Below are 54,778 nucleotides of genomic sequence, written 5' to 3' on the forward strand. Positions count from 1 at the left end.
CTGCTGAAGGAAACGTCGTCCACGTGGTGTTCACGCAATGGCGAGGGGAGATCGCGCCCGAGGCTCGCCGCGAGCTGACCGGACACGTTGCCGCCTTCACCACGGGGATCACTGGGATCGTGTCCGTCGCCGGGGCCCGAGCGTCAGACCTGATGGTCTTTAGGGCGAGTTCTAGTGGAGTTCCTCGTGACCTTCGTTGACGTCGTGTTGCGCGAGGCGATTGTCGCGGCGGTGAGCGAGGAACTCGGCGCGGTCTTGCGCTGACCCGGCAGGATCGGTGAGGACGGGTGGTCAGATGGAAACCCCAACCACCTGTCCGCGTGTTCGTGTCGGCAGTCCTTGACCTCAAGGTCAGCGTTCACCGATGAGTGAACGCAGGTCGTCTCCCGTGCTCTTCACTTTCCAGAACTTGCGGCCGTTGGTGTTCGGCACGGCCCGTGTGTCACCAGAGATGCGTACTACGACATCGACAGCGGCCGCTGTTGGTGACGGGAACACTTTGTGGTTCCAGGGAGCAGTGGTGATCCGCAGTTCGTGGGTGCTCATGTCGAACACCCCCTCGATCCGGTGGTTCTTGTAGATCTTGAATACTGGAACCTGGGCTTCACCTGTCGCGGGCGTGGCCACCACGGGTGCCTCTCGACGGTCCTCAGTCGACTCAATCGACGTTGTTCCGCTGCCCGCTCCAGAAAGGTTGCTCACCATGCGATCGACAACTTGGCCTGCCGTGCAACCCATGAGTTGTGCCGCAACGAGGAGCTTTTCGTATGTGGCGGTGCTGACTTCGATGCTGTTCATCGTGGATACCGTTCGTTCAGCGGCTACCTGGGTGGTCGCCTCTCTGCACAAGAGTTTCACAAAGAGCAAGAAGAGTCAAGAGAGTCCATGGATGGACTCTTGTTAACGCTTCTTACTCATGGCACATCGGGGTGACCGAACGGCTATTGAGCCGATAGGCGCCCGTCGCTGCGGGCGGGTTGCGCCTACTTAGTGGGGCAGCTGTGCCTGCTGATCTGGGCCTGCGCAGCGCGTCATCGCCCCGTGACCTCGACGTCGCGGCAGATGCTCGCGAACGAGGACACCACGTTGGCCATTTGCGAGCACGTGGGCACGGGCGCCCTCGACTTGACCGTGAAGTGGGCCGTTGGTGTTCTGGTCGAGGGCGCTGACCTGTTCGACGTCGGCGTTGGCGAGGCCAATAGGGCGCTCTCGATCAACGGGGTGCTGCGCGTATGTGACCGGACTATGGGTGCGGGCGAGGTTCCCACGGTGCGCTAGGCGATCATCGCGGCGGCCGGCAACGAGTCCGGAACGGTGCTCCGCTAGTGCTGCTGACCAACAAGCAGAGGTCGGGCGGCTACGCCATCAGCCGGCCGAGCGTGTGCTGTCTCGCTACACGTGGATCGCAAGCCGTTGTTGCTCGTGGATCCAGCCAGCATGGTTTGGCGTGGACTTCTGATCGGGTGTACGTCGGCGCTTACGTGCAGCGTCGAAGCGGCGTAGTGCTAAGCGAACCGAAGAGCGCCGTGTTCGGCGCGATATCGGTCACTGCCGGTGACCGCGTCCCGGGTGCTTGCGGAGTAGTTCCGAACGTATGCAAGAACGCCCGGCGCGTTACGACCGGCGGCTACGCGATCGGTTCTGTCGAGGTGGCTGCCTGATGGACGCCATCATCCAACTGCGCGTTTCGACCCAGGGTCAAGTGGACGAGGGTCACGGCCTCGAGGTCCAGGAGGCTGCCTGCTGTGCTTATGCCTAACTGAAGGGCATGGAGGGGTCGAGGTGCTGAGTGACGAGGCCGTATCGGGCACGCTGTCGGCGCACGAGTGACCGGGCTCATGGACGCGCTCGCGCTACTGAAGGACGACGAGGCCGACTGCCTGATCGTCGCGCGCCTCGACCGTCTCGCGCGCCAACTAACCACCCAGGAGGTCATCCTCGCCGAGGTGCGGAAGCAGGGGAGAGAGGTGCACTAGGTCGATCAGGGGCTGGTACCTCAGGACGACCCAGACGACCCGATGCGCACCGCCATGAGGCAGATGGCCGGCGTTTTCGCCGAGCTGGATCGGGCGATGACCGTCAAGTGTCTTCGCGACGGTCGGAGGGCCAAGCAGGCTTAGGGAGGGAAGGCAGTCGGCCGCGACGGCTACGGCTACTCGAAGGAGGGGCCGATCCCCGCTGAGTTGGAGGTCATGCGGTTCGTGCTGGAACGGCGAGACCGGGGCGAGAGCTGGAAGTCGCTCGCCGCCGAGCTGAACTCCCGAGGTCTCAAGCCCCGGTCTGCCGTGAGGTGGACGCCTCAGACCTGGCGAAGATAATGACCTAGGCATCGTCGTCTTCGAACGCGGCGTCGAGTTCCTCGATGTCTTCGTCCGTGACTTCGCGGTCCATCTCGAGGAACCTCATTGTCCGCCGCATCACCTGCTCGGTCAGCGTCTCTACGACGCCAGGATCGAGCGCAAGGATGTCACCGGCGAGCAGGTAGGTTCCGACGAGGTACCTCGATGCCTCCTCTCGGGTGACCGTCGCATGTGCCCCCTTGTGGCCGGCGTCGTCGAACGCGTCGAGCCGCTTGCCGAGAAACTCGAGGTCGCTGAGTACGACATCGCGACGCGTGCTGCTGGCCTCCCGCTGCTCGATCCAGTACGCGAGCCGGTTGATGTACTTGTCGGCGGTCATGTCCCTGCCGTTGATCGGCTCTGATGATGGTTGCAGCTGGTCTGCAATCTCCCTTAGAAGTCGCCGACACGTGCTCGCTGCGTTCGCCCAATGCTCGGGGTTGTCCGAGTCAATGTTCTCGAACGCCGCCGAGAACATTAGTGCCGCGTCTGGAGCGAGTCGCGAGATGTCGCGATCGACTTGTTCGCGCAAGAGTTCAAATGCGCTCTCGGCCGCACCGCCAAACCTCAGTTCGAGGTACTTGTCCACTACCCAGGCGTGAATGGTGTTCACGACTGTCTCGATCAGATCCGTTGCCCGTAGTCCGGTCACACTGTCCCCACCGCGGTACGCATCTTCGGCGTAGCGCTTCAGCCGTGTGAGCGAGGCGAGTTTGAAGGGCGCCGTTTCGTCATCAGGGTGGTCCAGTCTTCCGACTGCGGATGCTGCGTCCTTGGCTTCGAAGTAGTCATGACTGCGATAGCCGGATGCTTCGTGACGGAGCCAATAGTCGGCACTGGCATCGCCAAGAAGGAGGGCTAGCCGCCGCGCCCGAAATACGATCTGGCGTGGCTCGATGCGCTGCTCCTCGATGTCCTTGAGGAGTTCTTCGGCGAGGTCCATCGCCTCATCTCTTTTGCTTGGCACGGCACCAGACTATTCACCTTCACTGTCTATCGTGCCGTGGGGTGCCGCGTCTTCCCTCGTAAGAGAGGGGTTGAGCCGCTATCTTCGGCTCATGAGTAATCCAGACATCAGCGATGCGAACTACCTGCTCGGTGCCATGGTGCAGTCGGGTGCGGCCCTCATAGCCATCGTCGGAGGCATTCTGGGTTCACGCTTCGTTGCGATGCATGGCGAGAAGCGTGGACTGGCGCGGGAACTTGAGGAGACTGCGAGTGACCTAGCCGCGCTCAACCAGAAGAAGGCTACGGCCGAGATGTATCACTCTCTGTACCGCGCCCATCGCTTCGTGCTGTTTCCCGACATACTCCGGATGGCCACCGAGCCCAAGGGAGTGAGTTCCGCACTTCAACTGGCTGACGCTGAGTTTGTGCATGACCCGAAGGCGGCGAAAGAGGCAAGGCGTCTCATCCAGCGGTATGCCGACTTCGCCAAGCAGCTGTCTCAGGGGGTCGCGCTGAGCGACACCCTCGCCGCAGTCGGCAACCAGTATGATTGGGCAACCGCGCGGCTTCGGATCGTCAATGTCGGTGCCGAGGAGCATGTGCGCGCGCAGGTCTACTACAACTTCGTTGTAAACGCGGTTGGTGCGAACTGGGCGACCAACAACTTCTGCGTTGGGGTTCTAGATGACCTCCGGGAGGTTCGCGAAGCCGAGCTGGCGAAGATTGAGAACCAACTCGAGACCGCGCACCGCGAGATCGTCGAAACCGAGGCGTCGGAGCGGCGCCTAGGGGAGTCTAGGCGGCGGTTGACGGTCGCGCTCGCGAAGGTGACCGACGGTGAAGGGTTCAAGATTGCGCTCAAGGTGCTCGCGGTCATTGCCGTCCTGACTGTGGTGGCACCCCTCATCGCGATGCTCCCTGGGGTGTACGTCATAGCGCCGGGGATCAAGATCGCGTTCGTCATCGCGTTCTTGGTGGGCTTGGCCGTTCTCGGTCGCTACCTCTGGGTCTACTCGGCCTTCCTCACGGACCGGCTCCCAAAGATGCCGGATTCGGTGTGGGGACTGGGTCGCCCGCTTCCGAAGCGCAAGCCTCAGGTCAATGAGGCTGAAGAGGCATGCACGGGGTTGGGAGAGTAGCTCTGCGTGTGAGTTCTCGCTGTGGTCTCCGGACTCCGCCCGTCACGCAAGTCATCGATGGTTATCGGCATCTATCGGCGTGTCGAAGGAAAGTCGCTGGTAGAAAGTAGTGTGCAGATTCGATTGGGGGGTCCGACACGCCGGCGCAGGGGCAACGGGGCACCCCCGTGTCCGGAGCGGTGGGTAGCGTAGTCCGCGTCGATGCGAGCGAGGAGGTGATGCAGTGCCCTGGGTGAAGGACAAGGACGCGCGTGACCTGCTGAACAAGCTCATCGATGACTACGGGTGGCGCTGGCGCGAGGGGGGCAAGTCGGCGCACAGCAAGGGGATCCTCTTGTGTCCCCACGAGGGCCGCACGGGCTGCAAGAAGGCGATCTTTGGTACGGCCTCCGGAACTCTCGATGTGATCAAGTCGACGTACAACAGGTGCGATCACAAGCCTGACGACGAGGAATCTCCGTTCTAAGATGGGTGTTGTCACTTGACAACGGCGTGATACAGTCACGTGACCTGGCGGAGGAGATGATGTCTGAGATTGCATTCTCGATCGTCGTCCGTGAACTGTCGGACGACCAGATGTTCGAGACGTTCGAGATCGAGGGTTCGCGCGGTGGTGGTGAAGCCAACGGCGTGCCCTACGTTGACTTCCTTGTCGAGACCGACATGCCTGAGCACACACTCGATGCCTCGATTCATGCCTTGAAGGAGATGGGTATCGAGCCCGTGCGCGTCGAGACCGATCTGGTGAACATCTCGGGTATTGCTCAACGAACCGGCGCAACTCGGCAGGCCGTTCGCATGTGGGCGGAGGGGGAGCGGCGCGAGGCCTTCCCCATGCCCTTCTCGGCTGCGATGCGGGTCTGGCTGTGGTCTGACGTCTACGCGTGGTTGCGTGCAAACAAGAAGCAGATCCTCGACGAGTACTCAGCCGAGCCGCTGTCCCCTGAGTTGATTGAATGCTACAACGGCCACCTTGCGGACGGCGATGGTCCCTACGCAACGCCGGGGCAGAAACGTGACGCGACGCAGGAGATTCTGGTCGTGCGCGAAGAGTTCTTGACTGCGCTCGGCTTCCTGACTGCTCAGCAAGTCCAGGCGGATGTGCTTCCGCAGTGGTCGCGTGAGGTAGCCAAGAAGTCTGGTGCGCAGCGTTTCGACCGCAAGGCGACCCACTCCTTGCTGGCATCGTCCTATGACTGGAGCAACAAGTGACGAACGAGCACGACGAGGTCCGAGAGGTCGAGACCGTCGAAGAGCTCATTCGCGAGGTAGGCGTCAGGCTCCTGTCGGTACAGCCGTTCAAGCTCTCGGGCGAGCGCGACGACGACTTCGACGGCACGGTTCCCGAGTCGTTTGACGTCGACCACGAAGAGAGCGTTCGATTCGCGCTCGCGCCAAACAGGATTGCGGTGCGCTTGATCACGAAGCTGTCGATCAAGTCGGTTTGCGCAGTGGAAATCGATTACGCGGCTGAGTTCGAGCCCGAGCAGCCGGTTCACCTAAGCGTCGAGGCGCTTCAAGGATTCATCAATCGTGTTGCGGCAATGCAGATCTGGCCGTACACGCGGCAGGCTGCGCAGGACATGTTCCTCCGTGTGATCAACGAGGCGGTACCTCTGCCGGTCGTCAGCCCTGATGACTTCAACTTCGGACCCGCCGGAGATGATGAGACAGATGCGGATGGCGAAGCCCCCGAGGACTAGTCCTTACAGTTGATCTGGACCCGCTTGATCAGCGCCTCGCGCTGACCCAGTTCGAACCTCGCCTGGTGCTCCTCGGCGGTCTCCGTACGGCGCGTCGGGAGGCCCTTGGGCACGTCTGTGGGCCAACGGGACACCACGATGCTGTCGAGTGCTAGGCGGAGGAAGTTTAGTCTCCTCTCGGGCGTCCAGGAGGTCCACGTCTCCCACGTCAGCCCCTTGCTCATGGCGCGGTCCAGTTGGCTCGATCCGAGCAGGTCGGCGACCTTGCGATCGACCTCGGTCCACTCCTCGCGGATGCGGATGGAGTGCACCCTCAGCTCGGACTCGGGCATCAGCCCTTCGACGTAGGCGTTCGTCGCCCGTCTCGCCTGCTCGTCCAGCTCCTGCTTCCTCGCGTCGAGCTCGGCGAGCTCTCGGCTCATGTCGCCCGCGCTCTGGACCGTGCTCCGCTGCTTCCAGCGGTCGGAGTCGTTGAGGACGGCGGCGACCGTGTCGAAGACGTACCGCTCGAGGCGGTCGAAGTCGATCGTGATTCCTCCGCACCCGCCCGTGTGCTTGGCGCACCTGAGCCCTGCTCGGTTGTCTCGGTTCGTTCCTCTCTTATAGGAGGTCAGCGTGTGGCCGCACTCGCCGCACTTCACGAGCCCGCCTCCGAGGGAGTAGCGGCCGCCCTTCACGCCGGGGGAGATGGTCGTGCGTCGGGCAGGGTCGTCGAACACGCGCTGGAGGCGGTCGAAGATGGACTGGTCGATGATCGGTTCCCACTTCACCTCGCGCGGCTTGCGCTTGCCCACGATCGCAAGGCGACGGAAAGTCGAGCATGGCCGGCGCGCCCGCGCAAGTTGCGCTCCGAAGAGCACTCGCATGTCGATCGAACTCACGCAGTCACTGCACCGTGTGCTCACCTTCCCGGAGGCAATGGAGCGGGACGCGCCCCGAAGGCAAGTGCCCGTCGGGTCGAAACCGTGAAAGTAACGGCGATGAGATACCTGTGACGCATGTTGTCGGTACACATACAAAGGCGCGACAGAGGTGAGCCCGAGTGCAAGGATTGCTACATGGCTGGTGAAGGAAACATCGTCCACGTCGTGCTCACTCAATGGCGAGGGGAGATCGCGCCCGAGGCTCGCCGCGAACTGACCGAACGCATCACCGGTTTCGCCACCGAGATCCCCGGGATCGTGTCTGTCACCGAGGGGCCGAGCGTCAGCCCCGAGGGTCTTGAGGGCGAGTTCGAGTGGGGCCTCGTCGTGACCTTCGCCGACGCTGCGGCGCGCGACGTGTATCTTGATCACCCCGCGCACCTGCCGGTGGCGAAGCTGATCGGCGACAACGCCGAGCGCGTCGTCGTGCTCGACCTTGCCGCGTAGCAGGGGAGTTCTCACCCGGCACGCTCGGAAGTCCCTCGCTAGGGTGGCAAACACGAGCAAGATTCCGTGAGCACCCGTCCGACGAGGGGGAACGTCGTGAGAAGAGCCGTCCGGATCATCGTCGCGGGGACTGTGGGGACAGCTCTCGTGTTCGGCACCGCCGCATGCGACAGCCTGCCCGACATCGACCCGTCACGGCTGCCGTCGATCAGCCTTCCGACCCGCACGACCGACGCACCCGATCCCGAACCGACGGAGACCGCCGAACCCGCACCGGTCGAGACTGTCACGGAGGAAGCAGCTCCCGAGGAGACCGAGCAGGCAACGCCGGAGCCGAGCGCCTCGCCTGAGGAAGCCGCTGACGAGGAGCCCTTCGTCTGGTGGCCCTGGGCGATCGCCGCGCTCGTCCTGCTAGTCCTGCTCATCATCTGGGCGCGTGCCGCCTCGAAGCGCCGCGCCTGGGATAGGCGCCTCGCGACTGCGCGGGCGGAGATGTCCTGGCTTGAGGACTCCCTGGTCCCGCAGGTGCTCGCCAAGCCCAGCGCCGCGGAGGCCGCCGCGCTGTGGCAGTCGGCGAAGCCGCGCGTCCTCGCGGCCGACCAGGAGTTGCACGCTCTCCACGAGGCAGCGCCAGGGGACAAGCGGCTCGCCAGCGCGATGCGGGCGAAGGACGTCTTGAATGCGCTCGTCGACGCCGTCGACGCCGACACCTCGACCGAAGGAGCCACGGACGCCGACTCGCTCCGCGCGCGCCGTGCCGCGCTCGACAAGGCTCGAGCTGACGTCCGCTCCTACCTGCGCGGCGAGCCCGCGTAGAACCAGACGCGACGAGGCCCCGACACCCTGCGGTGCCGGGGCCTGCGTACGAGGCGCTACGCGTCGACCGAGTGGCGCGCTCCCACCTGGAAGTTGTCGGCGTCCTGGAACATCTCGAGCACGGTGATGGGCTTGCGGCCCGTGACGACCGTGTAGTCGAGCGAGCAGACGGCCATCTTGCCCAGGCGGATCGCCTCGCCGAAGGTGACCATGCCCTCGGACGAGAACGGCGCCTCGGAGCCGTCCTTGAACTCGCCGTCGGTGGTGCGGGGCACGCCCATCGCGTCGAAGACCGCGTACTGCTGCTCGTCGGTCAACTCGTGGAACGGGATGCTGTTGCCCGTGGCCTGGTTGCCGTACTCGCAGAACTGGGCCATGGTCATCGCCTCGGCGCCGTTGATGTTGAGGACCTGGTGGTGCAGGTACGGGTTGGCGAGCACGTGCGCGGCTGCGCGGGCGCAGTCCTTGCGGGAGATGAAGGCCATGAGGCCGTCTCCGCCGTTGTTCGCCATCGCGCCGGGCTCGAGCGAGCCGAAGTAGGCGGTGACCATCGCCTCCGCGTACTGCGAGTTGCGCAGGAACACGTAGTCCAGGTCGGTTCCCTGGATGTACGCCTCGGTCCAGGCGTGGTCGATCTTCTCGATGCTCGGGTTCTCGGGGTCGGTCGCGTTCACGAGCGACGTGTAGACGACCTGGCGGACGCCGGCGGCCACGCAAGCGTCGACGGCGTTCTTGTGGGCGGCGCGACGCTTGGGGCCGACGAACGGCATCGACACGACGAGCACCTTGTCGGCGCCCTGGAAAGCGGCGGCGAGACCGTCGGGGTCGTTGAAGTTGGTGACAGCCGTCTCGATCCCGGCGGCCTCGTACTCGGCGAGTGCGTCGGGCGTCGGCGCCGTCACCTTGATCCTGTCCGCGGGGACGAGCTCCCGCAGCACGGAGGCCGCGAAGCCTCCGAAGTTCCCGTCGACTCCGCAGACAACCAGCTTGCCCATGATCGTGACCTCCTGTGATCGGTTCGTATGGCCAGATCGTAGGCAGGTGTCCATAGCCGTCCCGTCGCCCTTTGGTCCTGGTACCGCTGGTACCCGCCCCGCGGACCGGAGGTCCCGGTCGACCGCTAGCGCGGTCCCAAAATCGGGTGGTGCAGGACCACGCGGAGGATCCCGGATCCCGTGAGCGTCACGTGCGGTTCGGTGCCGTCGCTGAGGGTGTCGAGACGCTCGAGGTCTCCGTGCCGCAGCGTCATCACGACCATGCTCCGCGCAGGCGCCAGGGTGAGGATGGGCGCCGACGCGATCCAGCACATGTCGGGGTGCATCCAGTTCTCCGTGACGTACCGGTGCAGCAGCAAGGCGTGCTCGGCCGACGGCGTGGAGACGATCAGGGGAGAGACGCCTTGGCCCGCGAGCCACGCCGCCAGGCGTGCCGTGCGCTGGATCTGCTCCACCGGGGTTCCAGAGAGCGTCTCCATAGAGTGCCCCCATTGCAGCGCCGTCTCACCGAGCCTCGCCAGCGGCGAACCCGGTGTCAGCGTCGGCGCGATCATCCGGCCTCCTCGGCGGGCTGGGAACGGGCGGCCCGCAAACGTACACGCGTATCGTCGAACTCATCGACCCGCACGCGAACGGTGTGAGAAGCGAGGGGAGAGGACATGGCGTCGGTGGCGCTCCTGCTGGACGTGGACGGCGTGCTGTGCCCGTTCGCAGCCCCCGATGCGCCGCGCGACCACTGGCCCGCCGACACATGGCGAGTCGAGCCCATCGAGGACCTGCTGGACGTCGAGTGGTCCACCGCCGTCGTCGACCGGCTGCGCGACCTCACCGGCCGGCCCGACGTCGAAGGACTGTGGTGCACCACCTGGACGTGGAGAGCGCCCCGCATGCTCGGCGGCGTGCTGGGGCTCGGCGAGGACTGGGAGTACCTGGACCACAGCGGCGGGCGCGCCTTCGCCGAGGTGGGCTGGTGGAAGGCGGTGCGTGCGCGCGAGGCGCTCGCGCTCTACGACGGCGTCGTCTGGATCGACGACCTGTTGGACTCGTGGCGCGACGAGCTCGCGATCGAAGGTGCGCCTGCGCCCGAGTTCTGGCCCGGAGGCAGGCTCCTGACCCTCTCGCCCGCGCCGGACCGGGGGATCGAGCCGCACCACCTCGACGCCGCCGAGGCGTTCATCGAGGACGTGCTCGGCTGACTGCACCGCTCCGGGCGGCGGGCCGGCGCACCGCTCAGTCGGTGACGCCCGCCCGCGTCGCCTTCGGCTCGTCTGCGACGACCACCGGGCCGTCGGGAAGCGGCGGCTCCTCCTCGATCAGCCCTTCGAGCACGTCGCCGCGGGCCTCGCGCGGCTGGCCGTGCGTGAAGTGGCTCGCCCGCTCCTCGGCCTCCGCACTGCCGGTGAACAGGCCCGAGTCGCCGGCCTGCTCGGACTTCTTGGCGCGTCGGCCGGGCGCGGCCTGCTCGGACACGAGCACGCGCTGTGCAGGCGCCGCCTCGGGCAGCACCGACTGGATCCACAGCACCATCGCCTCGCGCACGAAGCAGCGCAGGTCGTACAGCGTCGGCGCGTCCTTCGCGGTCACGAGGATGCGCACCCGCACATACCCGGCCGTCGCCTCGGTGACCTGCAGCACGTGGGCCCTGCCGTCGTACAGCGGGGTCTGCGTGAGGACCTCCTCCAGGTGCTCGCGCATCTTCTGCGGCGACACCCGCCAGTCGAGGTCGAACTCGACCGAGCCCAGCAGCTCCGAACCCTGCCGCGTCCAGTTCTGGTACGGCGTCGTCGTGAAGTAGGTGCAGGGGAGCACCAGGCGGCGGTCGTCCCACAGGTCCAGCACCACGTAGCTGAGCGTGATCTCGCCCACGCGACCCCACTCGCCCTCGGCGACGATCACGTCGTCCACCCGGAGCGCATCGCTGAAGACCAGCTGGATGCCCGCGAACATGTTGCCCAGCACCGACTGAGCCGCCAGACCCGCGACGATCGACGCGATGCCCGCCGACGCCAGCACGCTCGCCCCGACCGCCCGCACCGAGTCGAAGGTGAACAGCGCCGCACCGATCGCGATCACCACGATGATCGCGATCGCGAGGCGACGGACGATCAGCGTCTGCGTCCGCAGCCGCCGCGCGAGCCTGTTGTCGGGCACGTCGATGCTCTGATGCCCGAGCGCCAGATCGGAGACATACTTCACCAGCTCGATGAGCAGCCACGCGAGCCCCGCGATCGCCAGGATCGTGAACAGCTGGGAGATCGCCCCGACCCATTCGCTGCCGCGGAAGCTCGCATGCACGCCCAGCCATAGCCCGCACAGCAGCCCCAGCGACCAGACAGGGTTCCGCATTCGCGTGAGCAGCGCCTTCACGTTCTCGTGACGCCTCGCGAACAGGCGCATCACCATCTCCACCGCGAGCAGGGCCAGGGCCGCGGCACCCATGCTGATCGCCACGGCGATCCCGAACTCGAACCAGTCCTCGATCATGACTCTCCTCTCGCAGGGCCGATCCTCACGACAGTACGGACGCGGTGTTTCGTCCGGGTAACCCTCACCTGAGGATGCCGACGCCGGCCTCCGCGCGGGACCGGGTCTCCACCGCCACGGCCAGCCTGCGCGGCCCTCGCGCCGGGACCGGATACCGTGACGGTATGGCCCTCTTCGCCGACGAAGCCGAGCACTTCTGGCTGTCTCCTTACCAGGGGGAATCGCTCGTCGACACCGTCGATCTGCACCTGCTCGTCAACCCGGATCTCCGCGCCGACAGGCCCGTCGAGATCCTCGGTCGGCCCCACCACGCGCCCCAGGTCTCCGTCGCGCCCCAGGTGGCCGACGCTGCGGGCTTCCGTGACGACCACCCGGTCGACGCTCACGAGGCCCGTGCGCGGATCGCCTCCGCCGGCTACGAGCTCACCGACCCCGACCTGGTGTACCTGTTCCGCACCAGCATCCGCACGATCGTCGAGAACGAGACGCCGCCCACCACCATCCGGCTGCTGCGCGACCGCGACGCGGACGTCTTCGCTGCCTTCCTTGAGCCGATCTCCGAGGAGGACATCGACCTCGCCTACGTCGAGCTCGACCACTGGGCCGTCATGGGCGCCTTCGAAGGCGACGACCTGGCCGCCGCGGCCAGCGCCTACCCCTGGGGAGGAGGGCCCATGGCCGACATCGGCGTCCTCACCTCACCCTGGCATCGCAGCAGGGGACACGGCCGACGCGTCGTCCGCGCCCTCGCCGCCCACTGCTGGCAGCACGGCTACGAACCCCAGTACCGCACCCAGCCCGACAACGTCGCCTCGCAGTCCTCCGCTCTCGCGGCCGGGCTCGAGCACTTCGGCGACTGGGAGTGCGTGCCGCTCGGCACCGACTGACCCGGCCGACGCGCCGCTCGCCTGGGACGGAACACCCCGCCTGGTATCCTTGTCAGGTGCAGCCAGCAAGAACGGCCTGCATGCGTCGCAGATTGCTTCTCCTTCTCGCCAGCGCCTAGTCCCCAAGACACCCGCGCGGCTCGTAGAAATCCTCTCTTCGGCGAACGAACGCGGACACCTTCGCGATTCGCCACCACTGCCGGTGCCGTGACTTCCACGGACAGCAAGCGCGCGCTCGCGTGCGCCCGGCGCCAAGCTTGAAAGGCATTCATGCCCATCCACTTCGCCGATCTCGGCGTGCCCACGCAGCTCACCACCGTGCTTGAGCGCGAGGGAAAGCTCACCCCGTTCCCCATCCAGGCCGACACCCTCCCCGACACGCTCGCAGGCCGCGACGTGCTCGGCCGCGGCAAGACCGGCTCCGGCAAGACCCTCGCGTTCTCGCTCCCCGTCGCCGCGCGCCTGGGCGCCAAGGGCGGCAAGGCCCGCCCGGGTCGCCCGCGTGCCCTCATCCTCGCGCCGACCCGCGAGCTCGCCACCCAGATCGACGCCGTCATCGCGCCGCTCGCCGCCGCCTACGGCATGAACACCACCACGATCTTCGGCGGCGTCAACCAGCGCCGCCAGGAGAACGCGATGGCCCGCGGCGCGGACATCGTCGTGGCGTGCCCCGGCCGCCTCGAGGACCTCATGAAGCAGGGCATCGTCTCGCTCGACTCGGTCGAGATCACGGTGCTCGACGAGGCCGACCACATGGCCGACCTGGGCTTCCTGCCCGGCGTCACCCGCATCATGAACGCCACCCCGCAGCGCGGACAGCGCCTGCTGTTCTCCGCCACGCTGGACAACGGCGTCGACAAGCTCGTCAAGCGGTTCCTCGACAACCCCATCACGCACTCGGTGGACAGCGCCGACAGCCACGTGGACGCCATGACGCACCACGTCTTCCACGTGAACGGTGCCGACGGCAAGAAGGACGTCGTCCGTGCCCTCGCGTCGGGCACCGGTCGCCGCATCCTCTTCATGCGCACCAAGCACCAGGCCAAGAAGCTCGCCAAGCAGCTCACCGCGGAGGGCATCCCGTCCGTGGACCTGCACGGCAACCTCGCCCAGGGCGCCCGTGACCGCAACCTCGCCGCGTTCGCCGAGGGCAGGGCCAAGGTGCTCGTCGCCACCGACGTCGCCGCGCGTGGCGTGCACGTTGACGGCATCGAGCTCGTGGTCCACGTGGACCCGCCGATGGAGCACAAGGCGTACCTGCACCGCTCCGGCCGTACGGCTCGCGCCGGCACCTCGGGCGACGTGGTCACCCTCGTGCTGCCCGAGCAGCGCCGCGACACGCAGCAGCTGCTGCGCAAGGCCAACATCAAGGCCGAGCCGCAGGCAGTCAACGCGACGTCTCCGCAGGTCGTCACGCTGATCGGGGAGGTCGCCCCCTACGTGAAGCCCGCACCCGTCGAGGACAAGCCCCAGGGCGGTCGTGGACGCGGACGTGGCCGCGGCGCCCAGGGCGCCGGCGGTCAGGGTGGCAACGGGCGCTCCGGCGGCCAGGGCGGCTCGCGCGGCAACGGCGGTGGACGCGGTCCCCGCCGCGACGACGCCCAGGGCCAGTCCCGCGGTGGCCGAGGACAGCAGCAGGGAAGCCGTCGCGGCCAGAACCGCGACCGCGCAGGCGCCGACCAGTCGCAGGGCCACGCACCCCAGGGCCGCGGCCGCTCCTCCGCCGGCGGTCAGGGCCAGTCGCGTCGCTCCGGCGGCCACAGCTCCGCCGCGGCATTCTCCGCAGGTGGCGGCGGCAACCGTCGACGCAGCCGCTGATCAGCCTTCGCGCTCGGGCCCGGAACTCCTCGTGAGCTCCGGGCTCGAGTCGTCTCCCGGTATGCCGTCTGCGGCGCGCCGCGTGGAAAACGGACAAAAAGGATGCCCACGTGCCTATGCTGAGGTCGTGACCGAGAGTCAGGCGGCGCGCAAGCAGCGCTTCACCGTGGCCATCACGCTCCTGGTGCTGGGCGTGCTGGCGATCGCCGCCGCGGTCACGCTCCACCTCACACAAGAGCTGCGCGTGTCGTTCGGTGAGCTCACCGCGAGCGGCGCCTACGAGCTCGGAATCCGCTCAGGCGCTCGCGTGGCACTCTCAGCCGTCGTCGGCGTGGGCCTCATCGGCATCGGCACCAGCGGGATCGGCGGCGCGCACCCGCTCCGACTCATCCGTCAGGCGCTCGCGATCAGCGTGTCCGTCGCCTTCGTCGCGGGAGCGATGGGGATGTGGACAGTGCTGCTCGGCGCGGTCGTCGCCACACTCGTCGGAGTGTGGTTCCAGCGGCGCTTCGCTGCGGCACGCAGCCGCGCCCGAGCCGAGCAGCTCTCGCACGCATAGCCTCAGTCGTCGGCCGCTGCGACCGACGCCGAGTCGATCAGCATGCCCGCCGGGCCTGCCGTCCCCGACTCGCGCGGTGCCGCACGCAGCGTCCCGCTCACGGTGAGGTGCGCGCCCTTGCGCGCCAGATCCCTGGCGGCGACGGCATCCTCCACGGCCCGGACCGTGAACCATTCGGTCTGCGGGTTGCCGCAGCGATCCCGCCGGCTCGAAGCCAGCCGGAACGTGCAGATCGCGGAGCCGTCGGGCAACTCGTGGAAGTCGGGCTCCGAGGCCACCCTGCCCGTCGCGACGTACGCCACCCGTTCCTCCTTCTCGCGCCACTGCCGACCGAACCATCGGCCGCCCCGGCGCTACCGTGAGTCTATGACCGCCTCCTCCGGTCTCGACGACGCCCTCGCGCTGTGGGCCACCGCCCGGCTGGGCTCGGGTCCGCGCGAGGTGTTCTTCGGCGCGCAGTCCATGTCCGACGTGGTGGGAGTCGTGCTCGACGATGGGCGCAAGGTCGCGCTGAAGCGGCGCGGCGGGGGAGAGCATGTCGCTGCCACCGCCGTCGCCCACAGGGCCGCGTCTGACGCGGGGATCGACTGCCCGGACCTGCTGGCCGGGCCCGAGAACGTCGACGGTCAGATCTTCACCGCCGAGCAATGGCGTGACGACGGCTCCACTGAACCTCAGGGTGACGCCGCAATGCTCTACGCGCAGCTCCTCGCACGGCTCGTGAAGGCGCTCGACGGCGTGGACCAGTCGAGGCTGTCGCCTCCGCCCTGGCTCCACTACGACCACGATGCCGACCGCGTGTGGCCGCCGCCCGCCTCCGACAGGTGGGATCCGCACCGCATCGAGTCCCAGCTTCCGCCCGCACTCGCCCGCATCGCCGCGGCGGCGCGCTCCCGGCTGCTCGCCGCCCACCTGCCTCACGTCGTCGGGCACACCGACCTCAGCGGCCTCAACGTGCGGTGGAATCACGCCGACGGCGTGGACGTGCCGATCGTCCACGACTGGGACTCGATCGCCGCAAGGCCCGAGGCGGTGCTCGTCGGCACCCTCGCGGCCGACCACGTGGCGCTGCCGGAGCGTGGCCGGATCGCCGACATCGACACGGGAGCTCGGGTGGTCGAGGCGTATGAGGAGGCGAGCGGCCGCGCGTTCAGCGCCGAGGAGCACGAGGTCGCGTGGGCTGCATCAGCGTGGCTCGCCGCCTACAACGCGGTGTTCGAGCACCTGCACGGCGCGCCAGGGGAGGTCACCGCCCAGCTGCTGCGCGACGGCGACGAGAGGCTCAGGCTCGCAGGCGGGGCGTGACCGGCCATCCGCCGCATCGTCCCGTTCCGGCTAGGCCATGTGCGATAGGAGGTGCGCGGCCACCGACTCCGGACGCTCCACGGGCGTGAGATGGCCGGCCCCTTCCAGCACCGCGGCAGGAGCCGCCGTGCGGAGGCGCTTCGCAAGAAGAGGCGCCTGATCGGGCGGCAGCCACGGGTCCCCACCACCCCACCCGACCGTCACCGGGCAGCGTGTGCTGTCCAGCCGGCCGGCGACTGCGCGGGTGTCCTTGGGCGAGAGGGAGGCGATCTGGCGCGAGAACGCGCGCCTGCCGTCCTGTCCCTCCCACGGGATCGCAAGCCGCGCGATCCACTCCGGCGAGAGGCCCGCAGGCGTTGCACTCGCGATGTACTCGCGCACAAGCGCAGAGTGGAGCCGCGGGGGTAGCGCATCGAACACCTCGCCGTGGTCGGCGACCAGTTGGAAGAACGGAGACCCCCACGGGTCCAGGACCACCGCGTCCCATAGGTTAAGCGAGGACATCTCCGACCCGAGCAGCAGATGGGCTCCGAGCGCGACGGCGCCCCCGACGTCGTGCGCGACCACATGGGGACGGTCCAAGCCCCACGCGCTGAGGAGCGTCGCCAGCCTCCTCATCTGAGAGGCGAGGTCCATCGGCAGCGCTGGGTCCTGGCTGGACCTCCCGTAGCCCGGCATGTCCCACAGCAGCACTCTCATGCCCTCATCGGCCAGGAGGCTCGCGACGGGCGCCCACGACTCGGCTGACCACGGCGTTCCGTGGCACAGGACGACAGTCTGCGCGTCGCCGACCGACCCAAGCGCGTACGTGGCGATCCGAGCGCCGTCGATCTCGACGTGGTCGGGGGCCGGGAGGAGCGATCGGGGGGATTCCATGGGCTCGAACGTAGAACTTCAGGTCGACCTGAGGTCAAGTGCAAGGATGGACTCGTGAGGATCGGAGAGGCGGCGGCAGCCATCGGTGTGCCCGAGCACGTGCTCAGGCACTGGGACGCGGAGGGAGTCGTCGTCGCAGACCGGCTCAGTTCCGGGCATCGCGACTACACCGAGGAGCACCTCCAGCGGCTGCGAGTGCTGCGCGCATGCCAGGGGATCGGCATGAGCCTGCCCCAGATCCGGCAGGTGCTGCACAGGCACGAGGCAGGGCGCGAAGAGATGCTCCGCGAGCAGCTGCTGCGCCTACGCCGGCAGCGCGCTGACCTGGAACGCGCGGAGGCCTTCCTCGCGCACGTGGTCGGCTGCGAGCACGACCTGCTGACCCGGTGTCCCCGCTGCAGCGCCTACGGGTAGGCGAGCTCGGGTGACGACTCACTCCTGCGCGGCGACCGCCTGACCTGCGTCGGCGACCTCGCCCACGAGACGCTCGATGACGTCCTCGAGCATGGCCGCGCCCAGGATCGTGCCGTCGTCGTCCTTCACGAGCGCAAGATGCGTGCCGCGCGCCTGCATGGCGGTGAGCGCCTCCTCGAGCGACGCGTCGGGGTGGATGACGCTCAGCGGACGCACCGCGTCCTCGGGGAGGGGCTTCGTGGCGCCGCCGCGCGGCACCTCCACGAAGTCCTTCAGGTGCAGATAGCCGACGTACTCCCCGGCGTCGTTGACGAGCGGGAAGCGCGAGAAGCCCGTGCGGATGCACTCCTTCTGCGCACGCTGCGGCGTCACGTCCACCGGTAGCGTGACGAGGTCCTCCGCAGGTGTCAGCACATCGCGCACCGTCTCGAAGGACAGCTGAAGCGAACCCTCGAGCACGCGGAGCTCGTGCTCGTCGAGCAGTCCCTCCTGGTGCGACTCGGCGACCAGCGCGGCCACGCCGTCGGCATCGAAGGAGCTCGCGACCTCGTCCGTCGGCTTCACGCGCAGCAGGCGCAGCACGATGTTCGCGGACCAGTTCAGCAGCGCGATGATCGGCTTGAGCGCCATCACCAGGAAGTACAGGGGAGGGCCGAGCACCATCGCCGACCGCTCGGGCCCGGCGATCGCGATGTTCTTGGGCACCATCTCGCCCAGCACCATGTGAAGCGAGACCACGATCACGAGTGCGATCGCGAACGCGATGCCGTGCAGCCACGGTCCTGTGATGCCGATGGCCTCGAGCGGCTTCTCCAGCTGATGTGCGACCGCCGGCTCACCGATGGCACCGAGCCCCAGCGAGCATGCGGTGATGCCCAGCTGCGCGCCGGCCATCATCAGGGACACCCTGTCCATCGCACGCACCGTGACGCGCGCCGGGTAGGAGCCAGCCTCGGCGTAAGGCTCCACCTGGGTGCGGCGGGCGGAGACGAGCGCGAACTCGGCACCCACGAAGAAGGCGTTGCCCGCGAGCAGTGCGAGCGCGATCAGGATCGCTGCGTAGTCAGGCATCGTCGTCCTCCTCGTCGGACGGCGGCAGCACGTCCAGCAGCACCCTGTCCACGCGATGCCCATCCAGTCTCGTGACTGTCATGCGCACGCGCACAGGCTTCGCCAGGTCGTCCTCATCGCGGTCGTCCTCGTCGCGCGCCTCGAGCTCGATCTGGTCTCCCAGGCGTGGGAAGCGCTCGAGGTGCTCGGTCAGGAGGCCACCCAGAGTGTCGGACTCACGTGCCTCGGGCATGTCGACGTGCATGATGTCGCCCGCCTCGTCAGGCCTCAGCAGGCCCGAGAGCGACCACGTGCGCTCGGCAACGCGCCAGAAGCGGGACACCGGTCGGTCCTGTTCGTCCTCGATCTCGCCGACGATCTCCTCGACAAGGTCCTCCAGGGTGACGACGCCGTCGGTGCCGCCGTACTCGTCCACCACGACGGCCATCTGCGAGCCCTCGCGCAGGGCCGTCAACACCGAGCTGAGCGGCATGGTCGACGGCACGGACGTGATCGGCAGGCACAGGTCGCTGACCGAGGTGGAGGCACGCTGACGGGCAGGGACGGCGAGCGCACGCTTGAAGTGAGCGACGCCCACGATCTCGTCCACGTTCTCGCCCATCACCGGGAAGCGCGCGTGCCCCGTGCGGGAGGCAAGGGTCAGCAGGTCTGCGGCAGTGTCGTCGGCCTCGAGGAAGTGCACTCGCGTGCGCGGAGTCATCGCGTCCGACGCGGTGGTCGCCTTCATCTCCGCCGCCCGCGCGAGGCGTCTCGCGACGCGGGGCTCGAGCGTGCCGCGCGCCGCCGAACGCTCGGCCAGGGACTCGAGCTCCTGTGCCGAACGGGCCGATGCGAGCTCCTCGCGCGGCTCGATGCCGAACATCCGGACCACGCGGTTCGCGGAGCCGTTGAGCACGCGGATCAGCGGGCCCGCGAACCACGTGAAGCCTCGGTTGGCGCCAGCGACCGCTCGCCCTACGCGCAGCGGCTCGGCGAGCGCCCAGTTCTTGGGCACGAGCTCGCCGAACACCATCTGCGTGCCGGTCGCGATCACGAACGCGAGCGTGAACGAGACGACGGCGGCTGTCGCGTCAGGCAGGTTCAGCGCGTTGATCGGCGCCGCGAGAAGCGTCGCGAGCGACGGTTCGGCGATGAAACCGACCAGCAGCGACGTCACCGTGATGCCCAGCTGGGCGCCCGACAGCTCGGTGGAAAGCTTCTTGAGCGCCGCCTGCATCGAGGCGGCTCGCTTGTCGCCGGAGGCGGCCGCCTTCTCCACGGAGGGGCGGTCTGCCGTCACGAACGCGAACTCGGCGGCGACGAAGAGCGCGTTCGCGCCGATCAGCGCGATCGCCAGCAGCAGGAGCAGCCACGCCTGAGTCATCGAGGGCCTCCGATGCGGGGACGGAGGAGCAAGGGTCTATGGCCATCGGGCATGCCGCGATTCTAAGCGGCTGCCGGGCAGTTCGTGCATCCGTCTGCAGCAGGATTCCGGGGTTGTCGCGTCAGGAGGCGCCGGCCGCGGGCCCCATGCGCGCGAGCCAGTCCTGCACGAGCGCACGGGCGAGCGCAGATCTCTCCAGATGGACGTTGTGACCGGCGGAGTCGAGCGTCGCGTACGTGGCGCGCGTGTAGTGCTCGTGTCTCGCCCACGCGTCCCTGAACCCGACCACGTGGTCCTGCCTGCCGGTGAGGAACAGCGCGGGCTTGGTGAACGGTCCCGTGGCGACATCCTCTGGCTCGCGGGAGAAGCCGTAGCGGCGGGCGATCCGCGCCATCGCGCGCCGGTCCGAGACCTCAAGCCCCGGCAGCACGTGGTCAAGGAACGCCTGCGCATGCTCCGACGTCTGGATCACCGCCATGTCTGCGAAGTCGTCGCCCGCGTCGCCCATGCCTTCGATCACGTCCTCGTTCTCCAGCAGCAGCGCCCGGTCCGGGAGGTCGCGCTCGGAGGATTCGGCCACGAACACGCCCGCGAGCGTCGCGAGGCCCAGCACCCGCTCCTCGAGGTCGTGCGCCACGCGGCGCGCGATCATGCCGCCGAACGAGTTGCCCAGCACCGCGAACCGTACGCCGCCCGTCACCTCGTCGATCTGGCGCTCGACCTCCTTCGCCATCTCCTCCGCGCTCGCGACGTGTCCTGCGGGCGTCAGCCCATGCCCGGGCAGGTCCATGTAGATCCGACGCCACGGGCCTGCCTCGGCGATCGCGTCGTCCAGGGGGAGCAGGATCCTGTGGTCCACGCCGAAGCCGTGCAGGAGCACCAGGGGAGTGCCGTCGCCGCGTTCCACGAGGTGCATTCCCTCACGGTAACCCGGTCGGGCGCACCTCTCACGGGGCTGCGCTCCCCACAGCCGACGCGACGGTCCTGGGTGAGCGGCGCTAGCGTGGGTCAGGAGCAGGGACGCGCGGCCCGTGACGGGTGCGCGCCGGATGAGGGAGACCGCCTATGGCGCAGCAGCCGACCTCCGCGCCCGCGGGAGACTCCGCGTCGCCGCAGAAGCGCGAGCACTGGAGCGGCCAGACGGCCTTCATCCTCGCCGCCATCGGCTCGGCCGTCGGCCTGGGCAACATCTGGCGCTTCCCGGGTGAGGCGTACGAGAACGGCGGCGGCGCCTTCATGGTCCCGTACCTGATCGCGCTCCTCACCGCAGGTATCCCCATCCTGTTCCTGGAGAACGCGATCGGGCACAGGTTCCGTGGTTCTGCGCCCCTCGCGATGCGGCGCGTCCACAGGAACGCCGAGGGAGTGGGCTGGTTCCACGTGGCCATCTGCTTCGTGATCGGCCTGTACTACACCGCGGTCATCGCCTGGTCGCTGAGCTACTTCTGGTTCAGCTTCGGGCTCGACTACGCCGACGATCCGGCGGGGTTCTTCTTCAACGACTACCTACAGCTCGGCTCCGACGTGACGCTGTCTGCGCAAATCGTCCCCAGCGTCGCGCTGCCGCTCATCCTCGTGTGGGCGCTCACCATCGGCATCCTCGCGCTCGGCATCCACAAGGGGGTCGAGAGGCTCAACGTGGTCGGCATCCCGTTGCTTGTGGTGACCTTCGGGATCCTCGCCTTCAGGGCGCTGTCACTGCCCGGTGCATCCGATGGGATCGAGGCGTTGTTCACACCCGACTTCTCGGTACTCACAGATCCTGAGGTGTGGATAGCGGCCTACGGGCAGGTGTTCTTCTCCCTCTCACTCGCCTACGGCGTGATGATCACCTACGCGTCCTACCGTCGGCGCCGCTCCAACGTGACGGGTCCGGCGCTCGTCGTCGCGTTCGGTAACAGCTCCTTCTCGCTGCTCGCGGGACTCGCCGTCTTCGCGACGCTCGGATTCCTCGCCCAGACGCAGGGAGTTGGGGTCGACGAGCTCGAGAACATCACCGGAGTGAGCCTGTCCTTCGTGACCTTCCCCGCCGTCATCGCGCAGATGCCGGGCGGTCAGTTCTTCGGCGCGCTCTTCTTCGCCTCGCTCGTGCTCGCGGGGCTCACGTCGCTCATCTCCGTCATCCAGACCATCTCCGCGGCCTTCCAGGACAAGTTCGGCTGGAACCCGCGCATCGCCGCGGTCGCCGTCGGGCTCGTCTCGGCTGTCCTGTCCGTGCTCGGCTTCTCCACAGCCTCCGGTCTGTACCTCCTGGACACGGTCGACCAGTGGTCCAACCAGCTCGGCATCGTCGCCGGTGCCGTCGGCATGATCGCCGCCGCCCTCTGGTTCGGCCGACGCGGGCATGAGCTCGAACGACACCTCGCCGCCGTCTCGACCATCCGCCCCGGCCGCTACTGGCCTGTGCTCATCAACGTCATCGCCCTGCTCCTGATCTACATGTTCGTCTCCAAGGCCGTCTCGCTCGCCATCGACGGGTATGGCGGCTACCCCACCTGGTACGTGGTCGTCTTCGGATGGGGGACCATCCTGTTCATCGGAGCCGCGGGCGTCCTCATGCCGTGGCTGCGCTGGCACAAGGACATCGCCCATCCCACGCTGTGGCCCAGCCGTGAGCAGCTCGGGCTGCCCGCGGAGGTGGGCGCCAAGGTCACCGAGCAGTACCGACCTGGGAAGGACACGCCATGACCGGCTCCGCCCTCGTGCTCATGATCGCGTCCATGGCCCTGATCTGGGGAGGCCTCGCCGCCTCCGCCGTCGGCCTCGCACGCCGCCCCGAGAACTCACACATGCCGCCGGGCGGCGAGGACGACCCCACACCCACCGACTGAAGGTGACGCTCATGATCGACGTCAGGAAGGTCGACATCACCACGCTCGACGTGGACGCGATCGTGAACGCCGCGAACTCGTCGCTGCTCGGCGGCGGCGGGGTTGACGGTGCGATCCATCGCGCAGCCGGGCGCGAGCTCCTCGTCGAATGCCGCGGGATCGGCGGCTGCCCCACGGGCGAAGCCCGCATCACGGCCGGCTACCGCCTCCCTGCGCGCCACGTCATCCACACCGTCGGCCCTGTCTGGCACGGAGGCGACAAGGGGGAGCCCGAGCTCCTCGCCTCCTGCTATCGGGAGTCCCTCGCGCTCGCGGACGCTCACGGGCTCGCCTCCCTCGCCTTCCCGTCGATCAGCGCCGGCATCTACGGCTACCCGATCGCGCTCGCGGCGCCCATCGCCGTTCGCGAGGTGCGCGCCCACCTCGCCGGCGAGACCTCGGTGCAGGAGGTGACGTTCGCGGTCTTCTCCGATGACGACGAGGCCGTCTATCGAGAGGCGCTCGCTGTCGGTCACTAGTTGAAGTCGCGCCGCGCTAGTGTTCACGACCGTGAACAGCCTCGACCCCGACGACTCGCTCAGCATCGAGCTCTGCCTCGACGAGGCTCACACGCGCGACGCGATCGACGTGATGCACCGCGCCTTCGCCGAGTACACGGCCAAGGGGGAGACGTCCGGTGCGATGCTCGAGACCGCGGAGTCCCTCGCGCAGGAGATCGCTGCGGGGGAGAGGGTCGCGGTGGTCAGACGGGGCGGGGAGGCGGTCGCCGTCGCCAAGCATCATCCGACCGCGAACGGCAGCCTGTACTTCGGCAGGCTCGGCGTCATTCCCGAAGAACGCGGCAGGGGCGTCGCGCGTCTGCTCGTGCAGCGACTGCGCGAGGCCGCGCATCATGAGGGCTTGAGCGGTCTCGCGTGCACCGTCAGGGCGGAGGAGATGGCCAACATCGCCCTCTACGAGAGCCTCGGCATGACGATCGTGTCGCGAGGCGTGCGCACCAGCAGAACCGGCGCCGTGCTCCAGGTGGTCGACATGGCGGACGACGCGCTCTGACGTGGCCCGGCGCGGGATGTCCCGACGTCCTGCACATCGGCCACGACGTGCCTGATGTGAGTGGTTGTGGACTGTCCCATGGGAGCCTGACTCCACTGCATCGTCCCTGCTAATCTGCGTGCGACATCGGCACAAGGAGGTACCACCCGTGTCCCACGCAGCAACGATCAGCGAGCTTCCCCTCTCGCTCGAAGGTCTCGCACGCGCCGCAGCGGAAGGTCGGGCCCGCGGGCTCGGACTCACCCTCACCGCAGGCGGATCCATCATCACCGGCGAGATCACCGCACCCGCGGACTACTGGGGACACTTCACCACCACCGCCCACCGTGGAGAGGTCTCGCTCGACGCGATCGCCGCGCTCGCAGGCGGTGTGGTCCAGGATCCCTTCGAGCAGATGATCGAGGCGGAGACCCACGCCGACGCCCTGCACGTTGCGCTCTATCTGCGCGACGTCCAGATGTTCTCGGCCGGAACCAAGGTCGAGCTCGACTGGTACCGCGTCTTCACGTCCCACATCACCGGATATACGCTCGGGCGCACCATCCTCGGCTGACGCCCCGCGACATCCCCTCGCCTCGACACCCCCTGATGCGTGCGCGCTCGCGTGGCTGGCAGTACGCTCAGCATGCGCCGCACAGGGGGTGTTGCGCGTGTGCGGTCGGGGGCGGCGATGAGTGTCAAGGCGGGTGCGGCGACGGCCGCGGTGATCGTGGTCGCAGCGGTGCTGTGGTGGTTCGCGCGCGGCGCAGCCGCCGAGCTTCCCGAGCCCGAGGCGCGGCCTGCCGATCCTGAGGTCGCCGTGATCGTGCGGGACGACGCCACCGAGGTGTGGATGGCGTGCGCCAGCTCCTCCTGGGACGAGCCGGTCGAGAGCCACGGAGTCCTGCTTCTCGAGACGGCACGCTCCGGCTGGTACGACGCCTGCGTACGTGCGTACAAGGACGGCGACGCGTTCGCGTTCGCAGTGACCGCCTTCTGGACCACCGAGGGCGGGTATGCGGTCTGGCCTGGAACCCAAGTCGACGCTCCGGTGCCGGGCCCGGTCACCCTCGAGGTCTCGTCGTCGATCACGGAGGCCGGATCCGAATCGATGATCAGCGGAACGGCGCGCGTCGCGTGCGAGCCCGGGGTCGAGTACGGGGACTGGTACGAGGGGTGGACTGAGCTCGACGACGGCCTCTGCAATGACAGCCTCGGAGGGATCACCTCGGAGATGGGATACGACGGCACGCGCGCCTGGTGGATCATGGACCGCCCCTCCGCGGCCGACGTGACCGTCCACGTCTGGGAGATGACGCTTCCCGCCGGATCTGACCCTGAGTTCACCTTCACGGTCTCAGACGCGAACGGGTACGTCACGGTGACCACAGGTGAGGACTTCCTCGACGAATAGGCGCCGCACCGGCGTCGGCGCGGCTCATTGACCAGGGTTCGAACGTATGTTCGAATGAGGCCATGAGGTGGCAGGAGCAGACGCTGACGGCGGAGGCGACCGACGCGCTCCCCGGACTCGCGCGCATGAGCAACCTGATCCGCTCGGTGAGGACCCCCGAGTTCGACGGCATCGTCTTCCACGAGATCGCCGCGAAGAGCGCGCTCAACAAGGTGGGCCCCGGCTCCGTCGTCCCGTTCACCTGGACCATCAACCCGTACCGAGGCTGCTCCCACGCGTGCGTGTAGTGATCTTTCTCATCCGGGTGGCGGTTGGCGGGGCTCACGCGGCATTTGTCTCGCGCACTAGGATCGCGCCCAGAACGCTGACTCTGAGGAGGGTTCGTGGGCGAGATCTCGTTCCTCGCGGTGCCGACGCGGGAGGTCACGGATCCGAGTGGTGTGCAGTGGCGAGTGCAGATACGGGGCGGCTGGGGCAGGGCGGCCAAGGGGCCGGAGGGGTCTGGCAGGTTTGGGCGGTGGCTCAACGGCCTGAACTGGGACCAGGCTGACATGCTCGCATTGATCCCTCTGGCATGGTTCGTTGTTGCCGCTCTCCCGTACTACCTGTGGACGAGGTTGGCCTATGCGATCAAGCGCAGGACCGATTGGTGGGCGGAGGCGGTCATGTTTGGTGAGGAAGATGACGTCACTGTGGCCGCTTTCCGGGAGCCCACGAAGGAGGTTGCCGCCGAGCGTGCCCTCGTGCTGCTGGCCGAAATCCGTACGGGGCGGCTTGCGGTGGAAGTCCGCGAGGAGGATTGACCCACACTCGAACACATGTTCGAATGGGCGCATGCGATGGGAAGGGCAGGCGCTGACGGCCGAGGCTGCGGATGCGCTGCCCGGCCTCGCCCGCATGAGCAACCTCATCCGCTCGGTTCGGACCCCCGAGTTCGACGGCATGGTCTTTCACGAAGTGGTGGCAAAGAGCGCCCTCAACAAGGTCGGGGCGAACTCCGTCGTGCCCTTCACCTGGACCATCAACCCATTCAGAGGTTGTGGTCATGCGTGCGTCTACTGCTTCGCCAGGCCCAGCCACCAGTACCTCGAGCTCGACGCGGGCCGTGACTTCGATACCCAGCTCATCGTCAAGACCAACATCGCCGACGCGCTCCGACGCGAGCTCGCGCGACCCTCCTGGAACCACGAGCACGTCGCGCTCGGCACCAACACCGACCCCTACCAGCGGGCCGAGGGCCGCTACCGGCTCATGCCCGGCATCATCTCCGCGCTCGCGGACTCCGGGACGCCGTTCTCCATCCTCACCAAGGGCTCGCTCCTGCGTCGCGACCTGCCGCTCCTGGCCGACGCCGCCACGAAGGTCCCCGTGGACCTCGCCATGTCGATCGCGATCTTCGACGACGACCTGCAGCAGACGCTCGAACCGGGGACGCCCACCACGGCCGCTCGGCTGGCCACGGTCTCCGCCGCGGCGCAGGCGGGGTTCGACGTCTCGGTCTTCATGATGCCGGTCCTCCCGTTCCTCACCGATTCGGAGGAGCACCTGGACGCCGCGCTCGCTCGCATCAAGGAGGCGGGCGCCACGTCGGTCACCTACTCGGGACTCCACCTGCGTCCGGGCGTGAAGGAGTGGTTCGCGCGCTGGCTCAACACGTTCCGCCCCGATCTCACGCCGCGCTACCGGACTCTCTACGGAGACGGCGCCTACGCGCCCAAGCACTACCGCCGTGCGCTCGCCGCACGCATCAAGCCCCTCATCCGCGCCCACGGGCTCGAGCGCGCACCTCTCGACCAGAACACCGGGGGAGTGCAGTCGAGCGCGGACACCCCGCGGCGTGTCGACGCCAGGGACTCAGACGGCGAGTGGAGGCGTACGCGCCTCAGCCTTGACGGCGAGCCGGCGCGTATCGGGGGACCAGCGACCCTGTTCTAGGCCGTGGCGCCTGCCACCAGACTCTGATCCGCGTCATCCCTGCCATCTCCCGCCTCTGAGTGCCTAGGCTGGGGTCCATGTCAGGCATCGACGACCTCGATCTCCTCCTCGCGGGCATGAGCCCGCGGCTGAACGACGGCTGCTACGTGTGGGCGTCCGTCCCCAGCATCCCCATGGGCGTCACCCCCGTGGCCACGATCGTCGAGGACGAGGGGATCTCGATCGTGGTCGACGAGGCGACGGCGACGAACCTCAGGCTCGATGCCGAGTACCGCTCCGCGTGGATCACCCTCGAAGTCCATTCGTCGCTTGCCGCAGTCGGCCTCACCGCGGCATTCTCCACGGCGCTTGCCGACGCGGGGATCAGCTGCAATGTGGTGGCAGGCGCCAAGCACGACCACCTGTTCGTCCCGTACGAGGAGCGGGATCGCGCCCTCCAGGTGCTTGCCGAGGTGATCGGCTGACATGGAGGAGCTGCTCGTCCTCGGCCTGCTCGCGCTCTTCGGTATCGCCGCCTCGCACGCCATCAGCCCGCGAGTCGGCATCGCGGCGCCCCTCCTGCTCGTGGCGCTGGGCGTGCTCGCCAGCACGGTGCCCGCCATGCCGGAGATCGAGGTGGACCCCGAGGTGATCCTCGCGGGAGTCCTGCCTCCGCTCCTGTATGCGGCTGCCGTCCAGATCCCCGCGACCGACTTCAGGCGGGAGCTGCGCACCATCTCCGGATTCTCCGTGGTGCTCGTGCTGATCTCCACGGGCCTGCTCGGGTGGTTCTTCCACGGGGTGCTCGACCTGAGCTGGCCTTGGGCGCTCGCCCTGGGTGCGCTCGTCAGCCCGACCGATCCTGTCGCCACGGCGATCATCAAGCGGCTCGGAGTCAACCCGCGGGTCACCACCGTGCTTGAGGGCGAGTCGATGCTCAACGATGCCGTCGCGCTCGTGCTCCTGCGCGCTGCCGTCGCCGCTGCGGCGGCCTCAGTCACCTTCTGGTCCGTGAGCGGGGTCTTCGTGGGTGCCCTCACGGTGGCGGTGATCATCGGCTGGATCGTCGGACGGCTCAACCTGTGGGTGCGCTCCCACGTGCGAGACACGACCGTCAACACCGTGATCACCTTCACCGTGCCGTTCCTCGCCTCGATCCCCGCCGAGGCGCTGGGCGCCTCAGGTCTGGTCGCCGCGGTCGTCGCGGGGCTGGTGACCGGCAACGGCGCCGCCCGCGTCCTGTCCCCGCAGCATCGCTCTGCCGACCTCCAGACCTGGCATGCGCTGGAGCTCGTGCTGGAGGGGCTCGTCTACCTGGTGCTGGGCCTCGAGCTGATCGGCGTGATCGAGGATGTGGAGGCGAACCACCAAGGCGTGGGCAGGGCGGTGTGGATCGCGCTTGCCGCGCTCGCGCTGAGCCTGCTGATCCGTGCGCTCTACGTGGTGCCCGTGCTCGGTGCCATGAGACGCAGCGCGGAACGCGCGGAGCGTGCCCACCATCGCATCGCGGCGGACAAGGCCCAGCTGGCCGATCTCTCGACGCCCGCCCCACTGACCCCGCTCGAGAGGCTCTCGCTCCGTCTTCGCCCTGGTCGGACCGAGCAGGAGCTCCACGGTCGCATCCATGCGCGCCTGGTCCGCGCTGAGGCCGACGCGACCTATCAGGTGTCCTCCCGGCTCGGCTGGCGCGATGGCACGCTGATCGTGTGGTCGGGGATGCGTGGTGTGGTCACCATCGCTGCGGCGCAGACGTTGCCTGCCGATGCGCCTGAGCGCTCGCTCCTGATACTCATCGCATTCGTCGTCGCCGTGGTGTCGCTCGGCGTGCAGGGAGGCACGGCTGCCACTCTCGTGCGGTTCCTGAAGCCCGATCCGGGTCAGACCCCTCAGCAGCGAGCGGCGGAGCTGGCGGAGCTCCAGCAGCTGCTCGGGGTGGCGGCGCAGGACGTGCGTGACAGGCTCCAGCGCAGCGGTGAGGAGCTTGACGAGGAGGGAGAGAGCCTCGCCGTGATCCAGGCGCAGAGGGAGGTGCTGCTCGAGGCACGCTCGGTGGGGCTGTTCGCCAGCGGGACGCTGCACTCGGCGATGCGCGAGCTCGACGCCGAGCAGATCCGTCTGGAGCTCTGAGCCGCTACCAGCGGACGTCGTGGCACTGCGACGACGGGCTGTCCTCAAGCTGCAGCGTCGCGTGCGCGATCCCGTGGACGTCGCGCAGCGTCTCCTGCGCACGGATGAGGGTGGCGCGCGGGTCGGCGCCCTCCCGCAGCAGCAGATGCGCCGTCGCCACGTTCATGCCTGACGTGAGCGTCCAGGCGTGCAGGTCGTGCACGTCGTTCACGCCGTCGAGCTGGGTCAGGTCGTGCGCCGCTGCGTCCACGTCGAACCCGCGCGGCGCGTGCTGACCCAGCACGCCGAGCACCTCGCGGCCAAGGATCACCGCGCGTACCGCGACGAAGAGGCCGATGGCGAGCGCCACCACGACGTCCCAGACCGGCGAGCCTGTGAGGATCATCAGCCCCGCGGCGACGAGCACGCCGACCGAGCCCGCGGCGTCGGCGATCACCTCCATGTAGGCACCCTTGACGTTGAGCGACTCCTTGGCGCCCGCGCGCAGAAGGATGAGGCTCACCGCGTTCACCGCGAGACCGAGTGCTCCGACCACGAGCATGGGCCACGTGGGGATCTCGGGGGAGCCGCCGATCCTGCCGAGCGATTCCACGACCACGTAGATCGCGACCGCGAGCATGACGAGCACGGCGACGCCTGAGGCGAAGACCTCCGCGCGATACGAGCCGTAGGTGCGCGTGCCAGTCGAGTCGGGGCGCGTGGCGAAGCGTGTGGCGACGAGCGCCGCAGCGAGCGTCACGACGTCGGCAGCCATGTGCCCGGCGTCGGAGAGCAGGGCGAGCGAGCCCGACATGAGGGCGGCCACGACCTCGACCGCCATGAAGGTCGCGACGAGTGCGAACACGATCGCGAGGCGGCCGCGGTGGCGGCCTCCCGCGTGCTCGGCGGGGCCGTGCTGGTGGGGGCTCATGGCTCGACGGTACGGCCGCAGAGCCCTCAGGAGAAGTCGGGGATGATGACCGTTCTCGGGTAGGCGGTGTCGCCTGTTCGGATCGTGCTCAGGCATGAGAGAATCCCGGCATGATTCTCGCCGAAGCAGCCGAGCAGGGTTCGTCGATCGCCGCGCAGGCGTTCTTCTACATCGCCATCGTCGTCGCCGTGGGCTACTTCGGCTGGCAGTTCTACAAGGGCGCCAAGGAGAACGGCGGCGGCATGAACTACGGCTGGCTCTCCGGCCCGAAGAAGAAGGACGACGCCGCGAAGGGCGACGACGCCGAGCCCGCGAAGGGGCAGATCGGCCCCGACGCGACCAAGGCCGACGGGGACGACTCCTCGAAGTAGCGGGCCTGTTACAGCGTCTTCAGCACGCGTGCGGGATTGCCGCCCACCACTGACATGGGTGGCACGTCCTTGGTGACGACGGAGCCTGCCGCCACGACCGAGCCGCGGCCGATCGTGACGCCCGGGCAGATCACGACGGAGCCTCCGAGCCACACGTCGTCCTCAAGCACGATCGGGAACGCGCGCTCCCAGCCTTCGCGCCGCGTCTCCACGTCGAACGCGTGGTTCACGGTGTAGAAGCGTGCCTCGGGTCCGATCAGCGCGTTGTTGCCGATCGTCACCTCGCCGCTTCCCAGGATCATCAGGTTCGCGTTGATGAACACGTTGGTGCCGAAGCGGACGCGCTCCCTGTACTCCAGGTAGATCGGCGGGCGGAAGTCGAGTCCTGGTCCGCACTCCTCGACCAGGTCGGCGAGCGTCGCCGTGGAGCCCTCGGGGTCGTCGAAGTAGTCGGCGCTGATCCGTCGCAGCGTGCCGAGCGTCTCGCGCTGCATGGCCGCGAGCTCGGGGCCACGGCGGTACTTGAACCACTCGTCGTTCATGAGCTTCTCGTACTCGCTGCGCGTGTCGTCCTCGACCGGGACCTCGTCCATGCGTGCGCGCTGCTCCGCGGCGTCCATCGCTCCTCCATGCCTTTCGTTGCTGCCCTCAACCTACTCGACGCTCACGCGCCCGGAGCACGCCCTTCAAGGCCTCCGACGCGAGTGGCACGGTCATGGTGGCGGCCACACAGAAGGCCCACTGGCCCAGGCTCAGCGGCGCGGTCGAGAAGGCGGTGTTCAGCACGGGGAGGTGCACGACCGCGATCTGCATCAGCACGGACAGCCCCACGGCGCCCCACAGCCACGCGTTGGACGCCAGATCGTGCAGCACCGACATCGTCTCCGACCGCGCCGAGAACGCGACGGTGAGATTGGCGAGCACGAGCACGGTGAAGGCGGCGGTGCGGGCGGTGTCGAGGTCCGAGGATCCCTCGATCAGACCGCCCGGAAGGAAGGCGTCGAGGGTCAGCAGCGTCGCGGCAGCCATCCAGATGCCGGTCCAGGCCATGAACACCCACGTGCGCCCCGTGAGGATCGGGTCGCGGGGCCGACGCGGGGCGCGCTCCATGAGATCGCTCGAGTACCGCTCGGCCGACACGGCGAGCGCGGGCCCCATGTCCGTCAGCAGGTTGATCCACAGGATCTGCGTGGCCAGCAGGGGAGCGACCACCGTCCCGTCGGCTGCGGTGAAGCCCAGCACGCCTGCGGCGACCACGCCCAGGAACACCGACAGCACCTCACCCAGGTTCGCTGCGATCAGGAACCGGAGGAACCGGCCGATGTTGTCCAGGATCCCGCGACCCTCGCGGATCGCCTTCACGATCGTCGAGAAGTCGTCGTCAGCGAGGATCATCGCCGCAGCCTCGCGTGCCACCTCGGTGCCGCCCCGACCCATCGCGACGCCGATGTCGGCCGCGCGCAGCGCCGGGGCGTCGTTCACGCCGTCGCCCGTCATCGCGACGATCTCGCCATGCGCCTGGAAGGCGTCGACCAGTCGGAGCTTGTCCTCAGGGGCGACGCGCGCGAACACCGCGGTCAAGGGGGCCTCCTCGTACAGCTCCTCGTCCGGCATACGCGCCAGCTGGGGACCGGAGATGACCAGCGCGTCGTCGTCGGCGATGCCGACGTCCGTCGCGATCGCACGCGCGGTCGCCGGGTGATCGCCGGTGATCATCACGATCTTGATGCCCGCGGACTGGGCGTCGGCCACCGACTGACGTGCTTGCGGCCGGGGCGGGTCGACGATGCCCGCGACGCCCGCGAGGATCAGATCCTTCTCGAGCTCCTCCGACGGGTCCGGCGTCTCGTCCACGTGGCGATAGGCGACGGCGATGGTCCGCATGCCGCGCTCTGCGAGGTCCTCCATCCCACGCTCGATGCTGCGATGCGCGTCGGCGTCCCAGCCGGCCTCTCCGTCGGCCCCGAGCACGCTCGAGCAGCGCGGAAGGATGACGTCCGGCGCGCCCTTGACCGCGATCAGGCCGCCACCGTCGGCATGCGAGGCGACGACGGTCATGCGCTGACGCTCGGAGCTGAACGGCACCGCGCCCACCCGGGTGAGCCGGTGGCGCTCCTCCTCCAGTCCCAGCCGGTGCTCGGCGGCGAGGAACGCGGTCTCGGTCGGGTCGCCCTCGAACGCAGGCCCCCCATCCCGGTCGACGACGATCGCGTCTCCCGCGAGGCTCCCGAGCGAGACGACGGCGCGTGCGGCGGCGTTCGCACCGAGATCGCCCGTCGCCTCGACCTCGCCTGCAGCCGTCGCCACGGATCTGAGCGCCATGCGGTTCTCCGTGAGGGTGCCGGTCTTGTCCGTGCAGATCACAGACGCCGAGCCGAGCGCCTCGAGCGACGAGAGCTCCTTCACGATCGCGTTGCTCTGCGCCATGCGCTGCACCCCCAGTGCGAGCACGACCGTCATGACCGCGGGAAGGGCCTGGGGCACGGCCGCCACCGCGAGCGCCACGCCGAGCAGGAGCACCGCGACCACGTCGGACAGCGTGGCGATCTCGTGCGTGGCGAGCACCGCGGCGATCACGACCGCGGCGATGACCAGCACGGCGATGCCGAGCGTCTTGCTGAGCGTCGCGATCTGACGTTGCAGGGGAGTCTTCGACTGCTCGGTGGCCTCGAGCAGATCAGCGATCCTGCCGGTCTCCGTGCTCGTGCCGGTCGCGACGACGACGGCGCGCGCGGTGCCTCGCGTCACGCCGGTGCCCGCGAAGACCATCGAGGTGCGATCGCCGAGCGCTGCGCCCTCCTCGACCGCGGCGGGGTCCTTGGGCACAGGTGCGCTCTCGCCGGTGAGCGCCGCCTCGGCCGCCCACAGGCTGCCCTCGACGAGCCTGGCGTCCGCGACGACGGCGTCGCCCTCGGTGAGGCTCAGAAGATCGCCGACCACCACGTCGTCCGCCGTCACGCGAACGGGCTGGCCGTCGCGGATGACGAGCGCGGTCGCCGCCGACATCCGCTGGAGTGCCGCGACGGCGTTCTCAGAGCGTCGCTCCTGCACGAAGCCGAGGACCGCGTTCACGACCACCACGATCGCGATGACGAGGGTGTCCCACGGTGTGCCGTGGTGTCCCTCGACGATCCAGGCGACGAACGAGATGACGATCGCGCCCAGGAGCAGGTAGACGAGGGGATCGGCGAGCTGGCCCAGCAGCTTGCGCCAGGCGGGGACGGCCGCTGCCTCCGCGAGCCGGTTGGGTCCGTCGCGCGCGAGTCGAGCGGCAGCCTCAGCCGCGCTCAAGCCGCTGCGAAGGTCGGTCTCCGCGGCGGCGGCGACCTCCCGGGCGTCAGCGACGTACGGGCCGGAGCCGACCGTCAGCGCCGCCATCGGACACCTCCTGAGCGGCCGCGGGACGGCCGCCTCGCCGCAGGATCACGCCTATGCCTTCCAGCGTAATCCTGCGGCGAGCAGGCGCTACAGGTACATCGGGGTGAGGGCCTCGTAGTCCTCGACGGTGCCGTCGTTCATGCACGTCTCGATGATCTGCCGGGCCAGCGGGCTCAGGTCGTCCGTGAGGTACTGCTCGAGCTCGGACTTGAAGAACCCGGTGATGATGGCGCAGCCTGCGTCGTACGCTTCGGTGCCGACCTGCGACTGCAGCTCCGGGCGCAGCAGGGTGCGACGGATCGGCTGGCCGTCCAAGGTGATCTCCTTGGGGGAGTAGCCGAACAGCGGGCAGCGTGCAGGCTCGATCTGGTCGGCGCGCATGCGGCCCCCTCCCTTGCGGGCGAGCCACTCGCGCGTGAGCCACTCGGCGGAGAACCCGACCTTGTAGGCGCCGATGTGCTGGTTGGGCACCAGGACGTAGCGGGTGCGGTCGTAGGTGACGATCTGGTCCAGCAGCAGGTTCGCGGCGGAGACCTTCGTGCCGGTGGAGAACGGCCAGTACGAGCCGACGCCCTCCGAGACCATGCCGCCGTGCTCGAGCTTCTTCGTGGCGTCGGCGTGCTCGCCGATCGAGGGGTTCTTGTCGCCGCGGGGTGCGATCAGACGCCACAGCCAGGCGATGGCCGGGGGCACGAAGTGGGTCATGCCCATGATCCCGTAGGTGGGTGCGTCGGAGGTGCACGCGGGCATGCGGGCGCCGAAGGTGCGGACGTCCACGGGCTCGGGCTGGTTCACGATCTTGCGGATCATCTGGCGGGAGATGACGACGCGGGGGTTGGAGCAGGGCTTCCCGTTCGAGTCGAGCGTGTGCTCCCAGGGCAGCGCGGTCGCGTCGGAGACGCCGTCGATGCTGAAGAACACCAGCGGGTCGTCGGGGTGGATCACGGCGCGCTCGAAGTGCGGCTCGTTGCCGTACTCGGTGAGGCCGTCCACGCGGACGAACCAGCCGTCCTCGGCGTCGGCGACGACCATCTTGCCGGAGCCGTCCTGGATCGACGGGTGGCACAGCGTCATGTCGTCGGTCACGGGTGCGAGCGCGGAGGTCTCGTTCAGCGTGATCATGTACGGCTCGTCGGTGACGACGTTGCGGCCCACGAGGATGCGTCCGTCGTCCTCGCGGCGCAGGTCCTGGCACATCTCCGACTTGCCGCCGCCCGAGGCGCCCTCGTGCATCACGACGGTGGTGTTGTCGTACGGCGTGGTGACGCGCACCGACGAGGCGTGGGCGGTGATCCAGCCCTCCTCCTCGCCGATGTCGAGCAGCACCGAGAAGACGCCCTTCTTGGCGCTGGGGCCCGGGTACAGGTTGTAGGCGAAGATCTCGTGCAGCGTCGAGGTGCGGTCGTGGACCACCACCTGCTTGCCGTCGAAGTGGGTGTGGCGGAACGGGGGAGCGACGTACAGGATCGACCGCGGCGTGAAGGCGCCCAGCTCGTCGAACGTGGTCCAGCCCTGCAGGTCGACGAGCGCGAGTGCGAAGAACGCCGAGTTCACGGGCACGACCGCGAGCGACGGCGAGCCGTAGGTCAGCCCGCCCGCCTTGAACGGCACGACCACCAGCTCCTGGGTGCCGAGCCACTCGAGCGTCTCGTTCCGGACGCGGCCGAAGGACTCGCCGAAGCGGTCCGCGTAGCGCGTCTTGTCCGTGGGTCGGTCATCCGCGATCACCATGCACTTCGGGTCGCGCCGACGCATGTAGTCCTCGGGGTAGTTCACGGCGACGCCGTTGCGGCAGCGCGTGACGGTCGCCTCCGTCACCGGGGTGCCGTTCACGTCGTAGTCGACCGAGAACTCGGGGCCGCCGTCGGGACCGAGCGCCAGGAGGTAGAGCTCCTCGCGGGTCTGAGGGACGACGACCTTGGGGCTTGCCTCGAGCGCCGCGCGCAGCTCGGGCGCGATGTCGACGTCGGGAAGAAGCTGGGACGGGGTGGTGGTGCTCACGAGTACTCCTTCGTCTGCGGATGGAGGAGCGGCGCCCGCGGTGGTGCGGGAGCCGACGGCCGAGCGTGCGGCGATGGGGCCGCGTCTCAGCGACGGTGGCCTTTACCCGGAGTTTGCCCTGATCTGAGCATTCCTAGGTGGGACATGGGTCCCGGGCCTACCTTCGGTGCGTCGTCAGACCAGGCTAGGTCGGGTCCGCGCGACCTGCACGGCTGGCGCTATCCGGGCACGGCGATGGTGATCGCCACCGGACTCCTGGCACGAATTTCTGGACAAACAGGCCCAAACCGTTGCCATGAAGGCCCTCGAGTGGGAGACTCGCGGAGTACCCGCCGCTCGGGCGGGCCGATTCACCCACGGGAAGGAGGCCGGAGATGATGCTCTTCATCAGCACCGGCGGCGTCACGCCGCGTCTCAGCGCCTCCTCGTATCGGGGCGATCTCTCCGGCCTTTGGGCCCGCGCACGTCGCGGGCGGCTCGGAGTCCAGGGTCTCAACCCTGGTCACATCGCCTGATCGCGGAGCTCCGCACCCCGTCGCCGGCACCGCCGGCCACTCTCACCGACCACGCCACCGCGTGACGCGGTGATCTCCCGCCACGATCGTGGCGACACCCCTGTCCGCACCGGCGGATCCATGCGCGACCACCACCCGCGCCATGGCCCGCCCCTGCGCCCTCCGATCACAGTCGGGGGGAGGTGAATCGAGATGCATGACCTGAACCCTGAGTCCCTGCTGCGTGCGGAGCCCCGGATGCGGGCCGAGCGCGCGGCATCCGCCGCAGCCTCGCGTGCTGCCTCGCGGCAGCTGCAGGCCCGCCTGCGTCGCGTGCTGCGCATCGCCGCGCTCCGTGTCGCCCGCTGGGCGCACGCACCAGGCCGCGAGATGAATCGGGCCGCTTGATGCGGTCCGATGCCCGTCGTCCTCGAGAGCGAGGTCCCGCCGAGAGGCGGCGCCCACGACGCTCTTGAGGACGACGGTCCTTCGCGTCACTCGCCCGTGGGTCGCTCCACGTGCCCGCCGAAGCCCTTGCGCATGGCGCTCAGCACCTTCTCGGCGTACGCGTCGAGGTCGCGCGACGCGAAGCGCGAGTACAGCGCCGTGGTGAGGACCGGTGTCGGCACCCCCTCGTCGATCGCCGCGATCGACGTCCAGCGGCCCTCTCCCGAGTCGGCCACCTCACCCGAGAACTCGGCGAGCTCGGGAGAGGAGTGCAGCGCGTCGGCCGTGAGGTCGAGCAGCCACGAGCCGACGACCGAGCCCCGGCGCCACACCTCCGCCACCTCGTCCACCTTGAAGTCGTACTGGTAGTACTCGGGATTCGCCATCGGCGCGGTCTGCGCCTCGTGCGCGGCGGTGCCCGGGGTGCCGGCATTGGCTGCCTTCAGGATGTTGAACCCCTCCGCGTATGCGGCCATCAGGCCGTACTCGATGCCGTTGTGGACCATCTTCACGAAGTGGCCCGCTCCCACGGGGCCGCAGTGAAGCCACCCCTCCTCGCCGGGCAGCGGGGCGCCGTCCTTGCCGTGCGTGCGCTCGGCGGCCTCGATGCCAGGGGCCAGGGACCTGAACAGCGGGGTGAGGCGGGTCACCGTCGCGTCGTCCCCGCCGATCATCAGCGAGAAGCCGCGCTCCGCGCCCCAGACGCCGCCTGAGGTCCCCACATCCACGAACGAGATGCCGTGCTCCGCGAGCGCCGCGGCGTGCCGCAGGTCGTCCCGGTAGTAGGAGTTGCCTCCGTCGATGATGACGTCGCCGGGCTCGAGCACCGCGGCCAGACGAGAGATGACGCCCTCGGTGACCTCGCCCGCAGGGACCATCACCCACACCGCGCGCGGCGCCTCGAGCGCGCCCACGAGCGCCTCGAGGTCGTGGGCGGGAACAGCGCCCTCGGCGGCGAGAGCGTCGACGGCCTCCGGCGACACGTCGTTCACGGCGACCGTGTGTCCGTCGGCCATGAGCCGCCGCGTGAGTCCGGCTCCCATCCTGCCCAGGCCGATCATGCCGAGCTGCATCGGAGTGTCGGTGGTCATGCGTGGTCTCCTTCGTCAGTGGTGGGATTCACCCAGGTCGTGTGCGCGGCGATGAGCTCGTCCGCCTCGGCGGGTCCCCATGAGCCGCGGGGGTAGGGGATCGCAGGGGCGTGGTCGTCGAGCACGGCGTCGACCACGCGCCAGGCGGCCTCGATCGACTCCTCCTGCGTGAAGAGCGACAGGTCTCCGCGCAACGCGTCTGACAGGAGGCGCGCGTAGGCGGGCCGCTCGGTGCCGACGGACGATGACACGCTCAGCTCGCGCTGGTGGCCGCGGAACTCCTCGCCAGGGGTCTTCACCCGCGCCGCGAGCGCGATCTCAGGTTCGGGGGAGAGGCGGAAGCGCAGATAGTTCGGTCGCTCCGAGCCGTCGAGCGCGTCGTCGAAGAGCTGCTGCGGTGGCCTCTTGAACTCGACGACCACCTCGGCCGACTTGGTCGGAAGGTGCTTGCCCGTGCGCAGGTACCAGGGCACTCCCGCCCAGCGCCACGAGTCGATCCACAGGCGCACCGCCGCGAACGTCTCCACGTCCGAGTCAGGCGCGACGCCAGGCTCGTCGCGGTAGCCCTCGAACTGGCCGCGCACCACGTCGTCCCTGGTGAGGGGGCGCATCGCCTTGAACACCGCGACCTTCGCATCGTGCACGGCCTTGTAGCCCTGATAGGCGGGTGCCTCCATGGCCAGCAGTGCGACCATCTGGAACATGTGGTTCTCCACGACGTCCCGGATCGCCCCGGCGGACTCGTAGAACGCGCCTCGGCCCTGCACTCCGAAGTCCTCGGCCACGGTCACCTGGACGTTCGCGATCCTGTCGCGGTTCCACACCGGCTCCACGAGAGCGTTCGCGAACCTGAAGTAGAGGAGGTTCATGATCTCCTCCTTGCCCAGGAAGTGGTCGATCCTGAAGATCGCGTCGGGAGGGAACGCCGAGGAGAGGATGCGATCGAGCTCGATCGCCGACTCAAGGTCGCGTCCGAAAGGCTTCTCGACCACCACACGTGCGTCCTGGTTCAGTCCCGCACCCGTGAGGCCCTCGACCACGGTCCCGAACAAGGCGGGCGGGATCGCCAGGTAGTGGGTGGGACGGCGCGCGCCATCGAGGACTCGCGTGAGCTCGGCGAACGTGGACGGATCGCGATAGTCGCCATCCACGTAGCGCAGGAGGCTCAGCAGGCGCGCGAACGACTCCGGATCCGAGTCTGCTGCGTCCCCGACCGATTCACGGGCGCGTGCGTGAAGGTCCTCGAGGGTCCAGCCCGAGGCCGCGACGCCGACGACAGGCACGTCCAGCTGCCCGTCCTTCACCATGGTCAGCAGCGACGGGAAGATCATCTTGCGCGCGAGGTCTCCGGTCGCGCCGAAGAACACGAAGGCATCCGAGTCCGGCGTGTCGGTCCTGCGCGAGCGGTCACGGTGAGAGGTGTCGGTCACTTCTGCCCTTCCTGGACGCCCGACCCCGCCACGGCGAACCGCCGCGACGACAGCGTCCCCGAGCGTAACGCCGCGGTCCCTCGCAAACCTTCCCCGAGTGCCTCGGCCGTGCTCAGAACCGCCGGCCGGGAACATCGAGGCCGCGATCTCACGTTGCCCTTGAAGGAAGGGTTCGGCGACCGCCGTACCGCACACGATCCGAAGGAGGACCCCGTGAGCACCGCCACCATCCCCACCGCCACAGCCTTCGACGCCCTGAGCCAGGCCGGCGTCTCCCTCTGGCTCGACGACCTGTCCCGCGACAGGCTCGAGTCGGGCTCGCTCGCCCACGACATCGAGGCGCGAGACCTGGCCGGAGTCACCACCAACCCGTCGATCTTCGCCGCGTCCGTCTCCGACGGGGATGCGTACGACGCGCAGATCGCGGATCTCGCCACCCGCAAGGTCTCCGTCGAGGAGGCCGTCCGCATGATCACCACCGCTGACGTGCGCTCCGCGTGCGACGCATTCGCGCTGGTGCACCACGCCACGCGCGGGCAGGACGGACGCGTCTCGCTCGAGGTCGACCCTCGGCTTGCACGCGACACCGACGCGACCATCGCCGAGGCGCGACAGCTCTGGTGGCTGGTGGACCGTCCCAACCTGATGATCAAGATCCCCGCGACGGTCGAGGGTCTGCCCGCCATCCGCAAGGCGATCTCGGAGGGGATCAGCGTCAACGTCACCCTCATCTTCTCCCTCGAGCGCTACCGCCAGGTGGTCGACGCCTACCTCTCCGGCCTCGAGGACGCGCTCGCTGCTGGCCGTGACATCGCGTCGATCCGCTCGGTCGCGTCGTTCTTCATCTCCCGCGTGGACGCTGAGGTCGACGGCCGTCTGGCGGCCGACTCGCCGCTGCGCGGAAAGGCCGCCGTCGCGAACGCCGCGCTCGCGCTCGAGCACCACCACGAGGTGCTCGACTCCGACAGGTTCAGGGCTCTCGCCGAGCACGGCGCCCACCCCCAGCGGCCCCTATGGGCATCGACGTCCACCAAGGATCCGTCGTACCCCGACACGAAGTACGTCGACGAGCTCGTCACCGCCGGGGTCGTCAACACGCTCCCGCAGAAGACGCTGGACGCACTCGAGGACCACGGCGAGTCCACGCGCGACGACACCATGGTCGGCACGTTCCAGGAGGCGCGGTCGGTCATGTCAGGCCTCGCGCAGGCCGGCGTCGACATGGCCGAGGTCACGGACCTGCTCGAACGTCAGGGAGTGGACAAGTTCGCCGACGCCTGGGAGGAGCTCCTGTCCCACGTGGAAGGCGCGATGAGCCGTTGATCGGTCGTGTCGCCCACGCCGCCCCGAGCACACGCAACCTGAGGAGAAGGAGGAAGCATGCCTGACAGCAACGAGTGGACCGCGAAGCGCGAACGCCAGTACGAGCACATCAAGGAGTCCGAGCGCGAGATGGGCAAGGACGAGGACACCGCGGAGGAGATCGCGGCGCGCACCGTCAACAAGGAGCGCGCCCGCAAGGGTGAGACCAAGGGCAGCTGACAGGGTGTCCACCAGGGGCTTCGGGTGCGCCTAGGCTGTCCCGCATGCGCCTGACCCGATACGTCGCCGCAGCGGCGGCCGCCGTGATGATGCTGGCCGCATGCACCGGGCCCGACGCGATCGAGGTCTCGCCTTCCATCGTCACCCCGTCGCCGAGCGGATCCGAGAGCGGGCTGCTCTCGCCGCCGGTCGACGAGGTGGACCCCGACAGCCCGGTCCAGCCCTTCGAGTTCGAGGGGCTGGACTTCTCCGTCGCCGAGCTCGCTCTTGAGGAATGGGACGTCCGCGTGCTCTGGGACGGCGAGGCGGGAGGGACCTACCTGGGCGAGATCGAAGGCGACGTGCTCGCCAACGCGGGGATCTTCACCCCCGAGTTCGTCCCGGGCGGTCTGCTGGTCTCCGACGGCGAGCAGCTCGTCCCGCTCAACCTGAACGAGGGATCGGGCAACTTCCACCTCATGCCCAACGGCGTGTTCGCGATCCTCGACGACGGTACGGCCCAGGTGGTCGACTCCGTGGACTACACGCCTGACGGCGTCCTGCAGGCCACGCAGTCGGGCCCCGCGCTGGTCCTCGACGGCCAGATCCATCCCGCCTTCACCCCAGGCTCCTCCAACGTGGCCTACCGCAGCGGGGTCGGCGTCTCACCCGACGGACGCACCGTCTACCTCGCGATCTCCGACGACCTGGTCAACTTCGACACGTTCGCCAGGCTCTTCCGTGACGGACTCGGCGCACCCTCGGCGCTCTACCTCGACGGCCAGATCTCCGGTCTGTGGGCCGCGGGAGCGGGGCGCGATCTCGACCTCCTGCTCCAGCCGTACGCAGGGATCATCGCCGCCACCTACCTCGGATGACGCCGGCTCCGGCTGCGTGCCCCCGGCGCGACGCGCCGGTGTGACGAAGTTCATCGACACGGACCCCCCGCGCGCGGTACAACTGAGGCATCGGCGGTGCCGTCGCACCGCCATCGCGAGGGGAGAGGGCCATGCGCCACGGAGCGGCCGCGCTGCTGGTGGTCGCTGTCGCGGCCGCGGTCGCCGGATGCGCTCCCGGACCCTCCGGCACGGTCGCCGCCTCGCTTGACGAGCTCCCCACCACCGTCACCGCGTCGCAGGCGCCTTCCGCCGTTGACGAGGCCCCCGAGCCGATGCCCTCGCTCTCCGTCGATCCCAGCTCCGCAGAGCCTCTCTCGTCGATCCATCGAGGCCCTGTCCACGCGTCGATCACCGCGGTGCGGCAAGACGACGGCAAGGCGCTCGGAGTGAGCGTCAACGTGACGCGAGCAGTGGACGCGGATCCGTTCCTCACCGCCGACTGCGGCGAGCCCGGGGATGGCACCGACCTGTCGATCGTGGTCCAGGACCTCGCGGTGGAGAGCGGCATCGCCACTGCCACGCTCGGCGTGCCCGGCCCGCTCGACGGACCCGGCAGTTACGAAGGCGTCGTCACATTCCTCGACGCCGAGGGCGAGGCCATCCGAGGTGCCGGCCAGATCATGGTCGGGTCGAGCCTCGACTCAGGCACCTTCGACGTCTCCGACCCTGGCACCGGCGACCACCTCGTGGGCGAATGGGAGTGCCGCGCGCTCTGAGCGGCGTCGGCATGAGGCAGGGTCAGTAGACGGAGCGCGCGAGAAGCGCGACCTTCACCGTCTCGTCCTTCGTCCACTGCTCGGCGAGCAGCCTGAAGCCGAGCCGGTCGTGGAAGGCGAGCGATCCCGGGTTCGGCGGGTCCGTGTTGACCTCGCAGCTCACCTCGTTGGCGCCGCGTTCCCTGGCCCGCTCGAACACCGACTCGTAGAACGCGCGGCCCACTCCCGTGCCCTTCGCGGAGGGCGCCACGACGATCCTGTCGATGTACTGGTGCCGCACCCCACGGTTCTCGAACCACTGGTAGTTCTCTGAGTCGTACGGCTGGCCAGGAGCGAGCGAGATCAGGAAGGCGATCACCTCGCGGTCGCGGTTGGTGGCGACCAGGGCGATGTCGGACAGCGCATGGAGCGAGGCGACCTCCTCCTCCGTCAGCAGGTTGACGGCAGGGGTCGCGCCCGCGTTGAGGACCGTCACGGCGGGGATGTCCTCCTCGCGCATCATGCGCATCCTCAAGTTCTGCATGGGGACATTGTGCCTGCTCGCGCGTGCGCGGGAAGGCCGAAGCGGCCGAACACGTTGGATAGAGTCGCGGAGGGCCCGCCGGGCCGTGGGGGAGGAGTGCCGATGGACGAGGTCCGTGACCCGTGGCGTGCCCTGTGGGCGCTGATCATCGGCTTCTTCATGATCCTGATCGACACGACTATCGTCACCGTCGCGAACCCGTCGATCCAGTCGGCGCTGGGCGTGGACACCAATGCGGTGATCTGGGTGACGAGCGCCTATCTGCTCGCGTATGCCGTGCCGCTCCTCATCACCGGCCGCCTGGGGGACAGGTTCGGACCGCGTCGGATGTATCTGATCGGACTCGCGGTGTTCACGCTCGCCTCCCTGATGTGTGGACTGGCGGACGTGCTTCCCGGGTCGGCGATCGGCAACCTGATCGCCGCGCGCGCCGTCCAGGGGCTCGGTGCGAGCCTCATGACGCCGCAGACGATGGCGGTGATCACCCGCACGTTCCCGCCCGCACGGCGCGGCGGCGCGATGGCGCTGTGGGGCGCCACCGCGGGGATCGCCGGCCTGCTCGGGCCCCTCGCGGGCGGTGTGCTCGTGGACGGCCCGGGCTGGGAGTGGATCTTCATCGTCAACGTGCCGATCGGGATCGTGGCCTTCATCGCCGCCTGGGTGCTGGTGCCTCGGCTCGAGACCCACGCGCACTCGTTCGACTGGGTGGGGGTGGCGCTGTCCGGCGTCGGCATGTTCGGGCTCGTGTTCGGGCTTCAGGAGGGCCAGGCGCGCGATTGGGCGCCGTGGGTGTGGGTGTGCATCGCTGCAGGGCTCGTCCTGCTCGGCATCTTCGTGTGGTGGCAGACCCGCACACGCAAGGAGCCGCTGCTGCCTCTGAGCCTGTTCCGGGACCGGAACTTCTCGATCGCGAACGGTGCGATCGCGGCGGTCGGCTTCACCGTGACGAGCATGCTGATCCCGATCATGTACTTCCTGCAGGTGGTCCTGGGGCTGAGCCCCACGCAGGCGGCGTTGATGACCGCGCCGTCGGCCCTGATGTCGTTGTTCCTCGCCCGTCTCGCAGGCGGTCTCACGGATCGGGTGCACCCTCGTCTGCTCGCGGTGCCCGGCACGCTCATGGTCTCGGCCTCGCTGTGGCTCTACGTCTCGCTCATGCGGCCGGACGCTCCCCTCCCGCTGCTCCTGCTCGCGTCGCTCATGCTGGGCATCGGCTCGGCGTTCATGTGGGGTCCCATGGCGACCACCGCGACGCGCAACCTGCCCCCGCAGTCGGCAGGCGCAGGCTCAGGCGTGTACAACTCGACCCGTCAGGTCGGCTCGGTCGTCGGGTCCGCCGCGGTCGCGACCCTCATCGCGGGCAGGCTCGCCGCGAACCTGGGGGAGTCTCCCGAGGGTTCGTTCGGCGAGCCATCCGCCGGATTCACCCTTCCCGAGGCGTTGCAGGCGCCGTTCGCGACGGCGATGGCGCAGACCATCATGCTGCCGGCCACGGTCATCCTGGTCGCCGCGCTGCTCGCTGCGTTCTTCGTCGCGCCTCGCCATCTCCAGCGCGAGGCGCAGCCGGAGAGCTCCGTGGCTCACCCGGGAGGGCCCTGACTCCTCGGCGCTCGCAGATCAGCTCCAAGGAGCCCGCAGCGTCACGGGACCAGCAGCACCTTGCCGCTGGTCCTGCGACCCTCGAGAGCGCGGTGCGCCTCGGTGGCCTCGTCGAGCGGGAAGGTCGCTCCGATCCTCACCTTCAGCGCGCCGTCGGCGATCGCTCCCAGAAGCTCCGATCCTCGCCATGCGCGCTCCTCCGCGGTGGCAACGAAGTGGGCGAGCGAGGGCCGGGTGATGGTGAGGGATCCGCCGGCGTTGAGGCGCTGCAGGTCGAACGGGGGCACAGGGCCTGAGGCGGCGCCGAAGAGCGCCATCATGCCGCGGGGGCGGAGGGAGGCGAGCGATCCGTCGAAGGTGGTGCGGCCCACGCCGTCGTACACCGCGTGTACGCCCTCGCCGTCGGTAAGGGCCTTGACGGCGGCGGGAAGCTCGGTGGCGAGGTCCTCCATCGCGTCGTAGCGGATCACCTCGGCTCCCGCCTCGCGGGCGAGCGCCTCCTTCTCATCCGTGCTCACCGTGCCGAGCACGCGAGCGTCCCGCGCCGTCGCCATCTGCGTCAGCAGCAGCCCCACGCCGCCTGCCGCGGCATGCACCAGCACCGTCTCGCCGGGTGCGACGGGGTGCACCGACGTGACCAGGTAGTGCGCGGTGAGTCCCTGCAGCATCGCCGCCGCGGCGGTCTCCAGGGAGACTCCGTCAGGCACCTTGTCCAGGTCCTCCGGGGTGAGCGAGACGACCTCGGCGTACGAGGCGGGGGAGAAGCCCCATGCGACGCGGTCGCCTACGGAGAAGCCTTCCACTCCGTCCCCGACGTGCGTGATGACTCCCGCGCCCTCGCGTCCCGGGATGAACGGGAGCGGCATGGGGTACGCGCCGGAGCGATGGTAGGTGTCGATGAAGTTCACGCCGAGCGCGGCGGCGCGCACGAGCACGCGGCCGTGCTGCGGCGTGGGCTCGGGGACGTCGGCGACGGCGAGGACCTCGGGTCCTCCGGTGTGCTGGACCTGCAGTGCTCTCATGTGTGCGTCAGCGCGCTCCGGTGGGCGCGCATTCCCCTTCCGTGGTGGGTCAGCCTTCGTATCCGAGCAGCTCGCCGGCGGCGACGGACAGCGGGACGCCGCACGTGGCCATGGACGCCTCCGAGGCGCGCAGCGCCTCGTCGCCCTCGACCTCGATCTCGTCGGCCTGAGCGTCGAGCAGCGCGGCTGCCTGCTGGCTCCACTCGGTGAGGGTCGTCGCCGTCTCGGCGGCCTCGGCGTATGCGGCGAACTGGAGGTCGGTCACCTCGATGATGGTCGCGAGCCAGGCCTCCATCTCGGGTGAGCCCGAGTCGGCGGCCGCCTGTGCGTAGAGCGCGCGCCACGAGTCCCATCCGTCCAGGTCGATCGCCTCGATGTAGGCGTCGAAGACTGCGGGGTCCTCGAGCTCGGAGGGGCTCATGCTCGAGGTGTTGAGCCCGGCGAGCGCCTCGGAGATGGCGAGATCCCGCTGGTAGAGCTGCTCGGCGTCGTCGCAGAACGCCTCGTCGAGCGCGATGGTCGACGCCGGGGTCGAGGCGTCCGTGGTGGGCGACGGGGTCGTGGCGGTCGGGCTGGTCGAGGCGCCGTCGCCTCCGGTGCAGGCGGTGAGGACCAGCGCGGCACCGAGTGCGAGCGGGAGGATGCGCGTCATGTGCACATTGTGCCAAGGTGGACACGCGGCGTTGGTGCGTGGCGAGATTCTATTCATACTTGTGTATAGTTATGCATATGACAATCTCGGTCGCGGTGTCAGGTGCCTCAGGGTACGTCGGAGGAGAGGTGCTGCGCGTCTTCAGCGCGCACCCCGAGGTGGAGTTCGGTGCGCTCACCGCGCACTCCTCTGCGGGCGACCGACTGGGGGCGCACCAGCCGCACCTGCCTCACCTCGCCGATCGCGTGATCGTCGACACGACCCCCGAGAACCTCGCGGGCCACGACGTCGTCGTGCTCGCCCTGCCGCACGGCACCTCGGGCGAGATCGCCGCACAGCTCCCGCCCGAGACGCTCGTCATCGACTGCGGTGCCGACCACAGGCTCGCCAGCGCCGAGGCGTGGGCCGAGTACTACGGCGGCGACCACTCCGGCACCTGGCCCTACGGCATGCCCGAGCTCGTCGTGGGCGACGCCCACCAGCGTGACGTCCTCCCTGGCACCAAGCGCATCGCCGTGCCCGGCTGCAACGTCACCGCCGTCACGCTCGGCCTTCAGCCCGGCGTCGCCGCGGGCGTCGTCGACCCGACCGACATCGTCGCGGTCCTGGCCAACGGCTACTCGGGCGCAGGGAAGAAGCTCGCGACCCCGTATCTCGCCTCGGAGGCGCTCGGCGCCGCGGTGCCGTACGCGGTCGGCGGCACGCACCGGCACATCCCCGAGATCGTCCAGAACCTCACCGCCGCAGGCGCGGACGACGTGCGTATCAGCTTCACGCCCACGCTCGTCCCCATGGCGCGTGGCATCCTCGCGACCATCACCGCGCCGCTCGCCGCAGGCGTGGACCCGGCGTCCGTCCGCGACGCCTGGGTCGAGGCCTACAAGGACGAGCCCTTCATGGTGGTCCTGCCGGAGGGCCAGTGGCCCACCACGGCGTCGACCCTGGGCGCCAACGTCGCCCAGATGCAGGTGACCGTCGACGCCAAGGCGGGCCGCGTCGTCGTCGTCTGCGCGATCGACAACCTCGTGAAGGGGACCGCGGGTGCGGCCCTTCAGAGCATGAACGTCGCGCTCGGCCTGCCCGAGACCACCGGCCTCAGCACGATCGGCACCGCGCCGTAAGGCGCAGGAAGGGCCACCTCATGAGCATCACGCATCCCCAGGGATTCCTCGCCGCCGGCGTCGTCGCCGGCCTCAAGTCCACCGGCAAGAAGGACGTCGCCCTCGTCGTCAACGAGGGTCCGCTCCACGTCGGAGCAGGCGTCTTCACCACCAACCGCGTCTTCGCGGCCCCCGTCGCGTGGAGCCGCCAGGTGATCGCCGACAGCCGCGTCGACGCTGTCATCCTCAACTCGGGTGGCGCGAACGCGTCGACCGGGCCCGAGGGTTTCGCCGACACGCACCGCACGGCCGAGCACGTCGCCGAGGTGCTTCAGGCCGCAGGCAAGGACATCTCCGCGGGCGACGTCGCCGTGTGCTCCACGGGCCTCATCGGCGTGCGCCTGCCCATGGAGAAGCTCCTCGCAGGCGTGGATTCGGCCTCAGCCGCGCTGTCAGCGGATGGTGGCGACGACGCCGCTCACGCCATCATGACGACCGACACCGTCACCAAGCAGTCCGTCGCGACGGGCGAGGGCTGGTCCGTCGGCGGCATGGCCAAGGGCGCGGGCATGCTCGCCCCCGGCATGGCGACCATGCTGTGCGTCATCACCACCGACGCCGTGATCACCGAGGAGCAGGCCTCGGCGCTGCTCGCCGAGGCGGTGCGCACCACGTTCAACCGCGTCGACTCGGACGGCTGCATGTCCACGAACGACACCGTGCTGCTGCTCGCGTCGGGCGCCTCAGGGGTGACCCCCGACGAGGCCGACTTCCAGGCCGCGCTCACCCAGGTGTCCGCCGAGCTCTCGCGTGGGCTCGTGGCCGACGCCGAGGGTGCGTCCCACGACATCGCCGTCACGGTGGTGAACGCCACGTCTGACGACGCGGCGGAGGCCGTCGCACGGGCCATCACCCGCTCGAACCTCTTCAAGGCCGCGATCTTCGGCCAGGACCCCAACTGGGGCCGGGTGATCTCCGCCGCCGGCACCGTCCCCGAGGACGTCGCCCCGTTCGACGCGAACCTGCTCGACGTGACGATCAACGGCATCCAGGTGTGCCGCGGCGCCGGGGTCGGCGACGACCGCGACCTCGTCGACCTCAGCGGGCGTGAGGTCCGCGTCGAGGTGGACCTCCACGCAGGCGACGCGAGCGCGACCGTCTGGACCAACGACCTCACGCACGACTACGTGCACGAGAACTCGGCCTACTCCTCCTGAGGTGAACTGACATGAGCGAAGAGACCCGCAGCCTCGACGGGCTGACCCCTGGGCAGAAGGTGTCAGTCCTCATCGACGCCATGCCGTGGATCGAGGAGTTCCGTGGCGCCGTCGTCGTCGTCAAGTACGGCGGCAACGCCATGGTCGACGACGAGCTCAAGCGCGCCTTCGCGCAGGACGTGGTGCACCTGCGCCTGCTCGGACTCCACCCCGTGGTGGTGCACGGCGGAGGACCGCAGATCTCGGGGATGCTGAAGACCCTTGGCATCGAGTCCGAGTTCCGTGGCGGCCTTCGTGTCACCACGCCCGAGGCGATGGACGTGGTCCGCATGGTCCTGTCCGGCCAGGTCACCCGCGAGCTCGTGGGCCTCATCAATGAGCACGGTCCCAGCGCGGTCGGCATCTCCGGCGAGGACGCAGGCATGTTCCAGGCGCGACGCCGCTACGCGACCGTCGACGGCAAGCCTGTGGACGTCGGCCTCGTGGGCGACGTGGTCAAGGTGAACCCCGCCGCCGTGCAGGACATCATCGAGGCCGGCCGCATCCCCGTCGTCTCCACCGTCGCCCCTGACGTCGACGACCCGAGCGTCGTCCTCAACGTGAACGCCGACACCGCCGCATCGGCCCTTGCGGTCGCCCTCCGCGCCCGCAAGTTCATCGCGCTCACCGACGTCGAGGGGCTCTACCGGAACTGGCCCGACAAGAGCTCGCTCATCCAGCGCATGCACGCCGGCGAGCTCGACACGATCCTTCCGACCCTCGAGTCGGGCATGGTCCCCAAGATGGAGGCCTGCCTGCGCGCCGTCCGCGGCGGAGTCAAGCAGGCGCACGTCATCGACGGTCGGGTGCCTCACTCGATCCTCACCGAGATCTTCACCTCAGAGGGCATCGGCACCATGGTGCTGCCGGACAAGGAGCTGTGGACATGACCGCCCAGGACACCTCGGCCGAGACGACCCTCGGCGCGCGGGGGCTGAGCCGCTACGAGCACTCGATCATGGGCACCTACGGCGTGCCGATGCGCGTGCTGAGCCACGGCGAGGGCAGCTACGTGTGGGACGTCGACGGCAAGCGCTACCTGGACCTGCTCAGCGGCATCGCGGTCAACCTGCTCGGTCACGCCGACCCCGAGTGGGTCGCAGCGATCGCCACTCAGGCGGCGAAGCTCAGCCACACCTCCAACTTCTTCGCGACCGAGCCGCAGATCCAGCTGGCGGAGAAGCTGCTGCAGATCTCCGGCGCCCCGGAGGGCTCGCGTATCTTCTTCGCGAACTCCGGCACGGAGGCGAACGAGGCGGCGTTCAAGATGTCCCGCCGCACGGGGCGGACGCGCATCCTCGCGCTCGAGAAGGCCTTCCACGGCCGGTCGACGGGCGCGCTCGCCCTGACCTATAACGCCGCCTACCGCGAGCCCTTCGAGCCTCTCGCCCCGGGCGTCGAGTGGATCCCCGCCAACGACGTCGCCGCGCTCGAGGCGGCCATGGGTGAGGACGTCGCTGCGGTGTTCGTCGAGCCGATCCAGGGCGAGGCCGGGGTCATCCCGCTCACGCACGAGTATCTGGCCGCGGTGCGCGAGCTCACCACGAAGCACGGTGCACTGATGATCGCCGACGAGGTGCAGACCGGCATCGCCCGCACAGGCACGTGGCTCGCCATGCAGGCGCACGGCATCCAGCCTGACGTCGTGACCCTCGCCAAGGGGCTCGGCGCCGGCTTCCCGATCGGCGCGGTCATCGGCTTCGGCTCTGAGGCGGGCTCGCTGCTCGGCAAGAGCCAGCACGGCACGACCTTCGGCGGAAACCCGCTCGCGTCCGCCGCCGCGCTCGCCACCCTCAACGCAGTCGAGCAGCGTGACCTCCTCGCGCACGCGAAGTCGCTCGGCGAGCACCTCAAGCAGGTCATCGGCGCCATCCCCGGCGTGGTCGAGGTGCGAGGCGAGGGCCTGCTCCTGGGCATCAAGCTCGAGGCCGAGGTCAGCGCGGCCGTCGCCGCCGCAGCCGTCGAGGACGGGTTCATCATCAACCCGCCCAGCCCTGACACCATCCGTCTGGCGCCCGCGCTCGTGCTCACGCAGCCCGAGGCCGACACGTTCGTCGAGTGGCTCCAGACTAATCTCGGAGCGCACCTGCCTTCCGGCAAGGAGTCGGAGTCGTGACCCGCCACCTGCTTCGCGACGACGACCTGACCGCTGCCGAGCAGCGTGAGGTCCTTGAGCTCGCGCTCGCGTTCCGCAAGGACCGCCACCTGCACCAGCCGTTCGCGGGACCGCGTGCCGTCGCCGTGCTGTTCGACAAGCCCTCGACCCGCACCCGCGTCTCGTTCTCCGCGGGCGTCGCCGAGCTCGGCGGGTACCCGCTCGTGCTCGATGCGGGGTCCTCGCAGATGGGCCGCGGCGAGTCCGTGTCGGACACTGCGAAGGTGCTCGGCCGTCAGGTGAGCGCGATCGTGTGGCGCACGTTCGGCCAGGAGCGCGTGGAGGAGATGGCGGAGCACGCGGGCGTCCCGGTCGTGAACGCGCTGACCGACTCATTCCACCCGTGCCAGATCCTCGCCGACCTTGCCGCGATCGCCGACGCGCGTGGGGGAGTGGACGCCCTCAAGGGGCTCACCCTCGCCTACGTGGGCGACGGTGCGAACAACATGGCGCACTCGTACCTGCTGGGCTGCGCGCTGGCCGGGATGCACGTGCGCATCGGCGCCCCCGCCGACTACATGCCCGACGAGCGGATCGTGCTCGACGCGAAGAAGATCGCGGCCGAGCAGGGCGGCTCGATCAGCGTCACCACCGATCATGACGACGCGGTGCGTGGCGCCGACGTCATCGCCACCGACACCTGGGTGTCGATGGGTGACGAGGAGCAGTCCGACGCGCGCACCGGACGGTTCGACCAGTACCAGGTCAACTCCCGCACCATGGAGCTCGCAGCAGAGGGCGCCCAGGTGCTGCACTGCCTGCCGGCGTACCGCGGCAAGGAGATCACCGCCGAGGTGCTCGACGGCCCGCAGTCGATCGTGTGGCTCGAGGCCGAGTACCGGCTGCACGCGCAGAAGGCGCTGCTGACGTGGCTGGTGTCGCAGTGAGAGCCGTCGTCCCGGCCACGAAGGCCGCCCGCCAGGCGCTCGTGAGGCGCCTCATCGAGACCGAGCGCATCGGCTCGCAGGGCGAGATCGCCATGCGGCTCGAGGCCGAGGGCATCTCGGTGACGCAGGCGACCCTGTCCCGTGACCTGGGCGACATCGGCGCCGTGAAGGTGCGTGCAGCGTCGGGCGGGCACGTGTACGCCGTCGGCAACGAGGGCGACCCGGAGGAGACGACGGACGAGCGCCTCACCCGGCTGTGCGGCGAGCTGCTGTTCAGCGCCGACGGCTCGGCCAACATCACCGTGCTGCGCACGCCCTCGGGCGGCGCACAGTACTTCGCCTCGGCGATCGACGCCCACGACGATGCGGACATCGTCGGGACCGTCGCAGGAGACGACACCGTGCTCGTGATCTCCCGCGAGGCGGACGGCGGGCTGCGGCTCGCCCAGAAGTTCTTGGACCGCGCCTCAGGCGTGGCCCCGCAGGACCACTAGACAGAACCCCCATCAGAAGTACCACTCGTAGAAGGAAGAAGCTCATGACGGATCGGATCGTGCTGGCCTACTCAGGAGGCCTGGACACCTCGGTGGCCATCGGCTGGATCGCCGACGCCACCGGCGCCGAGGTCATCGCTGTGGCCGTGGACGTCGGCCAGGGCGGTGAGGACCTGGAGGTCATCCGCCAGCGAGCCCTGGACTGCGGTGCAGTCGAGGCCTACGTGGCGGACGCGCGCGACGAGTTCGCGAACGAGTACTGCATGCCCGCCCTGAAGGCGAACGCGCTGTACCACGACAAGTACCCGCTGGTCTCGGCGCTGTCGCGCCCCGTGATCGTCAAGCACATCGCCGCCGCGGCGAAGCAGTTCGGCGCCGACACGATGGCGCACGGATGCACCGGCAAGGGCAACGACCAGGTCCGCTTCGAGGTCGGCATCACCTCGATCGCGCCCGATCTGAAGTGCATCGCCCCCGTGCGTGACCTCGCGCTGACCCGTGACAAGGCGATCGACTACGCGGAGAAGCACAACCTGCCGATCGCGACCACCAAGAAGAACCCGTTCTCGATCGACCAGAACGTGTGGGGCCGCGCCGTGGAGACCGGCTTCCTCGAGGACATCTGGAACGCGCCCACCAAGGACGTCTACGACTACACCGACGATCCGGCCTTCCCGCCGGTGCCGGACGAGGTTCTCATCACGTTCGAGAAGGGCATCCCCGTCGCGATCGACGGCGAGAAGGTCACGCCGCTGCAGGCGATCGAGATCATGAACCAGCGTGCGGGTGCGCACGGCATCGGCCGCATCGACATCGTCGAGGACCGCCTGGTCGGCATCAAGTCCCGCGAGATCTACGAGGCGCCCGGCGCGATCGCGCTGATCGAGGCCCACAAGGAGCTCGAGAACGTCACGCTCGAGCGCGAGCAGGCCCGCTACAAGCGCCGCATCACCGACGAGTGGACCGAGCTGGTCTACGACGGCATGTGGTCGTCGCCGCTGAAGGACTCGCTCGAGGCCTTCATCGAGGACACCCAGCGCTACGTGTCCGGCGAGATCCGCATGCAGCTTCACGGAGGCAAGGCGATCGTGGACGGCCGCAAGTCGGACACCGGTCTGTACGACTTCAACCTGGCCACCTACGACGAGGGCGACACGTTCGACCAGTCGGCGGCCCGCGGCTTCATCGAGATCTACGGTCTCGCGGCCAAGCAGGCTGCGGCGCGTCAGGCGCGCCTGGGCTACTAGCCAATCCTGACCCGAGCGGGTCACTCACCGCCGCCTCCGCCAGCTTCCCGCCCCTTCGGGGTCGGTCAGCGTCGGTGCGGCGGGTCGAGTCGCCCGCTCGGGTATGCCAGTGTCGGTCTCCGCAGGTCAGCGCGTCCTGCGGGTGAGAGAGTGTCAGAGAGCGTGACAGGCCGTCGCGCAGTTCCAGGGGAGTGAGCATGAGCAAGGCAGAAGGCACCAACGAAGGCGCGCTCTGGGGCGGACGCTTCGAGGGCGGACCCGACGCGGCGCTCGCCGCGCTGTCCAAGTCCACCCACTTCGACTGGCGCTACGCGGACGACGACCTGCTCGGCTCGATCGCGCACGCGCACGCCCTGCACAAGGCTGAGCTCCTCACGGACGACGAGGTCGCGGCCATGGTCGACGGCCTTCAGCAGCTGCGCAAGGACGTGGCAGCAGGCAAGGCAGTGCCCTCCGACTCGGATGAGGACGTGCACGGGGCGCTCGAGCGCCTGCTGATCGAGAGCATCGGCCCCGAGCTGGGCGGCAAGATCCGCGCGGGCAGGTCCCGCAACGATCAGATCGCGACCCTGCCGCGCATGTACCTGCGCCGTCACGCACGCCTGATCGCCTCGCAGCTTCTCGACACCGTCGACGCGCTGCTCGGCCAGGCGGACCGCCACCTCGACTCGCCCATGCCGGGGCGCACCCACTTCCAGCACGCTCAGCCCGTGACGCTCGGCCATTCGCTCATGGCGCACACATGGCCGCTGCTGCGTGACGTGGAACGGCTCACCGACTGGGACTCGCGCGCCGCCTGGTCGCCCTACGGCGCAGGAGCGCTGGCGGGGTCGACGCTCGGCCTGGACCCCCAGCAGGTCGCCGAGGAGCTCGGTTTCCTGGGCCCGTGCGAGAACTCGATCGACGCAACCGCCTCGCGCGACGTCATCGCGGAGTTCGCGTGGGTGACGGCCATGATCGGCGTGGACCTGTCGCGCATCTCCGAGGAGATCATCGCCTGGGCGACCGTCGAGTTCGGCTTCGTGAAGCTCGACGACTCGTACTCGACCGGGTCGAGCATCATGCCGCAGAAGAAGAACCCTGACATCGCGGAGCTCGCCCGCGGCAAGGCCGGCCGCCTCATCGGTGACCTCACCGGGCTGCTGGCCACGCTCAAGGGCCTTCCGCTCGCGTACAACCG

60 protein-coding genes and 1 pseudogene (1 of these 61 running past the window's edge) are annotated in these 54,778 nt (G+C 68.9%); 41 read left to right on the plus strand and 20 right to left on the minus strand.

What is annotated here, in order from left to right; genetic code table 11:
- Positions 1 to 351: 351 nt before the first annotated feature.
- Complete coding sequence (locus QQX04_RS11990) at positions 352 to 798, minus strand: hypothetical protein (RefSeq protein ID WP_301129513.1); 447 nt, start codon at positions 796 to 798, stop codon at positions 352 to 354.
- A 243-nt stretch (positions 799 to 1,041) separates the two neighbouring features.
- Between QQX04_RS11990 and QQX04_RS11995 the strand changes: the two genes are divergently transcribed.
- Both QQX04_RS11995 and QQX04_RS12000 read left to right on the plus strand, forming a co-directional pair.
- A complete protein-coding gene (locus tag QQX04_RS11995; RefSeq protein ID WP_301129514.1) occupies positions 1,042 to 1,278 on the plus strand; it encodes a hypothetical protein in 237 nt (78 codons plus the stop codon).
- A gap of 548 nt (positions 1,279 to 1,826) precedes the next feature.
- Positions 1,827 to 1,976, plus strand: coding sequence for a recombinase family protein (locus QQX04_RS12000; protein ID WP_301129516.1), 150 nt, complete (start codon positions 1,827 to 1,829; stop codon positions 1,974 to 1,976).
- A 346-nt stretch (positions 1,977 to 2,322) separates the two neighbouring features.
- On the opposite strand, the gene QQX04_RS12005 is transcribed toward QQX04_RS12000, so the two are convergent.
- Positions 2,323 to 3,282, minus strand: coding sequence for a hypothetical protein (locus tag QQX04_RS12005; RefSeq protein WP_301129519.1), 960 nt, complete (start codon positions 3,280 to 3,282; stop codon positions 2,323 to 2,325).
- A 115-nt stretch (positions 3,283 to 3,397) separates the two neighbouring features.
- On the opposite strand from QQX04_RS12005, the gene QQX04_RS12010 reads away from it, so the two are divergent.
- From QQX04_RS12010 to QQX04_RS12025, 4 genes are all read left to right on the plus strand, one after another.
- Entirely contained in the window at positions 3,398 to 4,426 is a 1,029-nt protein-coding gene (locus tag QQX04_RS12010; protein ID WP_301129521.1) for an MntP/YtaF family protein, read from the plus strand.
- A gap of 223 nt (positions 4,427 to 4,649) precedes the next feature.
- Complete coding sequence (locus QQX04_RS12015; RefSeq protein ID WP_301129523.1) at positions 4,650 to 4,892, plus strand: hypothetical protein; 243 nt, start codon at positions 4,650 to 4,652, stop codon at positions 4,890 to 4,892.
- A gap of 59 nt (positions 4,893 to 4,951) precedes the next feature.
- On the plus strand, positions 4,952 to 5,638 hold the full coding sequence (locus QQX04_RS12020) for a hypothetical protein (protein ID WP_301129524.1): 687 nt from the start codon (positions 4,952 to 4,954) through the stop codon (positions 5,636 to 5,638).
- Positions 5,635 to 6,129: a hypothetical protein gene (locus QQX04_RS12025; protein WP_301129526.1), complete on the plus strand. Its 495-nt coding sequence runs from the start codon at positions 5,635 to 5,637 to the stop codon at positions 6,127 to 6,129. Before QQX04_RS12020 ends, QQX04_RS12025 begins: the two co-directional genes overlap by 4 nt.
- Here the strand turns inward: QQX04_RS12025 and QQX04_RS12030 are convergent.
- Entirely contained in the window at positions 6,126 to 6,923 is a 798-nt protein-coding gene (locus QQX04_RS12030) for a recombinase zinc ribbon domain-containing protein (protein WP_301129528.1), read from the minus strand. The genes QQX04_RS12025 and QQX04_RS12030 overlap by 4 nt on opposite strands.
- Positions 6,924 to 7,187: 264 nt before the next feature.
- On the opposite strand from QQX04_RS12030, the gene QQX04_RS12035 reads away from it, so the two are divergent.
- Together QQX04_RS12035 and QQX04_RS12040 are read left to right on the plus strand one after the other, a co-directional pair.
- A complete protein-coding gene (locus QQX04_RS12035; protein ID WP_301129530.1) occupies positions 7,188 to 7,499 on the plus strand; it encodes a Dabb family protein in 312 nt (103 codons plus the stop codon).
- 96 nt (positions 7,500 to 7,595) lie between these two features.
- Positions 7,596 to 8,315: a hypothetical protein gene (locus QQX04_RS12040; protein WP_301129532.1), complete on the plus strand. Its 720-nt coding sequence runs from the start codon at positions 7,596 to 7,598 to the stop codon at positions 8,313 to 8,315.
- A gap of 56 nt (positions 8,316 to 8,371) precedes the next feature.
- On the opposite strand, the gene QQX04_RS12045 is transcribed toward QQX04_RS12040, so the two are convergent.
- Positions 8,372 to 9,310 (minus strand): NAD(P)H-binding protein, encoded by a 939-nt coding sequence (locus QQX04_RS12045; protein WP_301129534.1) that lies wholly within the window; start codon positions 9,308 to 9,310, stop codon positions 8,372 to 8,374.
- Positions 9,311 to 9,435: 125 nt separating this feature from the next.
- Positions 9,436 to 9,864: a hypothetical protein gene (locus tag QQX04_RS12050; protein ID WP_301129536.1), complete on the minus strand. Its 429-nt coding sequence runs from the start codon at positions 9,862 to 9,864 to the stop codon at positions 9,436 to 9,438.
- 105 nt (positions 9,865 to 9,969) lie between these two features.
- Between QQX04_RS12050 and QQX04_RS12055 the strand changes: the two genes are divergently transcribed.
- Positions 9,970 to 10,506 carry an HAD domain-containing protein gene (locus QQX04_RS12055; protein ID WP_301129537.1) on the plus strand — a complete coding sequence of 179 codons (537 nt, stop codon included), beginning with the start codon at positions 9,970 to 9,972 and terminating at the stop codon, positions 10,504 to 10,506.
- Between the two features lie 34 nt (positions 10,507 to 10,540).
- On the opposite strand, the gene QQX04_RS12060 is transcribed toward QQX04_RS12055, so the two are convergent.
- Positions 10,541 to 11,794, minus strand: coding sequence for a mechanosensitive ion channel family protein (locus QQX04_RS12060; protein WP_301129539.1), 1,254 nt, complete (start codon positions 11,792 to 11,794; stop codon positions 10,541 to 10,543).
- A gap of 164 nt (positions 11,795 to 11,958) precedes the next feature.
- Here QQX04_RS12060 and QQX04_RS12065 point away from each other — a divergent pair, with 164 nt between their 5' ends.
- The 3 genes from QQX04_RS12065 (at position 11,959) to QQX04_RS12075 (ending at position 15,058) form a co-directional block, all read left to right on the plus strand.
- Positions 11,959 to 12,681, plus strand: coding sequence for a GNAT family N-acetyltransferase (locus tag QQX04_RS12065; protein WP_301129541.1), 723 nt, complete (start codon positions 11,959 to 11,961; stop codon positions 12,679 to 12,681).
- 270 nt (positions 12,682 to 12,951) lie between these two features.
- Positions 12,952 to 14,499 carry a DEAD/DEAH box helicase gene (locus QQX04_RS12070; RefSeq protein ID WP_301129543.1) on the plus strand — a complete coding sequence of 516 codons (1,548 nt, stop codon included), beginning with the start codon at positions 12,952 to 12,954 and terminating at the stop codon, positions 14,497 to 14,499.
- A 127-nt stretch (positions 14,500 to 14,626) separates the two neighbouring features.
- Positions 14,627 to 15,058: a hypothetical protein gene (locus tag QQX04_RS12075; RefSeq protein WP_301129545.1), complete on the plus strand. Its 432-nt coding sequence runs from the start codon at positions 14,627 to 14,629 to the stop codon at positions 15,056 to 15,058.
- A gap of 2 nt (positions 15,059 to 15,060) precedes the next feature.
- On the opposite strand, the gene QQX04_RS12080 is transcribed toward QQX04_RS12075, so the two are convergent.
- Positions 15,061 to 15,360 (minus strand): single-stranded DNA-binding protein, encoded by a 300-nt coding sequence (locus QQX04_RS12080; RefSeq protein WP_301129547.1) that lies wholly within the window; start codon positions 15,358 to 15,360, stop codon positions 15,061 to 15,063.
- Between the two features lie 64 nt (positions 15,361 to 15,424).
- Here QQX04_RS12080 and QQX04_RS12085 point away from each other — a divergent pair, with 64 nt between their 5' ends.
- A complete protein-coding gene (locus QQX04_RS12085; protein WP_301129548.1) occupies positions 15,425 to 16,363 on the plus strand; it encodes a phosphotransferase in 939 nt (312 codons plus the stop codon).
- Between the two features lie 30 nt (positions 16,364 to 16,393).
- Here QQX04_RS12085 and QQX04_RS12090 read toward each other — a convergent pair whose 3' ends face one another.
- On the minus strand, positions 16,394 to 17,239 hold the full coding sequence (locus QQX04_RS12090; protein WP_301129550.1) for an alpha/beta fold hydrolase: 846 nt from the start codon (positions 17,237 to 17,239) through the stop codon (positions 16,394 to 16,396).
- Between the two features lie 54 nt (positions 17,240 to 17,293).
- Here QQX04_RS12090 and QQX04_RS12095 point away from each other — a divergent pair, with 54 nt between their 5' ends.
- Positions 17,294 to 17,653, plus strand: a complete 360-nt coding sequence (locus QQX04_RS12095; RefSeq protein ID WP_301129552.1) for a helix-turn-helix domain-containing protein — start codon at positions 17,294 to 17,296, stop codon at positions 17,651 to 17,653.
- Positions 17,654 to 17,671: 18 nt separating this feature from the next.
- Here QQX04_RS12095 and QQX04_RS12100 read toward each other — a convergent pair whose 3' ends face one another.
- The 3 genes from QQX04_RS12100 to QQX04_RS12110 form a co-directional block, all read right to left on the minus strand.
- Positions 17,672 to 18,724 carry a hemolysin family protein gene (locus tag QQX04_RS12100; protein ID WP_301129554.1) on the minus strand — a complete coding sequence of 351 codons (1,053 nt, stop codon included), beginning with the start codon at positions 18,722 to 18,724 and terminating at the stop codon, positions 17,672 to 17,674.
- Positions 18,717 to 20,087 (minus strand): hemolysin family protein, encoded by a 1,371-nt coding sequence (locus QQX04_RS12105; RefSeq protein ID WP_301129556.1) that lies wholly within the window; start codon positions 20,085 to 20,087, stop codon positions 18,717 to 18,719. The genes QQX04_RS12100 and QQX04_RS12105 overlap by 8 nt, the downstream gene beginning before the upstream one ends.
- 121 nt (positions 20,088 to 20,208) lie before the next feature.
- Positions 20,209 to 21,003 (minus strand): alpha/beta fold hydrolase, encoded by a 795-nt coding sequence (locus QQX04_RS12110; RefSeq protein WP_301129558.1) that lies wholly within the window; start codon positions 21,001 to 21,003, stop codon positions 20,209 to 20,211.
- Positions 21,004 to 21,152: 149 nt separating this feature from the next.
- Between QQX04_RS12110 and QQX04_RS12115 the strand changes: the two genes are divergently transcribed.
- From QQX04_RS12115 to QQX04_RS12165, 11 genes and pseudogenes are all read left to right on the plus strand, one after another.
- Positions 21,153 to 22,775: a sodium-dependent transporter gene (locus tag QQX04_RS12115; protein ID WP_301129560.1), complete on the plus strand. Its 1,623-nt coding sequence runs from the start codon at positions 21,153 to 21,155 to the stop codon at positions 22,773 to 22,775.
- Positions 22,772 to 22,918 carry a methionine/alanine import family NSS transporter small subunit gene (locus QQX04_RS12120; protein WP_301129562.1) on the plus strand — a complete coding sequence of 49 codons (147 nt, stop codon included), beginning with the start codon at positions 22,772 to 22,774 and terminating at the stop codon, positions 22,916 to 22,918. The genes QQX04_RS12115 and QQX04_RS12120 overlap by 4 nt, the downstream gene beginning before the upstream one ends.
- An 11-nt stretch (positions 22,919 to 22,929) precedes the next feature.
- The gene (locus QQX04_RS12125) at positions 22,930 to 23,436 is read left to right on the plus strand and encodes an O-acetyl-ADP-ribose deacetylase (protein ID WP_301129564.1); all 507 of its coding nucleotides are present in this window, start codon (positions 22,930 to 22,932) and stop codon (positions 23,434 to 23,436) included.
- Positions 23,437 to 23,467: 31 nt separating this feature from the next.
- Positions 23,468 to 23,971, plus strand: a complete 504-nt coding sequence (locus QQX04_RS12130) for a GNAT family N-acetyltransferase (protein ID WP_301129566.1) — start codon at positions 23,468 to 23,470, stop codon at positions 23,969 to 23,971.
- A gap of 148 nt (positions 23,972 to 24,119) precedes the next feature.
- Entirely contained in the window at positions 24,120 to 24,524 is a 405-nt protein-coding gene (locus QQX04_RS12135) for a hypothetical protein (RefSeq protein WP_301129568.1), read from the plus strand.
- Positions 24,525 to 24,641: 117 nt separating this feature from the next.
- Positions 24,642 to 25,364: a hypothetical protein gene (locus tag QQX04_RS12140; protein ID WP_301129569.1), complete on the plus strand. Its 723-nt coding sequence runs from the start codon at positions 24,642 to 24,644 to the stop codon at positions 25,362 to 25,364.
- A gap of 62 nt (positions 25,365 to 25,426) precedes the next feature.
- Positions 25,427 to 25,648 (plus strand): annotated as a pseudogene (locus QQX04_RS12145) (Rv2578c family radical SAM protein); the annotation flags it as partial.
- A gap of 99 nt (positions 25,649 to 25,747) precedes the next feature.
- Positions 25,748 to 26,167, plus strand: a complete 420-nt coding sequence (locus QQX04_RS12150; RefSeq protein WP_301129571.1) for a hypothetical protein — start codon at positions 25,748 to 25,750, stop codon at positions 26,165 to 26,167.
- 31 nt (positions 26,168 to 26,198) lie between these two features.
- Entirely contained in the window at positions 26,199 to 27,299 is a 1,101-nt protein-coding gene (locus QQX04_RS12155) for an Rv2578c family radical SAM protein (RefSeq protein WP_301129573.1), read from the plus strand.
- 77 nt (positions 27,300 to 27,376) lie between these two features.
- A complete protein-coding gene (locus tag QQX04_RS12160; RefSeq protein WP_301129575.1) occupies positions 27,377 to 27,763 on the plus strand; it encodes an ACT domain-containing protein in 387 nt (128 codons plus the stop codon).
- A 1-nt stretch (position 27,764) separates the two neighbouring features.
- Entirely contained in the window at positions 27,765 to 29,405 is a 1,641-nt protein-coding gene (locus QQX04_RS12165; RefSeq protein ID WP_301129577.1) for a cation:proton antiporter, read from the plus strand.
- 4 nt (positions 29,406 to 29,409) lie between these two features.
- Here QQX04_RS12165 and QQX04_RS12170 read toward each other — a convergent pair whose 3' ends face one another.
- Positions 29,410 to 30,315 carry a cation diffusion facilitator family transporter gene (locus QQX04_RS12170; RefSeq protein WP_301129579.1) on the minus strand — a complete coding sequence of 302 codons (906 nt, stop codon included), beginning with the start codon at positions 30,313 to 30,315 and terminating at the stop codon, positions 29,410 to 29,412.
- A 110-nt stretch (positions 30,316 to 30,425) separates the two neighbouring features.
- Here QQX04_RS12170 and QQX04_RS12175 point away from each other — a divergent pair, with 110 nt between their 5' ends.
- Positions 30,426 to 30,686, plus strand: coding sequence for a hypothetical protein (locus QQX04_RS12175; protein WP_301129581.1), 261 nt, complete (start codon positions 30,426 to 30,428; stop codon positions 30,684 to 30,686).
- A gap of 8 nt (positions 30,687 to 30,694) precedes the next feature.
- On the opposite strand, the gene QQX04_RS12180 is transcribed toward QQX04_RS12175, so the two are convergent.
- The 3 genes from QQX04_RS12180 to QQX04_RS12190 all read right to left on the minus strand — a co-directional run bounded on the left by QQX04_RS12180 (position 30,695) and on the right by QQX04_RS12190 (position 36,065).
- Entirely contained in the window at positions 30,695 to 31,306 is a 612-nt protein-coding gene (locus QQX04_RS12180) for a sugar O-acetyltransferase (protein WP_301129583.1), read from the minus strand.
- A gap of 28 nt (positions 31,307 to 31,334) precedes the next feature.
- Complete coding sequence (locus tag QQX04_RS12185; protein ID WP_301129584.1) at positions 31,335 to 34,064, minus strand: cation-translocating P-type ATPase; 2,730 nt, start codon at positions 34,062 to 34,064, stop codon at positions 31,335 to 31,337.
- Positions 34,065 to 34,151: 87 nt separating this feature from the next.
- The gene (locus QQX04_RS12190) at positions 34,152 to 36,065 is read right to left on the minus strand and encodes a DUF4914 family protein (RefSeq protein ID WP_301129586.1); all 1,914 of its coding nucleotides are present in this window, start codon (positions 36,063 to 36,065) and stop codon (positions 34,152 to 34,154) included.
- Positions 36,066 to 36,439: 374 nt separating this feature from the next.
- Here QQX04_RS12190 and QQX04_RS12195 point away from each other — a divergent pair, with 374 nt between their 5' ends.
- Both QQX04_RS12195 and QQX04_RS12200 read left to right on the plus strand, forming a co-directional pair.
- Entirely contained in the window at positions 36,440 to 36,580 is a 141-nt protein-coding gene (locus QQX04_RS12195; protein ID WP_301129588.1) for a hypothetical protein, read from the plus strand.
- Positions 36,581 to 36,772: 192 nt separating this feature from the next.
- Positions 36,773 to 36,967 (plus strand): hypothetical protein, encoded by a 195-nt coding sequence (locus QQX04_RS12200; RefSeq protein ID WP_301129589.1) that lies wholly within the window; start codon positions 36,773 to 36,775, stop codon positions 36,965 to 36,967.
- An 86-nt stretch (positions 36,968 to 37,053) separates the two neighbouring features.
- On the opposite strand, the gene gnd is transcribed toward QQX04_RS12200, so the two are convergent.
- Together gnd and zwf are read right to left on the minus strand one after the other, a co-directional pair.
- On the minus strand, positions 37,054 to 38,097 hold the full coding sequence (gene gnd / locus QQX04_RS12205) for a phosphogluconate dehydrogenase (NAD(+)-dependent, decarboxylating) (protein WP_301129591.1): 1,044 nt from the start codon (positions 38,095 to 38,097) through the stop codon (positions 37,054 to 37,056).
- Positions 38,094 to 39,527, minus strand: coding sequence for a glucose-6-phosphate dehydrogenase (gene zwf, locus QQX04_RS12210; RefSeq protein ID WP_301129593.1), 1,434 nt, complete (start codon positions 39,525 to 39,527; stop codon positions 38,094 to 38,096). The genes gnd and zwf overlap by 4 nt, the downstream gene beginning before the upstream one ends.
- 213 nt (positions 39,528 to 39,740) lie before the next feature.
- Between zwf and tal the strand changes: the two genes are divergently transcribed.
- From tal to QQX04_RS12230, 4 genes are all read left to right on the plus strand, one after another.
- Positions 39,741 to 40,850, plus strand: coding sequence for a transaldolase (gene tal / locus QQX04_RS12215; protein WP_301129595.1), 1,110 nt, complete (start codon positions 39,741 to 39,743; stop codon positions 40,848 to 40,850).
- 57 nt (positions 40,851 to 40,907) lie between these two features.
- Positions 40,908 to 41,069, plus strand: a complete 162-nt coding sequence (locus QQX04_RS12220) for a hypothetical protein (RefSeq protein WP_301129597.1) — start codon at positions 40,908 to 40,910, stop codon at positions 41,067 to 41,069.
- A 44-nt stretch (positions 41,070 to 41,113) separates the two neighbouring features.
- Positions 41,114 to 41,926 carry a phosphodiester glycosidase family protein gene (locus QQX04_RS12225; RefSeq protein ID WP_301129599.1) on the plus strand — a complete coding sequence of 271 codons (813 nt, stop codon included), beginning with the start codon at positions 41,114 to 41,116 and terminating at the stop codon, positions 41,924 to 41,926.
- Between the two features lie 131 nt (positions 41,927 to 42,057).
- Positions 42,058 to 42,663, plus strand: a complete 606-nt coding sequence (locus QQX04_RS12230; RefSeq protein WP_301129601.1) for a hypothetical protein — start codon at positions 42,058 to 42,060, stop codon at positions 42,661 to 42,663.
- 22 nt (positions 42,664 to 42,685) lie between these two features.
- On the opposite strand, the gene QQX04_RS12235 is transcribed toward QQX04_RS12230, so the two are convergent.
- Entirely contained in the window at positions 42,686 to 43,186 is a 501-nt protein-coding gene (locus QQX04_RS12235) for a GNAT family N-acetyltransferase (protein ID WP_301129602.1), read from the minus strand.
- Between the two features lie 102 nt (positions 43,187 to 43,288).
- On the opposite strand from QQX04_RS12235, the gene QQX04_RS12240 reads away from it, so the two are divergent.
- Entirely contained in the window at positions 43,289 to 44,785 is a 1,497-nt protein-coding gene (locus QQX04_RS12240) for a DHA2 family efflux MFS transporter permease subunit (protein ID WP_301129604.1), read from the plus strand.
- 41 nt (positions 44,786 to 44,826) lie between these two features.
- Here the strand turns inward: QQX04_RS12240 and QQX04_RS12245 are convergent, their stop codons facing one another.
- Both QQX04_RS12245 and QQX04_RS12250 read right to left on the minus strand, forming a co-directional pair.
- A complete protein-coding gene (locus QQX04_RS12245) occupies positions 44,827 to 45,807 on the minus strand; it encodes a quinone oxidoreductase family protein (protein WP_301129606.1) in 981 nt (326 codons plus the stop codon).
- A 49-nt stretch (positions 45,808 to 45,856) separates the two neighbouring features.
- Positions 45,857 to 46,459 carry a hypothetical protein gene (locus QQX04_RS12250; RefSeq protein WP_301129608.1) on the minus strand — a complete coding sequence of 201 codons (603 nt, stop codon included), beginning with the start codon at positions 46,457 to 46,459 and terminating at the stop codon, positions 45,857 to 45,859.
- A 71-nt stretch (positions 46,460 to 46,530) separates the two neighbouring features.
- On the opposite strand from QQX04_RS12250, the gene argC reads away from it, so the two are divergent.
- The 8 genes from argC to argH all read left to right on the plus strand — a co-directional run.
- A complete protein-coding gene (gene argC / locus QQX04_RS12255; protein ID WP_301129609.1) occupies positions 46,531 to 47,580 on the plus strand; it encodes an N-acetyl-gamma-glutamyl-phosphate reductase in 1,050 nt (349 codons plus the stop codon).
- 20 nt (positions 47,581 to 47,600) lie between these two features.
- Entirely contained in the window at positions 47,601 to 48,776 is a 1,176-nt protein-coding gene (gene argJ / locus QQX04_RS12260) for a bifunctional glutamate N-acetyltransferase/amino-acid acetyltransferase ArgJ (RefSeq protein ID WP_301129610.1), read from the plus strand.
- 11 nt (positions 48,777 to 48,787) lie between these two features.
- Positions 48,788 to 49,705: an acetylglutamate kinase gene (gene argB, locus QQX04_RS12265; protein WP_301129612.1), complete on the plus strand. Its 918-nt coding sequence runs from the start codon at positions 48,788 to 48,790 to the stop codon at positions 49,703 to 49,705.
- Complete coding sequence (locus QQX04_RS12270) at positions 49,702 to 50,931, plus strand: acetylornithine transaminase (RefSeq protein ID WP_301129619.1); 1,230 nt, start codon at positions 49,702 to 49,704, stop codon at positions 50,929 to 50,931. Before argB ends, QQX04_RS12270 begins: the two co-directional genes overlap by 4 nt.
- Positions 50,928 to 51,857: an ornithine carbamoyltransferase gene (argF, locus tag QQX04_RS12275; protein WP_301129620.1), complete on the plus strand. Its 930-nt coding sequence runs from the start codon at positions 50,928 to 50,930 to the stop codon at positions 51,855 to 51,857. The genes QQX04_RS12270 and argF overlap by 4 nt, the downstream gene beginning before the upstream one ends.
- Positions 51,839 to 52,351: an arginine repressor gene (gene argR, locus QQX04_RS12280; RefSeq protein WP_301129622.1), complete on the plus strand. Its 513-nt coding sequence runs from the start codon at positions 51,839 to 51,841 to the stop codon at positions 52,349 to 52,351. Before argF ends, argR begins: the two co-directional genes overlap by 19 nt.
- A gap of 44 nt (positions 52,352 to 52,395) precedes the next feature.
- The gene (locus tag QQX04_RS12285; protein ID WP_301129623.1) at positions 52,396 to 53,598 is read left to right on the plus strand and encodes an argininosuccinate synthase; all 1,203 of its coding nucleotides are present in this window, start codon (positions 52,396 to 52,398) and stop codon (positions 53,596 to 53,598) included.
- A 197-nt stretch (positions 53,599 to 53,795) separates the two neighbouring features.
- On the plus strand, positions 53,796 to 54,778 hold the 5' portion of the coding sequence (gene argH, locus QQX04_RS12290) for an argininosuccinate lyase (protein ID WP_301129625.1). The gene runs 448 nt beyond the window's last position; 983 of the gene's 1,431 nt are visible here — the first part of the coding sequence; it begins with the start codon at positions 53,796 to 53,798; its stop codon lies off the right edge, out of view.

Source organism: Demequina zhanjiangensis (assembly GCF_030418315.1).
GTDB classification, from domain to species: Bacteria; Actinomycetota; Actinomycetes; order Actinomycetales; family Demequinaceae; genus Demequina; species Demequina zhanjiangensis.

Excerpts from the sequence above, each read along its gene's own strand:
- QQX04_RS12140 (WP_301129569.1), top strand. The coding sequence starts at position 24,642 with ATGAGTGTCAAGGCGGGTGCGGCGACGGCCGCGGTGATCGTGGTCGCA.
- QQX04_RS12100 (WP_301129554.1), bottom strand. The coding sequence starts at position 18,724 with ATGCCTGACTACGCAGCGATCCTGATCGCGCTCGCACTGCTCGCGGGC.
- QQX04_RS12160 (WP_301129575.1), top strand. The coding sequence starts at position 27,377 with ATGTCAGGCATCGACGACCTCGATCTCCTCCTCGCGGGCATGAGCCCG.
- QQX04_RS12165 (WP_301129577.1), top strand. The coding sequence starts at position 27,765 with ATGGAGGAGCTGCTCGTCCTCGGCCTGCTCGCGCTCTTCGGTATCGCC.
- QQX04_RS12050 (WP_301129536.1), bottom strand. The coding sequence starts at position 9,864 with ATGATCGCGCCGACGCTGACACCGGGTTCGCCGCTGGCGAGGCTCGGT.
- argB (WP_301129612.1), top strand. The coding sequence starts at position 48,788 with ATGAGCGAAGAGACCCGCAGCCTCGACGGGCTGACCCCTGGGCAGAAG.
- QQX04_RS12110 (WP_301129558.1), bottom strand. The coding sequence starts at position 21,003 with ATGCACCTCGTGGAACGCGGCGACGGCACTCCCCTGGTGCTCCTGCAC.
- QQX04_RS12220 (WP_301129597.1), top strand. The coding sequence starts at position 40,908 with ATGCCTGACAGCAACGAGTGGACCGCGAAGCGCGAACGCCAGTACGAG.
- QQX04_RS12185 (WP_301129584.1), bottom strand. The coding sequence starts at position 34,064 with ATGGCGGCGCTGACGGTCGGCTCCGGCCCGTACGTCGCTGACGCCCGG.
- QQX04_RS12105 (WP_301129556.1), bottom strand. The coding sequence starts at position 20,087 with ATGACTCAGGCGTGGCTGCTCCTGCTGCTGGCGATCGCGCTGATCGGC.
- QQX04_RS12035 (WP_301129530.1), top strand. The coding sequence starts at position 7,188 with ATGGCTGGTGAAGGAAACATCGTCCACGTCGTGCTCACTCAATGGCGA.
- QQX04_RS12115 (WP_301129560.1), top strand. The coding sequence starts at position 21,153 with ATGGCGCAGCAGCCGACCTCCGCGCCCGCGGGAGACTCCGCGTCGCCG.
- QQX04_RS12020 (WP_301129524.1), top strand. The coding sequence starts at position 4,952 with ATGTCTGAGATTGCATTCTCGATCGTCGTCCGTGAACTGTCGGACGAC.
- QQX04_RS12180 (WP_301129583.1), bottom strand. The coding sequence starts at position 31,306 with ATGGACGCCGCGGAGCAGCGCGCACGCATGGACGAGGTCCCGGTCGAG.
- QQX04_RS12170 (WP_301129579.1), bottom strand. The coding sequence starts at position 30,315 with ATGAGCCCCCACCAGCACGGCCCCGCCGAGCACGCGGGAGGCCGCCAC.
- QQX04_RS12060 (WP_301129539.1), bottom strand. The coding sequence starts at position 11,794 with ATGATCGAGGACTGGTTCGAGTTCGGGATCGCCGTGGCGATCAGCATG.
- QQX04_RS12065 (WP_301129541.1), top strand. The coding sequence starts at position 11,959 with ATGGCCCTCTTCGCCGACGAAGCCGAGCACTTCTGGCTGTCTCCTTAC.
- QQX04_RS12085 (WP_301129548.1), top strand. The coding sequence starts at position 15,425 with ATGACCGCCTCCTCCGGTCTCGACGACGCCCTCGCGCTGTGGGCCACC.
- QQX04_RS12175 (WP_301129581.1), top strand. The coding sequence starts at position 30,426 with ATGATTCTCGCCGAAGCAGCCGAGCAGGGTTCGTCGATCGCCGCGCAG.
- QQX04_RS12010 (WP_301129521.1), top strand. The coding sequence starts at position 3,398 with ATGAGTAATCCAGACATCAGCGATGCGAACTACCTGCTCGGTGCCATG.
- QQX04_RS11990 (WP_301129513.1), bottom strand. The coding sequence starts at position 798 with ATGAACAGCATCGAAGTCAGCACCGCCACATACGAAAAGCTCCTCGTT.
- argJ (WP_301129610.1), top strand. The coding sequence starts at position 47,601 with ATGAGCATCACGCATCCCCAGGGATTCCTCGCCGCCGGCGTCGTCGCC.
- QQX04_RS12285 (WP_301129623.1), top strand. The coding sequence starts at position 52,396 with ATGACGGATCGGATCGTGCTGGCCTACTCAGGAGGCCTGGACACCTCG.
- gnd (WP_301129591.1), bottom strand. The coding sequence starts at position 38,097 with ATGACCACCGACACTCCGATGCAGCTCGGCATGATCGGCCTGGGCAGG.
- QQX04_RS12195 (WP_301129588.1), top strand. The coding sequence starts at position 36,440 with ATGATGCTCTTCATCAGCACCGGCGGCGTCACGCCGCGTCTCAGCGCC.
- QQX04_RS12225 (WP_301129599.1), top strand. The coding sequence starts at position 41,114 with ATGCGCCTGACCCGATACGTCGCCGCAGCGGCGGCCGCCGTGATGATG.
- QQX04_RS12200 (WP_301129589.1), top strand. The coding sequence starts at position 36,773 with ATGCATGACCTGAACCCTGAGTCCCTGCTGCGTGCGGAGCCCCGGATG.
- QQX04_RS12090 (WP_301129550.1), bottom strand. The coding sequence starts at position 17,239 with ATGGAATCCCCCCGATCGCTCCTCCCGGCCCCCGACCACGTCGAGATC.
- QQX04_RS12250 (WP_301129608.1), bottom strand. The coding sequence starts at position 46,459 with ATGACGCGCATCCTCCCGCTCGCACTCGGTGCCGCGCTGGTCCTCACC.
- QQX04_RS12045 (WP_301129534.1), bottom strand. The coding sequence starts at position 9,310 with ATGGGCAAGCTGGTTGTCTGCGGAGTCGACGGGAACTTCGGAGGCTTC.
- QQX04_RS12125 (WP_301129564.1), top strand. The coding sequence starts at position 22,930 with ATGATCGACGTCAGGAAGGTCGACATCACCACGCTCGACGTGGACGCG.
- QQX04_RS12055 (WP_301129537.1), top strand. The coding sequence starts at position 9,970 with ATGGCGTCGGTGGCGCTCCTGCTGGACGTGGACGGCGTGCTGTGCCCG.
- argC (WP_301129609.1), top strand. The coding sequence starts at position 46,531 with ATGCATATGACAATCTCGGTCGCGGTGTCAGGTGCCTCAGGGTACGTC.
- QQX04_RS12230 (WP_301129601.1), top strand. The coding sequence starts at position 42,058 with ATGCGCCACGGAGCGGCCGCGCTGCTGGTGGTCGCTGTCGCGGCCGCG.
- QQX04_RS12155 (WP_301129573.1), top strand. The coding sequence starts at position 26,199 with ATGCGATGGGAAGGGCAGGCGCTGACGGCCGAGGCTGCGGATGCGCTG.
- QQX04_RS12070 (WP_301129543.1), top strand. The coding sequence starts at position 12,952 with ATGCCCATCCACTTCGCCGATCTCGGCGTGCCCACGCAGCTCACCACC.
- QQX04_RS12005 (WP_301129519.1), bottom strand. The coding sequence starts at position 3,282 with ATGGACCTCGCCGAAGAACTCCTCAAGGACATCGAGGAGCAGCGCATC.
- QQX04_RS12120 (WP_301129562.1), top strand. The coding sequence starts at position 22,772 with ATGACCGGCTCCGCCCTCGTGCTCATGATCGCGTCCATGGCCCTGATC.
- QQX04_RS12245 (WP_301129606.1), bottom strand. The coding sequence starts at position 45,807 with ATGAGAGCACTGCAGGTCCAGCACACCGGAGGACCCGAGGTCCTCGCC.
- QQX04_RS12235 (WP_301129602.1), bottom strand. The coding sequence starts at position 43,186 with ATGCAGAACTTGAGGATGCGCATGATGCGCGAGGAGGACATCCCCGCC.
- QQX04_RS12270 (WP_301129619.1), top strand. The coding sequence starts at position 49,702 with ATGACCGCCCAGGACACCTCGGCCGAGACGACCCTCGGCGCGCGGGGG.
- QQX04_RS12240 (WP_301129604.1), top strand. The coding sequence starts at position 43,289 with ATGGACGAGGTCCGTGACCCGTGGCGTGCCCTGTGGGCGCTGATCATC.